Below are 49682 nucleotides of genomic sequence, written 5' to 3'. Positions count from 1 at the left end.
CCCCCCCCCCCCCCCCCCCCCCGGGTTCCCGGTCGCTCAGGTCAAGTTGACGGTCATGGCCGGGGCCGGAGTGCCCGCCCCGGCCGGCACAGCCGGGGAAATCTCTCCATGTCGTCGCGCCGCACCTTCTCGGACATGAAACGCATCCGGGGGCCGGGCAGCAGCACGGAGAGCAGGGCGAACGGCAGGCCCTTCATGGTCATGGTGACGGCTCGGCCTCCTCTGCGCAGCATCCGGTGGTACTGACGCGCGGAGCCTCCGTGGCAGTCCACGAGCGCGTCGAACTCCGCTGCCAGGGCGCCGGGACGTGGCCCTTCAGTCCTTCTTCCCTGGTTCCGGCGAGGCGGAGCACGCCTGACTCGCACGGAGCATGGCCTTATAGAGGGCGCGGGGCTCGGGCGGGTCGGGCAGGGGGCCGCGGGCGGGGGCCTCGAAGGACTGGAGCATCAGGGCGACGACGCGTTTCCAGGCGTCGGGAGCGGCGTCGCCGGTGGCGTTGACGACGCCGGCAGTGGCCATGTGCACCAGCACCAGGTCCTCGGGGCTGAAGTCCTCACGCAGACGTCCTGCGGCCTTGGCGCGGTCGATGAGCTGGACGACGCCCTCGTACGCCTGGTCTCGGCGCTCCTCCAGAGCCTTGGCCGTGGGGAAGGTCATGGTCAGTACGTCGGCGAAGCCGTAATCGGCGGCCTGCATCGCGCAGGCGGTTTCGATGAACCCCGCGAGACCGCGCCAGGGATCGGGGTCGTCGAGGGCGACGCCGACCGCGTCGACGTAGGCGTCCATACGGTCGGCGAAGACCGCGGCGACCAGTTCCTCCTTTGTCGGGAACCGGCGGAACAGGGTGGCGATGCCCACCCCCGCCTCGCGGGCCACGGAAGCCATGGAGGCATGCAGGCCGTCACGCCTGAACACCGTGCGCGCGGCGTCGACGATCCGCGCACGGTTGCGCTCGGCATCGCTGCGCAGAGGTTGTGCGGCAGGGTCATCGCTGGATCGGGCGCCAAGGTTCATGACACTCAGTCTACCGAATCGGAATGGCCTATCCAGTTTCAGTGTTATCGTGGACACCGCGAACCGGACAGGCCTTTCCGGATCAAGAACCGGATATCCCTTTCCGAATCGAGCGATACCGATGCCAAGGAGTTGATGATCAGTGCGCGCTGTGACATTGGCGCAGGTGCCCGGCAGCCCCGAGGTGACCGAGGTGGAGGTGCCCCGCCCGGAGGCCGGTGAGGTGCTGGTGAAGGTGGCCGCGTCCTCGGTGAACGGGTTCGATCTGGGCACGGTGGCCGGATACCTGCAGGGCATGATGGAGCACCGCTTCCCGCTGATCCCCGGCAAGGACTTCGCCGGCACCGTCGAGGCGGTCGGTGAGGGTGTCGAGGGTTTCGCGGTCGGCGACGCCGTGTTCGGCGTGGTCACCAAGGCGCACCTGGGCACCGGTTCGATGGCGCAGTACGTCGCCGTTCCCGCTGCCATCGGCATCGCCCACCGGCCCGAGGGGGTCTTGGTGCGTGACGCCGGCGCGCTCGGGCCGGCGGGCACCGCCGCCTTCGACGGTCTCGCCCTGCTCGGCCCGCTGGAGGGCAGGACGGTGCTGATCTCCGGTGCCACCGGCGGAGTGGGTGCGATCGCCGTGCAGCTGGCCGCTGCCCGGGGCGCGAGGGTGATCGCCACGGCCAAGTCGGGTTCCGAGAGCGGCTTCGTCTCGGCGCTGACCGACGCCGAGGTGACCGTCATCGACTACACCCAGGACATGACCGCGCAGGTCCGGGCGATCGCCCCCGACGGCGTGGACGCGGTGCTGCACCTCGCCGGCGACCTGGCCGAGCTCACCGCGCTGACCCGCGACGGCGGCGCCGTCGCCTCCGCCCTCACCGTCCCCGAGGCCTCGGAGGACCGCAAGCTGCAGACCGCCATGATCCAGTCCAACCCGACCGCCGACACCCTGTCCACCCTCGCCGGGCAGGTCGCCTCCGGCGCCCTCAAGGTGTCGGTGAACTCCGAGTTCGACCTCGAGCGTGCCCCCGAGGCGTTCGCCGCGTTCGGCGTCGGCGCCCTCGGCGAGATCGCGATCACCGTCGCCTGACCAGTCCGTATCCCAGACGCTCCCCCCCGAAAGGACTTCACCGTGCCCAGCATCGCCATCGTCGGAGCCGGCCCCGGAATGGGCCTCGCCATCGCCCGCACCTTCGGCTCGCGCGGCTACGACGTCGCTCTCATCGCCCGCAACCGCGCCAAGCTCGACGACCTCGTCGCCCGGCTCACCGCCGAGGGCATCACTGCCGCCGCGTTCCCGGCGGACGTGCGCGACCACGACGCGCTGACCCAGGCCCTCAAGGACGCCGCCACCCGCTTCGGCGGCATCGACGTCCTGGAGCACTCCCCCGCTCCCAGCATCAGCTCCGTGACCCTCACCTCCCCGTCCCAGACCAGCCCGTCCGATGTGCAGGGATGGATCGACTTCCTGCTCTACAGCGCCATCACCGCCACCCAGGCCGTCCTGCCCGCGATGCGTGAGGCCGGCGCGGGCACCCTGCTCTTCACCAACGGCGCCGGCTCGGTCGACCCCATCCCAATGCTCGGCAACGTCAACCCCGCTCAGGCGGCGCTTCGCAACTGGGTGCTCAACCTGCACAAAGAGCTGGCCGGCACCGGTATCCAGGCCGCGCACGTCGCCATCGGCGTGTGGATCGGCGCGGGCGGCCCTCCCGAAATCCCGACCGCCGAGGCCGAGGAGATCGCCCCTCTCTACTGGGACCTGCACACCCAGCGCGACGAAGCCGAGCGCGTCTTCACCGTCTGACGCCTCCCGGCGCTCCCCCGTTGAATCCTGATCCGCTCAATCCTCATCCGCCGCGGCGATCCCCGCCGCGGCGCGACCGAAGAAGAAGGTCTCCGCTCCGATGAACGGGTTCCTGTGGATCCTGCAGGGCGTCCTCGCTGCACTGTTCGCGGCCGCCGGCGTCACCAAGTCCACCCAGCCCCGCGAAAAGCTCATATCCCAGCTGCCGTGGGTCAGTGACGTCTCGACACCCGTGGTGCGTCTGATCGGCGTCGCCGAACTCGCCGGCGCCCTCGGGCTGATCCTTCCGGGTGCTTTCGACATCGCCACCGTGCTCACCCCGCTGGCCGCCACCGTCCTGGCTGTGATCATGGTCCTGGCCATGGGCCTCCACGCCCGCCGCAAGGAGCCGCAGGCCATCGGGTTCAACGCGATCCTGCTCATCGTCGCCGCGGTCATCATGTGGGGCCGGTTCGGGCCCTACTCCTTCTGAACCCCCAGTCCCCCGCCCCTTCACAGCGGCCCGGCCCGCGACCACGCCGGCCGGGCCGCTCCCTCCCAACCCCTGTCCCCCTATCGGAGACGACCGTGGAACTGGGCATCATCTCCCTGTCCGACCTGCAGACCGACCCCGCCACAGGAAAACTGCACGACCCGGGGCGCCGCACCCGCGAGATCGTCTCCTACGCCATCGCCGCCGACCAGGCCGGCCTGGACGTCTTCGGTCTCGGCGAGCACCACAGCTGGGACTTCGCAGTCGCTAACCCCGCCGTCCCGCTGGCCGCGATCGCCCAGGCCACCAGCCGTATCCGGCTGGCCAGTGCCGTGTCGGTGCTCTCCACCGCCGATCCGGTCCGGCTGCACCAGGATTTCGCGCCGTCTTGGATAGCCCCGTTCATGGGGCTGAGCCTGCGTCCCCCACCTTGTTGAGTAGGGAGCGGAACCCCATGCCTCACATGGCCACCTTCGCCAGGAACCAGTGGTTCCCGGCAGGAGCGGGCAGCGAGACGCTCTCGCCAGTGATCACTTCTGACAGGCTCCACTGCCGGACGCACCATCGGTGATCGACCGATACATCCGGTGCCGAGATGTCCGCCACAGATTCGGCATTGGACCGCACTTGACGCCCGGAATACCGAATATGTCGCACGTGCGGTGGACAGGGACGACAAAACTTGCAGCCCAAATTCGCCCCGGATTCGACCCGGATTCGACCGGCAGTTTGTTCAGCGACTAAACATAGCCTCTGACCTGCGAAAATAAAGAGCGGCAGACGAGTCGGGCTGTACGCCGGGTTCTGTACCCCGGGACCTCGCGGTCGTCGGGGTGACGGCCATCCATCTAGGGCCGGCGTTGCCGTCGGCCTCGTGCGGTCTACCCGCGGACTCGGGCGGGCAGCCCTCGATCGTCCGCGCAGAAACACCGGGGTGTTTCCTCTTGACCTTGCTCCGGGTGGGGTTTACCTAGCTGCCCAGGTCACCCTGGGCACTGGTGGTCTCTTACACCGCCGTTTCACCCTTACCGAGGACCGAGGTCCCCGGCGGTCTGTTTTCTGTGGCACTGTCCCGCGGGTCACCCCGGGTGGCTGTTAGCCACCACCCTGCCCTGTGGAGCCCGGACGTTCCTCGGGAAGCTCCCCGTCAGGGGGACTCCACGCGGCCGTCCGCCCGGCTCGTCTGCCGTGTCGACCATGGTACCCGGCGTGGCACCGGCCCCGGCGCCGCCGCCGTGGCCAGGACCGAGCCGGCCAGGATCAGGGCGAAGGCGGCCAGCACGGTCGGCGTCAGGCGCTCGTCGAGGAAGACGGCCCCCGCCGCCACCGCTACCGCCGGGTTGACGTACGTGATGACCGAGGCGCGCGTCGGGCCGGCCTCCTTGATCAGTTCCAGGAAGGCCACGAAGGCGATGGCCGTGCAGACGACGCCGAGGGCCGCCAGGGCGGTAAGGGTCTCGGGCGAGGGCAGGGCCGCGGGGCGGGAGGCGACGGCCGCGGGGGCGTAGACCAGGGCGGCCAGCGCCAGGCAGGGGGTGATGAGGTGCAGGGTCGGGACGTCCTTGAGGTGGCGGGCGGCGATCAGGGGGGCCGTGGCGTAGCCGACGACCGTCAGCAGGACCTCCGCCAGCGAGAAGGCGTCGCCGCCGGTCAGGTGCGGGACCGTGAGGACCCCGACTCCGGCCAGGCCCAGCGCCAGGCCCGTGAGGCGGCGGGCGCCGAGCGACTCCGCCGCGCCGAAGAAGCGGGAGACGAGGACCGCGACGATCGGTACGCCTGCGATCAGCAGGCCCGCTGTGGAGCTGGAGAGGTGGCGTTCGGCGTCGGTCAGGGTGTACCAGGGGCCGACGATCTCGATGACCGCGAACGCCAGCATCGGCTTCCAGTGCGTCCGCACCGTGCGGACCAGGCCCGGTTGGCGCAGGGCGAAGGGGAGGAGGAGGGCGGCGCCGAGCGCGCAGCGGGCGAACACCACCGCCGACGGGGACAGTTCGTCCACCGCCACCTTGATCAGCAGATAAGGGACGCCCCAGACCACTCCCATCAGGGAGAACAGGAACCAGCCGCGTGCAGTCATGCGGCGAGTCTCGGCCGCCTCACCCTCCGGTGTCTTGAACGCTGTTGCGGTACGCCGCCGGGGTCACGCCCAGCACCCGGCGGAACCAGCGGGTGAGGTGCGCCTGGTCGGCGAAGCCGACGAGGCCGGCGACCTCGGCGGGGCGCAGGCCGCTCTCCAGCAGCCCGCGGGCCCTGGCCACCCGGTGCTGGGCGAGCCAGGCGTACGGCGGCACGCCCATGGCCGTGCGGAAGGCGCGCAGGAGCTGGTAGCGGGAGAGGCCCAGGTCGGTGGCGAGGTCGGCCAGGGACGGGGGTTCCAGTAGCTCGTCCGCGAGACGGTCGCGTACGGTCCTGGCGATGTGGCCGGCGCCGGGCGTGGTGTCGTCACTCGCCCGGGCCGTGGAGTGGCGGCGGGCCAGGGCCGTGAGCAGCCAGGGCAGGCGGGACTCGGCCTCCAAGGGGTCGGGACAGGCACTGATGTCGGTGTGGGCGGCGCGCAGGGCGGCGGCGAGTTCCGGATCGTGCAGGACGGGGTCGGGGAAGTGCGGGAGCCCGCCGAGGGTGCCGTCGCCGAGCAGGGCGGGTTCGGCGTAGAGGGCCTGGTAGGCGTACCCGTCGGAGGCGGCCGGACCGCCGGTGTGCATCTCGCCCGGCTCCAGGACGACGATCGAGCCGGGGTGGGAGTGGATGCGCCCGCCCCGGTAGGCGATGACCTCCGACCCGCCGACGGTGACCCCGATGGTGAATTCGTCGTGGGCGTGGGGCGCGTAGACGTGCTGGTCGAAGCGGGCGGTCAGCAGGTCGAGCGGCTGACCGCAACGCCCCAGGCGTGCCCTGGTCCAGCGGGTCTGCTCTCGTGTCCGCCCGTGTGCGCTCACTCATACCCCCGGCTCACAGGGGATCAGAGGAAGTCCGCGGTGTCCAGGTCGAAGGAGAAGGGTTCCGGGAGACTGAGCGGTTTGCCGTCGGTGAGAGCGCGGACCTTCCCTCGATCGAGCTCGCTTGACCCCGCCGCAACGTCAACGTCTTCACTGGTGGCATGCGGATCGGAGAACTCGCCGCGGTCGTCGGCGTCACCACGCGGGCCGTGCGGCACTACCACCATCTGGGGCTGCTGCCCGAGCCGGAGCGGCGGGCCAACGGCTATCGGGAGTACAGGCTGCGGCACGCTGTCGTGCTGGCGCGGATCAGGCGGCTGACCGAGCTGGGGCTCGGGCTCGCCGAGGTGCGGGACGTGCTCGCGGACGACGCCGGGAAGGACCTCGTCGAGGTGCTGACCGAGCTGGACGAGGATCTGGCGCGGCAGGAGGAGGCCCTCCGGGAGCGGCGGGCGCGGCTGCGCGCGCTGCTGGAGGCGGAGGGCGGGCTGCCGGCCGAGGGGCCCGTGTCGCCGGAGCTGGCCGCCCTGTTCGCCGGGACCACGCATCTCACCGATTCCCCCATGGCAGCCAAGGACCGCGAGATCATCGCCTTCCTGGAGACCGCCATGCCGGACGAGGCGCGGGAGCGGATGGTGGCGTCGATCGGGGAGGCGCTGGGGAGTCCGGGGGCCGTGGCGCGGGCGGGTGAGGCGTACGCGCTGCTCGACGCGCTTGCCGACGCCGAGCCGGACAATCCGCGCGTCGAGGAGGCGGCCCGGGTGCTCGCCGGCTGCATTCCCCCGGGGCTGTTCCCGGAGGTCGGGGAGCTCGACCAGGACGACAACTTCCTGCGCGCGTTCTACGACGACCTGGCCCCGGCACAGGCGGAGGCGATCCGCCGTACGCTGCGGATCCTCGCCGAGGAGCGGCGATGAGGATCGCGTGGCTGCTGGTCCGGCACGAGGTGCGGGTGCTGGTGAGTCTCGTGCTGTGGGTGTCGCGGCGTACGCACGGCACGAAGGGCGGGCGGGCCTTCGGGTACGCGCGGGGGCAGGGCGCGGTGATGGCCGGGTTCGCGTTCGTGTGCGTGGTCGAGACGGTGGCGTTGTCCGTGCTGCTGCGGGACTTCCCGACCGTGCACGCGGTGTTCCTCTTCCTGGACGTGTACGGCGTCGTCATCGTCGTCGGGCTGCACGCCTCGTCCGTCGTACGGCCGCATGTACTGGAGGACGGCTCGCTGCGGATCCGGAGGTACGTCCATGTCGATCTGCGTGTTCCGCTGGAACGGATCGCCTCGGTGCGGCGCGAGCTGCGGATGACGCACGAGCGGACCGACGGCGAGCTGGACGTCGAGGTCGGTTCGCAGACCACCGTCACGCTCGAACTCACCGAGCCGGTCACCCACGTCACCTTCTTCGGCCGGCGCCGCGAGGTACGGCTCGTCCGCTTCCACGCCGACGACGCCGACGGCCTGGTCCGCGCCCTCGGCCGGGCGCGCGTCTGAGGCCCCCGTACGCTGTCGGCGGAGTTCGATCGAAGGAGTACGCGTGCTTGTCCTGCTGCCGCCGTCCGAGGGCAAGGCCTCTTCCGGCCGCGGTGCCCCGCTGAACCTGGAGTCGCTGTCGCTGCCGGGGCTGACCGCCGCCCGGGAGGCCGTCCTCAGCGAGCTGGTCGAGCTGTGCGCGGGCGACGAGGACAAGGCGCGCGAGGTGCTCGGGCTGAGCGAGGGGCTGCGGGGCGAGGTCGCCAAGAACGCGGAGCTGCGGTCGGCGGGCGCGCGCCCGGCCGGGGAGATCTACACCGGCGTGCTGTACGACGCCCTCGGTCTGGCGTCCCTCGACACGGCCGCCAAGCGGCGGGCCGCGCGGTCGCTGCTGGTGTTCTCCGGGCTGTGGGGTGCCGTGCGGGTGACGGACCGGATTCCGTCCTACCGGTGCTCCATGGGCGTGAGGCTGCCGGGGCTCGGTGCGCTGGGCGGGCACTGGCGTACGCCGATGGCGTCGGTGCTGCCCGAGGCGGCCGGGGGCGGACTGGTGCTGGACCTGCGGTCGGCCGCGTACGCCGCCGCCTGGAAGCCGAAGGGCGAGGTCGCCGGGCGGACGGCGACCGTGCGGGTGCTGCATGCGCCGACCCGGAAGGTCGTCAGCCACTTCAACAAGGCGACGAAGGGGCGGATCGTGCGGAGCCTGCTGACGGCCGGGGCGGCCCCGGGGTCGCCGGCCGAGCTGGTGGAGGCGCTCCGGGACCTCGGATACGTCGTGGAGGCGGCGGCGCCCGTGAAGGCGGGGCAGGCCTGGTCGCTGGACGTGCTGGTGGACGAGGTGCACTAGCGCCACGCGCGTGCCCAGCATTGCATCCTGCGCAACGTGCTTTGCACAGGATGATGGACCGACGGCAGGATGAGGCCATGGCCTCCTCTCCCCTGCCCGCCTCGGTGCTGGACCTCGCGCCCGTCGTCCCCGTCGTCGTCATCGACGACGCCGCCGACGCCGTACCGCTGGCGCGGGCGCTGGTCGCGGGCGGGCTGCCCGCGATCGAGGTGACGTTGCGGACGTCCGCGGCCCTGGAGGCGATCCGGGAGATCGCCGGGCAGGTGCCCGGCGCTGTGGTCGGCGCGGGGACGGTGATCAGCCCCGAGCAGGTCACGCGGGCGGTGGCCGCGGGCGCCCGGTTCCTGGTCAGTCCCGGCTGGACGGACGGCCTGCTGGAGGCGATGCGGGGGTCGGGCGTGCCGTTCCTGCCGGGGGTGTCGACGGCGTCCGAGGTGGTGGCGCTGCTGGAGCGCGGGGTGCGGGAGATGAAGTTCTTCCCGGCGCAGGCCGCGGGCGGCACGGCGTATCTGAAGTCGCTGGCGGGGCCGCTCCCCCAGGCGCGTTTCTGCCCCACGGGCGGGATCGGGCCGGCCTCTGTCGCGGACTATCTGGCGCTGCCCAACGTCGGCTGTGTGGGCGGGAGCTGGATGCTGCCGGGGGACGCGGTGGCGGGCCGCGACTGGGGGCGTGTCGAGGCGCTGGCCCGTGACGCGGCGGCGCTCAGCGCAGGTGGGACGTGTCGTTGAGGAGGCGGACGCTGGCGTTGCCGTCCGCGTAGTACGCCACGACCGACAGGGACGCGGCGGACAGTTCCATGCGGAACAGGGACTCCGGCGGTGCGCCGAGGGCGAGCCGGACGAGCGTCTTGATCGGGGTCACGTGCGTGACGAGCAGGACCGTGCGGCCCGCGTACGCCGCGATCAGCTTGTCGCGGGTGGCGGCGATCCGGGTGGCGGTCGCCGCGAAGCTCTCGCCGCCGCCGGTGGGTTCGGCGTCCGGGGAGGCCAGCCAGGCGTTCAGGTCGTCCGGGTGGCGCTCGCGCACCTCGGCGAAGGTGAGGCCCTCCCAGGCCCCGAAGTCGGTCTCGCGCAGCCCGTCCTCGATGCTCACGTCGAGCCCGAGCCGGGCGGCGACGATCCCGGCGGTCTCCCGCGTACGGGCCAGGGGCGACGACACGACGGCCTGGATCGTGCCCCGCCGGGCCAGCAGCGCGGCGGCCCGTTCGGCCTGCTCCCGGCCGGCGTCGGAGAGGGCGGGGTCGCTGCCGCCGCTGCCGGAGAACCGCTTCTGCGGGGTGAGCGGCGTCTCCCCGTGCCGGAGCAGCACGAAGGTGGCGGGGGCGCCCATGTCGGCGGGGGCCCAGCCGGGGCTGGCCACGGCTTTGGCGGCACGGGTGTCGGCTTCGGCCTTGGCAGTGTGGGCGTCGGCGTCTGCGTTTGCGGTGCGGGTGTTGGCGTCAGCCCCCGCCGTCCCGACCTGTGCCTGTACGGCTTCGCCGCCCGGCGAATTCGTCGCTCCGTGGACCGAAGGAGGTGCGGCATCCGAAGCCGCCGACGCGCGTCCCTCCGCCAGAGCTCCACGCACCCGCGCCGCGCCCGCCGCCGCGTCGCCGGGCGGCTCGCCCGGCGGAGAAGCGATCGAACCCCCTACAGCCCCGTCCGCCTCCGCAGCCGTGTCCAGCTCGGCCGTCGACGCCGACTCCGACCACTGCTCCCCCCTGGCCCCGGCATCCATCGCCTCGTTGGCCAGCCGGTCCGCGTGCTTGTTGCGCTCCCGGGGGATCCACTCGTACGTCACCCGGCCCGGCGGGAAGACCCGGGCCGCCTGGGACGCCAGCGGCTTCATGTCGGGGTGCTTGATCTTCCAGCGGCCCGACATCTGCTCGATGACGAGCTTGGAGTCCATCCGGACGTGGACCGTCGCGGCCGGGTCCAGCTCGTGGGCGGCGCGCAGGCCGGCGAGGAGGCCCCGGTACTCGGCGACGTTGTTCGTGGCGACGCCGATGTACTCGGCGGCCTCCCGCAGGGTCTCCCCCGTCGCCGCGTCGCTCACCACGGCGCCGTAGCCCGCGGGCCCCGGGTTGCCCCGCGACCCGCCGTCGGCCTCGACGATGAACTCCCGCACCGCAACGGCCCCCGCGACCTAGAGACCGGACTCGGACGTGCGCACCAGGATCCGGCGGCAGTTCTCGCAGCGGATGACCGTGTCGGGCGCCGCGTTGCGGATCTCGTTCAGCTCCGTGATGGCGAGCTCCTGCCGGCAGCCCTGGCAGCTGCGCGCGTACAGCTTCGCCGCGCCGATGCCGCCCTGCTGCTCGCGCAGCTTCTCGTACAGCTTGAGCAGGTCGGCGGGGACCGACCCGGCGATGACCTCGCGCTCCTTGGAGACCGTGGCGGCCTCGCCGTCGATCTCCTCGACGGCCGCGTCGCGGCGCGCGGTCGCGTCGTCGATCTTCGCCTGCACGGAGGCGACCCGCTCGGTCAGCTCGGCCACCCGCTCCTGCGCGGACTCCCGGCGCTCCATGACCTCCAGCACCACGTCCTCCAGATCGCCCTGCCGCCTGGCGAGGGAGGCGATCTCGCGCTGGAGGTTCTCCAGGTCCTTGGGGGAGGTGACGGCGCCGGAGTCCAGACGCTGCTGGTCGCGGGTGGCGCGCTGGCGCACCTGGTCCACGTCCTGCTCGGCCTTGGTCTGCTCGCGGGCGCAGTCGCTCTCCTCGGTCTGCGCGGCCACGAGCAGGTCGCGCAGCTGGGTGTGGTCCTTGGTCAGCGACTCAATCTCGGCGTGCTCGGGCAGCGACTTCCGCTTGTGCGCGAGCTGCTGGAGGCGGACGTCGAGGGCCTGGACGTCGAGGAGTCGGATCTGGTCGGCGGGCGCGGCGTTCAGTTGGGGGCTCCAGGTGACGGGGAGTGGCTGGTCCAGGGGTCGGTGACCGTCTTCGAGACGTGGACGCGCAGGTCCCATCCGTGCCGGTCGGAGATCTCGTCGAGCTGGCTCGCGGCCAGCTCGCACCAGGGCCACTCGGTGGCCCAGTGCGCCGCGTCGAGCAGCGCGAGGGGGCTGTGGGCGCGGGCCTCCGACACGGGGTGGTGGCGCAGGTCCGCGGTGAGGAAGGCGTCGACGCCCGCCGCGCGTACGTGGTCGAAGAGGCTGTCGCCGGAGCCGCCGCTGACGGCGACCGTACGGACGACCGCCTCGGGGTCGCCGGCGACCCGGACGCCCTGCGCGGTGGCGGGCAGCCGCTCGGCGGCGCGGGCGGCGAACTCGCGCACGGTCAGCGGATGGTCCAGGGCGCAGACCCGGCCCAGGCCCCGGCGCCCCTCGGGGTCGGCGGGGTCGGGCACGAGCGGCCCGGTGACCCGGAGGTCCAGGGCGCCCGCGAGGGCGTCGGAGACACCGGGGTCGGCGGTGTCGGCGTTGGTGTGGGCGACGTGCAGCGCGATGTCGTTCTTGATGAGGGTGTGCACGACGCGGCCCTTGAAGTGCGTCGCCGCGACGGTCGTCGTGCCGCGCAGATAGAGCGGGTGGTGGGTGACGAGCAGGTCGGCGCCCAGTTTCACCGCCTCGTCGACGATCTCCTGGACCGGGTCGACGGCGAACAGGACCCGCGTGACCTCCTGGTCCGGGTCGCCCACGACGGTGCCGACCGCGTCCCAGGACTCGGCCCGCTCGGCGGGCCACAGGTTCTCCAGCGCGGCGATGACTTCAGACAGACGGGGCACGGGTGCAAGGCTACCCGCCTGATCTGTGGCGTTGAACCGCCGCCGCCCGCTCCGGGCCCCCTTCGCCCCGCTCAGCACAATCGCCCCCTTTCCCTCAGGCGAATCGTTCCTGGAACACCCTTATGTGTGAAGCCGGTGCTCACGGATTCCCCGCCCGCGCGCGCGAAAACTACGTTCGTCACTGGAGGTGACCGAACGATGACTGCCTGTGCGATCGAGCCTTCGGCGGGACACGAGGACGGGGCGGCGCCGGCAGGCTGCACGCTCACCGTGGACGGTGCCTACGCCGCACGCCTCGCGTCCGCGGGCGACTCCTGGTTCCCGGAGCGCTGGACCCTGGACGGCCCGGAGCCCTACGCGGTGCCCCTGCCCCGCAACCAGCCGGAGGAGCCCGGCACCGAGGTGCAGCCGATGGGGGACGGGCGGGTCCTCATCCACCGGCTGGTGGCCCGGCGGCACGCCTTCTCCCTGCTGTACCCGACCGGGCCCGGCACCGGTGAGCTGCCCCTGGGCGCGGTCGAGTGCCCGGACGACTCCGCGCGGCTGCGGCTGCTGCCGCCCGCTCCCGGCGGCGAGAAGGCGTACGCCCTCGCCGTCGGTCCGCGGTCGACGTCGGTGTGGCTGGTGGCGGGCGGCGCCTTCGGGCCCGAGCGGCTGGCCGAGCTGCCCGGCCGCTGCTCGGGCGGGGTCTGGCTGGACCGTACGGCACGGCTGCTGGCCCTGGACCGGGAGACCGGCGGCCGCACCAAGGCCGTCGTGGTGGACCTGGAGCGCGGCGGCGAGGTGTCGCCGCTGCTCCAGATCGCCGCCGACAGCGACGACCGGCTGCTGCTCGCCGACCACGACAGCGGACTGCTGATCGTCCGCTCGGACGCGCCCTCGCCCGGGCAGGACCGGCTGGGCTGGGGTGTGCTGGGCAGCACCCTGCCGGTGCGGTTCCCGGAGTGCCTGCGGCTGCGGGACTGCTCCGTCACGCCGTTCGCGATCCAGCCGGGGCAGATGCTGACGCCGGAGAGCTGCGCGGTGGCGCTGCGGGTCGACGGGCCGGCCGGCAGCTGGATCGGCGTGTGGCGGCCGACCGAGCGGCGGGTGCACCATCTCCCGGCGCCGGAGGGGTGGTTGGCGGGCAGCGGCCTGTGGACGGCGGACGGGGTGCTGCGCCTGCCGTACGCGACGGAGGCCGTGCCGTGCGGTGTGGCCCAGGTGAGCCCGCCCCCGGCCGCCGAGCCGGAGCCCGAGTCCGAGTCCGGTGGCACGCCGCATCCGGAGACCGACGTGCGGACCGCCGCCGCACCGCCCGAGCCGGGGCAGCACTCCCCAGAAGCGGCGCGCCCGGCTCCGGAAACCGCCGGGGGTCACGCGCAGCCCGCGGCACCGGCCTCCGCCCCCCGCCCGGTGCCCCTTCAGCAGGCGCCGTTGGGACGCCTTGTAACGAACCCGTGCCGGTTGGCGTGGCCGTCTGGATCCGATGTCAGGGGTGCCGGTTAAACTCACCCGGCTGTAAAAAAGATCATGTTGACGGGGTGAATTCCATCCGATGAGCGACGCCAGCACGAACCAGCCGCGCAATGACGTCCAGGAGATCTCCGCCGGCCACGGCCGGCACCGTGGTCAGGTCTCCACGCAGGACAGCGAGACGGCTCCGCGCGGACGCCACCGCAAGCCGGTGGCGGAGACCGAGCAAGCCGGGACTGCGGCCTGACGGCACGTCAGTCACCAGACGGCGAACGGCCCTTCCCGCCACAAGCGGGAAGGGCCGTTCCATGTCGTTCACCCGCGTTTCAGCCCCAGCACCTCCGCCGCCGCGAACGTCTCCCCCGGCCGGTCCGCGTAGTACGGCCCGAGGACGGCGTCCAGCTCGTCGTACGTGAAGGTGTCCTGCTTGCTGTCGAACTTGGCGGCGACCCGGGGCCGTTCGACGACGGCCACCATGCCGCCGTGCACCACGAGGAGCTGCCCGGTCACCCGGGCGGCGGCGGGCGAGGCCAGATAGCCGACGAGGGGCGCGACGTGCTCGGGGGCGAGCGGGTCGAGGCCGCCTTCGGAGGGCCGCTCGACACCCGCGAAGACGTCCTCGGTCATCCGGGTGCGGGCGCGCGGGCAGATGGCGTTGGCCGTCACGCCGTACCTGCCGAGGGCGAGGGCGGTGGAGGTGGTGAGGCCGACGATGCCGCCCTTGGCCGCCGCGTAGTTGGGCTGCCCGGCGGAACCGGCGAGGAACGCCTCCGAGGAGGTGTTCACGATCCGCCCGTACACCGGCTCCCCGGCCCGCTTGGACCGCTCCCGCCAGTGGGCGGCGGCGAACCGGGTGGTGTTGAAGTGCCCCTTGAGGTGCACCCGGAGCACGGCGTCCCACTCCTCCTCGGCCATCGAGAACACCATCCGGTCGCGCAGGATGCCCGCGTTGTTGACGAGGATGTCGAGCTTGCCGAACTCGGTGACGGCCAGTTCGACCAGCTCCCGGGCCTGCTCGAAGTCGGAGACGTCGCCGGTGTGGGCGAGGGCGGCCCCGCCGACTGCCCGGATCTCGGCGGCGACCTCCTCGGCGGGCCCGGCCGAGGCCTCGCCGCTGCCGTCGCGGCCTGGCTGCCCGTAGTCGTTGACGACCACGGCGGCGCCCAGCCGGGCGAGTTCCAGCGCCTCGGCGCGGCCGAGCCCGCGGCCCGCGCCGGTGACGATCGCGGACAGTCCCTCCAGCGGCAGCGGCATGGCGTCCGTCCTCACATCTCGATGCAGGTGCGCAGGGCGGTCCCGGTCCGCATCTGGTCCAGGGCCTCGTTGACGTCGGCGAACGGGACCCGGTGGGTGATCAGGCCCGCCAGGTCGATCCGTCCGGCCCGCCACAGGGCGATGGTGCGCTCGTAGGAGCGCAGGACGTCCCCGCCGCCGTACATGGACGGCAGGATCCGCTTCTCGTCGAAGAACAGCTCGAACATGTTGAGCTGGAGGAAGTCGTCCATGGCGCCGGCGCCGACCACGACGAGGGTGCCGCCGCGCCGGGTGCTGTCGTACGCGGTGCGGGCCGTGGCGGACCTGCCGACGACCTCGAAGACGTGGTCGAAGCCCTCGCCGCCGGTGATCTGCTGTTTGGCGTCGGGCAGTTCGTCGGGCGAGACCGCTTTCGTGGCCCCGAACCGCAGGGCGGCTTCACGCCGGGAGACGACCGGATCGACGGCGACGATCTCGGCGGCGCCCTTCAGCCGGGCGCCCTGGATCACGGAGATGCCCACGCCGCCGCACCCGATGACCGCCACCGACGAACCGGCCTCCAGGTCGGCCGTGTTGAGCGCGGCGCCCAGCCCGGTCGTCACGCCGCAGCCGATGAGGGCGGCGATGTCGAAGGGCACGTCGTCGGGTATCGGCACCGCGCAGCCGGCGTCGACGACGACCTCCTCGGTGAAGGTGCCGGTGCCGGCCATGCCGAAGACGTCCCCGCCGGGGCGCTTGAAGTTGGGGGTGCCGGCGTTCATGAACCCGGCGAGGCACAGCTCGGTCTGGCCGCGCTTGCAGGCGGGACAGGCCCCGCAGGCGGGCAGCCAGCACACGACGACCCGGTCACCGGCCGTCAAGTGGCCGACACCTTCGCCGACTTCGAGGATCTCCCCCGCCCCCTCGTGCCCGGGCACGAACGGCGCGGGCTGCGGCAGCACCCCGCTCATCGCGGACAGGTCCGAGTGGCACAGCCCCGTGGCGCGCACCCGGATCCGCACCTTGCCGGGTCCGAACCCCACCGCCTCGACGTCGTCGAGGACCTCCAGCTTGTCCTGGCCGATCTCGTGCAGTACGGCTGCGCGCATGGTGCGGGCTCCCCTCGTACGGCGTCTGGGAATCAGGTGTGTTCGACGATGGTGTCGGCGAGGACGGGCGCGTCGTCCCGCTCCACGGCGCTCACGGCGACGCGTACGGAGCCCTCCCCGGACCACATGCGGATGCGCAGCGTCTCCCCCGGGTACACGACCCCGGCGAACCGGGTGGCGTACGACCGCACCCGGGTCACGTCCCCGCCGAGCAGCGTGTCGACGACGGCCTTGAGGGTCATGCCGTAGGTGCACAGGCCGTGCAGGATGGGCCGCTCGAAGCCGGCGAGCTTGGCGAACTCCGGGTCGGCGTGCAGCGGGTTCCAGTCGCCGGAGAGGCGGTAGAGCAGGGCCTGGTCCTCGCGGACGTGCCGCTCGACGACCCGGTCCGGTGCACCGGCGGGCGGTTCGGGCCGGCCGGCGGGCCCTCGGTCGCCGCCCCAGCCGCCCTCGCCCCGCACGTAGATCTGCGCGTCGTTGGTCCACAACGGCCCCTCGGCGTCGGCCACTTCGGTGCGCATGACGAGGACGGCCGCCTTGCCCTTGTCGTACACGGCGGCGATGCGCCCGGTGGCGGTCGCGCGGCCCTCGGCGGGGAGAGGGCGGTGGATCCGAAGGCTCTGGCCGCCGTGCAGGACCCGGGCGAGGTCGACGTCGACGCCGGGCATGGACAGGCCGCTGATCACCCCGGGTTTCCCGGCGCCGGCGACGGTGGCGAAGCTCGGCAGGACGTGCAGCCGGGACTCCAGGGTGTAGCGCAGCTCGTCGGGGTCGGTGGCGGGGCTGCCCGCGCCGATGCCGAGGTGGTAGAGCTGCACGTCCTTGTGATCCCAGGAGATCTCACCGGTCCGGGGTTCGGCGGCGAGCGCCTTGGCTGCGTCGATGGGCATGGGGCTCCTGATCGCCGTGAGGGAAGACCTCGGTACGGCCGTCCGCACCGTCGGCCGCACCGAGGCCGTCTGGGACCGAACTGGAACGCGTTCCAGTCCTGCGCCCTCTGTATAGCCCAGCCCCCCATAGTTGTGAAGGCTCCTGACGTCGAGTCAGATCGGTCGGGGGATGACATTTGTCCTGCCGGATTCCGTACAAGCGCATCTGCCGGGCGGCCCCGGCCGGTCCGTAGCGTCCCTGCCATGACCACACGGACCCAGACGGCCGTGTCCTTCACGGGCACGGTCAAGACCTACGGCGAGGTGCGCGCCGTGGACGGCGTCGATCTCGGCATCGCACCGGGCGGGACGGTCGCCCTGCTCGGCCGGAACGGCGCGGGCAAGTCCACCACGATCTCCCTGCTGCTCGGCCTGACCGAGCCGGACTCGGGCACGGTGGAGCTGTTCGGCGGGCCGCCGGAGGCGTCCGTGCGCGCCGGGCGGGTCGGGGCGATGCTCCAGGAGGCCCGGGCGGTCTCCCGGGTGACGGTGGGGGAACTGGTCGCGTTCGTGGCCGGCCGCTATCCGGCCCCGCTGCCGGTCGCGGAGGCCCTGGAGCTGGCGGGGATCGCCGGGCTGGCGGGACGCCGGGTGGACCGCCTCTCCGGCGGCCAGGCGCAGCGCGTACGGCTCGCGGTCGCGCTCGCCGGGAACCCGGCGCTCCTGGTCCTGGACGAGCCCACCGCCGCCCTGGACGTGGAGGCCCGCCACGCCTTCTGGACCTCGATGCGCGGCTACGCCCGCCGGGGCCACACCGTGCTGTTCTCCACCCACTACCTGGAGGAGGCCGACGCGCACGCCGACCGGATCCTCGTCATCGACCGGGGCCGGATCGTCGCCGACGGCACGGGGGACGACCTGCGGCGGTCGGCGGGCGGCAGCCTGGTCTCCTTCGACCTGGCGGGCGAGGCCCCCGAGGCGCTGTCCCTGCTGCCCGGTGTGCGGGCTGTGGAGGTGCGCGAGGGCCGGGCCCGGCTGCGCACCGACGACTCCGACGCCACCGTGCTCGCCCTGGCCGGTCTGGGCGCGGTGCGGGCGCTGGAGGTCGCGCCGGCTTCGCTGGACGACGCGTTCCTGGCCCTGACCGACCCGGAGCCGGTGCGATGAGGGACTACCTGCGGCTGGAGGTCCGCCGCACACTGCGCGACCCGGGGTTCGTGGTCGGCGGGATCGCGATGCCGGTGCTGATGTACCTGCTGTTCACCAACCTCGGCCAGGACGAGAGCGGCTGGCGGACCGGCGGGATGGTCGGCATGGCCGCCTACGGGGCGCTCGGCTCGGCGCTCAACACCGGTGGCGGGGTCGCCGAGGACCGGGCGACCGGCTGGCTGCGGCAGCTGCGGGTGACCCCGATGACACCCCGCCAGGTGGTGGTCGGCCGGGCCCTGACCGGCACGGTCACGGTCCTGCCCGCGATCGTCGCCGTCCTGGCGGCCGGCGGTCTGCTGAACGGCGTACGGCTGGCCGCCTGGCAGTGGGCGGGGATCGCGGCGCTGCTGTGGCTCGGCTCGGTCCCCTTCACGCTGCTCGGCCTCGGCAACGGCTACCGGCTGTCCGGGCAGACCACGGGCGTGGCGAACATGCTCTGCGGGCTGGGTCTGGCGGTGCTGGGCGGGCTGTGGTTCCCGGTGACGCTGTTCCCGCACTGGCTGCGCGCCCTGTCCCGGTACACGCCGGCCAACCGCTTCGCCCAGCTCGGCGGATCGGTCGCCACGGGCCACGCGCCGGCGCCGGGCGCCGTCGCCGTGCTGATCGGCTGGCTGCTGGTGTTCGGCTCGTACGCTGTCCTGTCGTACCGCCGCGGCGCGGCGAACCTCTGATCGGGGACGGGGACATGTCCTGGAGAGACAAGGTCGGGTGCCGGGCCGAGGCGATACGGGCGGCCGCCCGGCAGGGCGGGGAGCGGCGGCGCCATCACCTGGCGGGCCGGCGGGGCGGCGAGCTGCCCGCGCACCCGGGTCCGCCGCCCAGCGGCGTCACCCTGCTGCCGTGGCTGCTGCTGGGGATGGGCGCGTGCTCCAACCTCGTCCAGGGCCACACGCCGAACCCGTGGATCGGCGGCCTGGGCCTGCTGACCTTCAACACCCTCTACATCTATGTGGCGTTGCGCTCGTTCCACAAGGAGAAGCGCGAGGCCCGCTCGACCCGGGTGGCGCTCGGGCTGCTGACGGCCGTGACGTGCGCGCTCGCCGCCGGGTACGGCGACAACTGGTTGCTGTTCTTCCCCCTGCTCGGCCTCGCGACGGGCGCGGCCCTGCGCCTGTCGCACCTGCGGCCGGCCGGGACGGCGGTGGCGGTGCTGGCCGGTGCGGTGGCCTGCTTCCACGACGGCTGGGGCGGCCTGGACATCGCGTACGCCACCTGGATCTCGACGATGGTGACGGCCGCGATCATGCGCCTGTCCGAGGCGGTGCGCGAGTTGCGCGCCGCGCGGGAGGCGCTGGCCCGCCGGGCGGTCGAGAAGGAACGGCTGCGCTTCTCCCGCGATCTGCACGACCTGCTCGGGCACACGATGTCGGTGATCGTCGTGAAGTCGGAGGCGGCCCGCCGGCTGGCCGCCCGCGACCTGGACGCGGCGCTGGCCCAGATCACGGACATCGAGGCCGTGGGCCGCCAGGCCCTGACGGAGATCCGGGAGGCCGTGACCGGCTACCGGCAGGGCAGCCTCGCCGCGGAACTCGACCGGGCGCACTCGGTGCTGACGGCGGCGGGCATCACGCTCGCCGTCACCCGCTGCGACCCCCCGCCCGGGCCGCAGACCGAGGCGCTGCTGGGCTGGGTGGTCCGGGAGGCGGTCACCAACGTCGTACGGCACAGCGGGGCGGACCGCTGCGAGATCACGCTGTCGGGTGCCGGGGAGCGGGTACGGCTGACGGTGGCCGACGACGGGGCCGGTGCGGTCACCGGGGGCGGGGCAGCCACCGACGGCGGGGCAGCCACCGACGGCAGGACGGCCACCGGCGCCGGGGCGGTCACCGGCGGCACCGGGCTGACCGGTCTGGCGGAGCGTCTCGCGGCGGCGGGCGGCTCGCTGACGGCCGGGCCGCGGGCCAGGGGCGGGTTCGCGGTGACGGCCGAACTCCCGCTCGACGCGGCGGATCCACGGCCGGAGGGGGCGGAAGGTTCGCGCGACGACACCGCCGTGTACGTTGGCCGACGGTCCGCGTCACACGTCGGCGGCGTCGACAACGGTCGGGGCGAAGGGCCCTGACAGGGCCTGACCGGCGCCCTGACAGGGCCTGACCGGCCCTGGGGGAAGCCGACGACGGCTAGGGGAAATGGAGCACATGGCACGCGTCGCCGTCATCACCGCGCCGAACATCGGGTACCGCAACACCGGCATGCTGACCGTCGACTTGGCGTTCGAGTCCCTGCGGCGGCGGATGGGCACCGGGCTCGACGCCACCTGGTACACGCTGCACACGCCGGAGACCGTGCCCCTGCGGGAGTGCGCGCGCGGCACCCGATTCCCGTTCCGTTTCCATCCGCTGGCCGAGCACCTGGACTCGCTCCGCGACCACGACGCGGTCGTCTTCTGGGGCGACTTCCTGCACACCCGGCACTATCTGGCGCAGGACGCGACGAACCGTCTGCTCGACTTCGGCTTCGCCGCCGACCGGGACGCCGCCCGGGGCCTGCTGAACCGGACCCTGCTGTTCGCGGACCAGCCGGACGACCTCCTCGCGCGGACCCTCAGCTACGGCGGGACCATCCTCCACAACACGCAGTCCGACTACGAGGACAAGGAGTACGGCCCCCTGTTCTTCCGCCTGGTGACGCGCAGTCACCGGGTCTGGGTGCGCGACCCGCTCTCCGCGGCCAAGATCGCGCACCTCCGCAAGGACCGTACGACGGACTACTTCGGTTCCGACGCGGCGCTGCTGTCCCGCCCGGGCGACCTCGACCACCTCCCGGCCACGCAGTGGTCCCGGTCGGTCCCCGAGGGCGGTGCGATCGGCGTGTTCCTCGGCGCCCGGACGCCGGTCCCCGACTGGCTGCCGGCCTTCTGCCAGGGCCTGTCCGACCGTCTGGGGGCCCCGCTGGAGTGGCTGCCCTGGTTCAACCGGGACGTCCCGGGCGCCGTCTCCCACATCGCGCGGCGCCCGGGGGACCACACCATCGGCGACCTGCTGGGCGTCCTCCCCCGCTACCGGCTGGTCATCACCGACACGTACCACCTGGCGGTCAACGCGTGGGGCGCCGGCACCCCGGCGGTGTGCGTCGGCGCGCCCGAGCCGACCCCGAAGACGCACGACGACTACCTGACGCTGAGCGATGTGAAGAAGCACGTCTTCCACATGGCGTACGACGCGACGGACTTCTACCTGTCCACCCGGGAAGGGCACGGGCAGGACATCGACCGGCTCGTCCGCCTTCTGGAGGGCGGCGGAGCCGACGCCGTCGCCACCCGCATCCGCGAGCACGCCGACCACTCGGCGGCGGCCTTCACCGAGACGCTGGCCTCGCTGCTCGGCACACCCCGCCCTACCCTGGCCCCGTGACCGACAGACCCGTCCGCGTGCTGCTCGCCGAGGACCAGGGCATGATGCGCGGGGCGCTCGCGCTGCTGCTCGGGATGGAGGACGACATCGAGGTCGTCGCCCAGGTGGCGGCCGGTGACGCGATCCTGGACGCGGCGCTCGCACACCGCCCGAACGTCGCCCTCCTCGACATCGAACTCCCGGGCAGGAGCGGCCTGGAGGCCGCCGCCGACCTGCGCGCCCGGCTGCCCGAGTGCCGGGTGCTGATCCTCACCACCTTCGGCCGCCCCGGCTATCTCCGCCGCGCGATGGAGGCGGGCGCCACCGGCTTCCTGGTGAAGGACGGCCCCGTCGAGGAACTCGCCGCCGCCATCCGCCGCGTGCTGGCCGGCGAGACCGTCGTCGACCCCGCCCTCGCGGCCGCCGCGCTCAGCGCCGGCCCCAACCCCCTCACCGCCCGCGAGAGCGACGCCCTCAAGGCGTCAGCGGACGGCGCGACCGTCGCCGACATCGCCACCCGCCTCCACCTCTCGGAGTCCACTGTCCGCAACTACCTCTCCGCCGCCATCGGCAAGACCGGCACCCGCAACCGCATGGAGGCCCTCCGCGAGGCCCGCCGCCAGGGCTGGCTGTGAACCCCGGCTCCGCGCGGCCGAGACCTCCGCGTCGGTCGGACGAACCGTGCCTAGGGATGCCGCTCCGCCGCCCCGCGCGGCAGCCACACCCACATCAGCAGCAGCCCCGCCCCCAGCACCCCGGTGCCCACCCGGAAGGCCAGGGCGTAGCCCTCCGTCAGGGCCTCCGCGGTGGTGCTCCCGTCCGACCGGGCCGCGGCCATGGTGGAGAGGACGGCCAGGCCGAGTGAACCGCCCATCGTGCGGGAGGTGTTGACGAGGCCGGACACCAGCCCGGCCTCGCCGGGGGGCGCGCCGGACGTGGCCAGGGAGGCGAGCGGGGTTGCCGCCAGGCCCGCGCCGAGCATCATCAGGATGCCGGGGAACAGGATGGCCGTCGCGTAGGAGCCGTCCGGGGTCATCGTGGACTGCCAGGCGAAGCCGGCCACGGCGACCAGCGTCCCCAGCGCCGCCACGGTGCGCGGCCCGGCCCCCCGCATGAGCCGGGGCGCGAGCTTGGAGCCGAGGATGACGGCCAGGGAGCTCGGGACCAGGGCGAGACCGGCCTCCAGCGGGGTGTAGCCCAGGACGTTCTGGGCGTAGAGAGTCATGAAGAACCACATGCAGAACATCGCGGAGCCGCACAGGAACATCGCCACGTTCGCCGAGGAGACCGCGCGCAGGCGCAGCAGCCCGAGCGGCATCAGCGGGCTCGCCGTGCGGGCCTCGACCGCGAGGAACAGCCCGATCAGCACCAGCCCGGCGAGCAGCGGCAGCAGCGCGGCCGGTGCGGTCCAGCCGTCCGCCTCCGTCCGGGAGATGCCGTAGGCCAGGGTGCCGAGCCCGGCCGTCACGAGCAGCGCGCCCGGCAGGTCGAGCCGCCGCCCGTCCCCGGCCCGGCCCTCGGCGAGGAACCAGGCGGCCGCGCACAGCACCACCGCCCCCACGGGCACGTTGATCAGCAGCACCCACCGCCACGACAGCGTCTCCACCAGCAGCCCGCCGACCAGGCCGCCCGCCGCGCCGCCGCCGGCCCCGACCGCCGTCCAGGTCCCTATGGCCCGGGCCCGGGCGGCGCCTTCGGGCACGGACGCCGTGAGGATGGTCAGCGTCGAGGGCGCCAGCACCGCCGCGCCCAGCCCCTGCACGGCCCGCGCGACCAGCAGCTGCCACTCGTCCACAGCCAGGCCGCCGGCCAGCGAGGCGAGGGTGAACAGGCCGAGCCCGACGAGGAACATCCGCTTGCGGCCGTAGAGGTCCCCGGCCCGCCCGCCGAGCAGCATGAACCCGGCGAAGGCGATGGCGTAGGCGTTCACCACCCACTGGAGGCCCTGCTCGCTCAGCCCGAGCCCGGTCCGCATCGACGGCAGCGCCACGTTGACGACGGACACGTCCAGCACCACGAGGAACTGCCCGGCGCACGTGAGGGCGATCACGAGCCAGGTGGGAGGCGCGGTCCGGCGAGGCGTACGGGTCATTTCAGGGGCTTCGAGCATGGGTGTCATGCTCTCAACCACTCCATGCTCCTGGCATCGGGATTTCGACCTAGGGCCACCCGCCCCAAGAGAAGGTCAAGATTTCGTTAGAGTGCCAAAGCAACGGAATAGTTGCCCACGCATACGAGGTTCGCACACCACGTAATCACGCAGTCCCGGAACCCCCCGCCTGGAGGCCCCACTCAATGACGCAGACGACGACAGACCGTCCCGCCGGCAGAGCGAGCGGGGCCGTGATCCCGGTGCTCGCCTTCGCGGGCATCGTTGTCGCGGTGATGCAGACCCTGCTCGTCCCGGTCATCAAGGATCTGCCGCAACTGCTGGACACCGACCCCGGCAACGCCACCTGGGTCCTGACCTCGACCCTCCTCTCGGGCGCGGTGGCCACCCCGATCATGGGCCGCCTCGGCGACCTCTACGGCAAGCGCCGCATGCTGATCCTGAGCCTCGCGGTGATGGTGGCCGGCGCGCTGGTCAGCGCCCTCACCAGCGATCTGCTGCTCATGATCACCGGCCGTACCCTCCAGGGCTTCGCGATGGGCGCGATTCCGCTCGGCATCGGCCTGATGCGCGACATGCTGCCCCGCGAGAAGCTCGGCTCGGCGATGGCCCTGATGAGCTCCTCCATAGGCGTCGGCGGCGGCCTCGCCCTGCCCGCCGCCGCCCTGGTCGCCCAGCACAGCGACTGGCACGCCCTGTTCTACGGCGCCGCCGGCCTCGGCGTCCTCTCGATCGCCCTCACCCTCCTCGTCGTACCGGAGTCCCCGATGCGCGCCGGGGGCTCCTTCGACCTGCCGGGCGCGCTCGGCCTCTCCGCCGGCCTCGTGCTGTTCCTGCTGCCGATCACCAAGGGCAGCGACTGGGGCTGGACTTCCGGCACCACGCTCGGCCTGTTCGCCGCCGCGGCGGTCGTGCTCGTCCTGTGGGGCGTGCTGGAGCTGCGCGTGCGGGCCCCGCTGGTCGACCTGCGCACCACGGCCCGCCCGGCCGTGCTCTTCACCAACCTCGCCTCGATCATGGTCGGCGTCTCCTTCTACGTAGTCTCCCTGGTCCTGCCCCAGCTGCTCCAGCTGCCGAAGTCCACCGGCTACGGCCTCGGCCAGTCGATGGTCGTCGCGGGCCTGCTCGTCGCGCCGCTCGGCCTGACGATGATGTTCACCGCGCCCGTCTACGCCCGGCTGTCCGCCAAGTACGGCCCCAAGGTGACCCTGATCCTCGGCCTGCTGATCATCGCGATCGGCTACGGCGCCGGCCTCGGCCTGATGAGCGCCCCCTGGCAGAGCCTGGTCATCTCGGTCCTCCTGGGCGCGGGCATCGGCCTCGCCTACTCCTCGCTGCCGGCGCTGATCGTCGGCGCGGTCCCGGCCTCGGAGACGGGCGCGGCGAACGGCCTCAACACCCTGATGCGTTCCATCGGTACGTCCGTGTCGAGCGCGGTCATCGGCATGGTGCTGGCCAACACCGCGAACAACGTCGGCGGCGTCGAGATCCCGACGATGCACGGCTTCCGGGTGTCCTTCCTGATCGCGACGGCCGCGGTGGCCGTGGGCCTGCTGCTGGCGCTGTTCCTGCCGGGCCGACGCCCCTCGAACAAGCCGCAGTTGCGCGCCAGCAGGGAGGAGGACGCGGCACTGGAGCGCGCCGAGCAGGTCCTGCGCGGCTTCCGGGGCCGGGTGCTGGCCGCCGACGGCTCCCCGGTCGCCCGGGCCACGGTCACGCTGATCGACCGCCGGGGCCGCCGGGCGGGCGCGACCGTCTCCGCCGAGGACGGCAGCTACGCGCTCACCGTCCCCGTCCAGGGCTCCTACGTCGTGGCCGCCCGCGCCACGGGCCACGGCCCGCTCGCCTCGCCCGCGACCCACGCCGGCGACGACCGGCCGATCGACCTGGACCTGCCGCTGCCGGGAAGGAGGGTCTCCGCCTGACCCCGGCTACTCACCGGTACCCGGTGTCGTCCTCGCGGCAGGGAGTACGGCACCATGGGCGCCCGGAGTGTCGTACGACCGGAAGGAACCCCATGCCCGCGGCCCCGAAGCCCGAGATCCTCGCCGCGTTCGAGGCGGCGAAGGGGTTCATGCCCATGGCCGAGGGCCTCGCTCTGTACGCGGCGGCGGTGGAGGCCGGCCGGCTGGGGCTGCCGCTGCTGGAGGTCGGCACGTACTGCGGCCGGTCCACGATCCTGCTCGCCGACGCCGCCCGCGAGGCCGGAGTCAGCGCGCTCACCGTGGACCACCACCGCGGCAGCGAGGAGCAGCAGCCGGGCTGGGAGTACCACGACCCGGAGACGGTCGACCCCGAACTCGGCCTGATGGACACGCTGCCCACGTTCCGCCGCACCCTGCACCGGGCGGGCCTGGAGGACCACGTGGTGGCCCTGGTCGGCCGCTCCCCGCAGATCGCGGCGATCTGGCAGACCCCTGTCGGCTTCGTCTTCATCGACGGCGGCCACACCGACGAGCACGCCACCGCCGACTACGAGGGCTGGGCCCCGCACGTCGCCGAGGGCGGCCTGCTCATCATCCACGACGTCTTCCCCGACCCGCAGGACGAGTTCACCGGCCAGGCCCCGTACCGCGTCTACCTCCGGGCCCTCGCCTCCGGCGCCTTCACGGAGGTCTCGGCGACGGACTCACTGCGGGTCCTGCGGCGCACCGGGCCGGGCGTCTAGGAGCACGGCTGGGCGGGTGAACCGCACCCCCCGCAGCCTCTCCCGGTCGGCCCACGGGCGGCGTGGCGAGTCGGCGGGCGACCGCCGCTGCCCAAGGATCCGGGCGCGTGGCACACACCTTCGCAGAGCTCGTCGAGAAGCAGCGCGCGGCGGACGAGGCGTACGCCCGCGTACGTCATCTGCAGGACGCGTACGGGCCGCCCACCCAGACCAAGTGGAGCGACCAGCAGACCACCACCTGGGAGACCGCCTGGCGGGCCTGGCGCGACCTCGCCCGGGACGTCCAGGCGGCGGTGACCGCGTACGCGAAGCAGGAGGAGACGCCCCGCCAGGAGATCGAGGCGCGGGTGAAGGAGGCGGTACGGCACGGGGAGGGGGCCGGCGACGAGGCGTAGCCGCCACCCGTCGGGCCGTCCTCGGCCCGCTCCCCCCGGGCACGGCCGCTAGGGTGGCAGACGTGTCGTACGTAGGCCCGGACTTCGAACCTCCCCAGCCCCGCCGCTCCCGCCGCGGCCCCCTCACCGTCGCGCTCGCCGCGCTGGTGCCGGGGGCGCTGCTCGGCTGGTTGGTGTACGAGACGGTGGGCGGCTCCGGGGACGGCGGCGGCTCGGGCGAGGCGGCCGTACGGTCCTCGCCGCCCGCCGCGTCGAGCGCGCCCTCCGACGACGCCAAGGAGCCGAGCGCCGAGCCGACACCCTCGGACGCGCCGTCGACGTCCGCGCCCGCCGCCTCCGGCCCGCTCAAGGGAAAGGTCGTCGTCATCGACCCGGGGCACAACCCGAGCAACTTCCAGCACCCGACCGAGATCAACCGCAAGGTGAACATCGGGATGAACTGGAAGGAGTGCGACACCACGGGCACGTCCACCAACGACGGGTACACCGAGGCGAAGTTCACCCTGGACGTGGCGCACCGGCTGCGCACGCTCCTCGAAGAGCAGGGCGCCACGGTGAAACTGACGCAGGACGACGACCGGCCGTACGGACCGTGCGTGGACGAGCGGGCCCGGATCGGCAACGCGGCGAAGGCCGACGCCGTGGTCTCGATCCACGCCGACGGCTCGGGCGCCGGCAACCGCGGCTTCCACGTCATCCTGCCCGGCGCGGTCCACGGCGGCGCCGCCGACACCCGCGCGATCGTCGCCCCCTCCCGCGACCTCGGCGAGCGCGTCGCGGGCCGCTTCGTGGCCGTCACCGGCAGCGCGCCCGCCAACTACATCGGCGACGGCAGCGGCCTCGTCACGCGTAAGGACCTGGGCGGTCTCAATCTGTCAACGGTTCCCAAGGTGTTCATCGAGTGCGGCAACATGCGCGACAGCAAGGACGCGGCGCTGCTGACCAGTGGCGCGTGGCGGCAGAAAGCGGCGCAAGGGATCTCTGAGGGCATTACGAGCTTCCTGCGGGCATAGACAACAGCTGCTATAAACCCGGGTCTTCAACAGCCGACCCCAGGTTCACCGACTGGTGGAAGGAGAATTCCAAGGAGGCCTACAACACCGGGCTCGCGAATGCGGCAGCCGCGTTCGACAACGACGCCAAGTCCAAGCAGGGCAAGCGCAAGGGGCGCCAGGTGCGTGTTCCGGGCCGGAAGCCAAAGCGAAAGGCCCGCCTGGCCTGCCGGTTCACCACCGGCACGATCCGCCTTCACTCTGCCCCGGCTGGGTTCGATCCGTACCCACGAACCCACAAGCAAGCTTCTGGATCGCATCCAGGCCGGCACGGCGCGCATCCTGTCCGCGACCGTTCGGCATGAGCGCGGGCGCTGGCTCGCCTCCTTTCAGGTGGAGACGGCCCGGAAGATCACCCGCATCGCTCGGCCGGATGCGGCGGTCGGGATCGACCTGGGCGTCAGGCACCTCGCGGTCCTGGTACCGGAGTGGCCGGAGACCAGGACACGCCTCACGTGTCGAAGCCCCGTGGAGCCGACCGTAAGACCCGCCGCCAACGCCCCGGCCGGAACATCGGCCGAGGCGGGCGGGCAGATGGCGCAAGCCTGCCGCATCCGCGGCAGAAGGAAACGGGAGACCGTCGTCAGGATGCCGACGCGCAACTCGCGCTCCGGTGACACCGCCACGGACCTTTCAGGCGGAAACGCCCGGAATGCCGAGAGTCGCTGAGGCTTTAAGTAACGGAATCGTGAGCTTCCTGCGCGCGGTAGCAATGCGCAGGCTGATCCAGGCGGACACCCAGGTCGAGCGGACGATAAGGTCCGTTCGTACGATGAGGGGCTCCCCCCGCGCTTCACACAGGGGCCAGACGGCGACAGGGTGACAGCGACGCCTCTACCGACGATGAGACGACCTACGAAGGACCTGAAGTGAATATCCGCTCCCTCACTCGAGGCGACGGCGTGGTGATCGGAGCAGCGGTGTTGCTGTTCATCGCGTCGTTCCTCGACCTCTACTCGATCGATGGTGCCCCTGACAGCGCCGACCTCCCCAGCCTGTGGGCGAGCGGGCCGGTCGTGCTCGGCGTCGTCCTGGCGGGGATCATCGGTGCCGCGCTCGTCGTCATCAGCCGCGGCCTGCCCCAGGTCCCGAAGGTCGCCGGTCTCGACCTCGGCCAGTTCGGCATCGCGTTCACGGTGTTCGCCGCGTGGAGCGCGCTGGGCAACATCTTCGACCCGGCCGGCGGAGCCGACAACTTCGAAGGCAGCACCTCCGACGGTCCCAGCGCCGGCCTCGGCCTGATCCTCGCCCTCGTCGCCACGCTGCTCATGGCCGCCGCGGCCCTCGCCACCCCTCTCGTCCCGGCCCTCAAGGGCGCCCTCATCCCGGCCCCCCGCCCCGCCGCTCCCCAGCCCTACGGCGCCCAGCCGCAGGGCGGCTACGGCTACCCGGGCGCCCAGCAGCCCGGCGGCTACGGCCAGCCGCAGCCGGGGCAGCCGTACGGCGGTCAGCCGCAGCAGGCGCAGGCCCAGCCGCAGCCGCCGGCCGGGGACTTCTCGCCGTTCTGGTTCGCGGTGCCGGTGCCGCGGCCGCTGTTCGCGGAGGACGGTTCGCCGACGCCGATCGCCGAACTCGCGCCGGGCACCTGGTACCTGGCCGTCGAGCAGCGCGGCCCGGCCCTGGTCGCCCAGACGCAGGACGGCCGCCGCGGTGTCCTTCAGGACACGTCGGGCATCCAGCGCGGCTGAGCCCACGGCCCCCGCACGGCCCCTCGCCCTTCCGGGCGGGGGGCCGTTGCCGTACAGTCGCCGCCTGAGCTGACTACCCGTCAGGTAGCGACCATCCGGGAGGCGTCATGCGGCTCGGTCTCGCGCTCGGCTACTGGGGCCGCGGCCCCTCCCCCGACCACGTGCCGCTCGCGCAGGAGGCGGAGCGCCTCGGCTACGACTCCGTCTGGACGGCGGAGTCCTGGGGCTCGGACGCCTTCACGCCGCTCACCTGGATCGCGGCGCACACGTCCCGCATCCGCCTGGGCACGGCGGTCGCGCAGATGGCGGCCCGCCCGCCGACCACGACCGCGATGCACGCCCTGACCCTGGACCACCTCTCCGGCGGCCGCATGATGCTGGGCCTCGGACTGTCCGGCCCACAGGTCGTCGAGGGCTGGTACGGCCGCCCGTTCCCGGCGTCGCCGCTCACCGCCACCCGCGAATACGTCGACGTCGTACGGCAGGTGCTCCGCCGCGAGGCGCCGGTGGAGTCGGCCGGCCGCTTCCACGCCCACCCCTACCGGGGCCCGGACGCCACCGGTCTCGGCAAGCCGCTCAAGCCCATCACCCACCCCCTGCGTCCCGGCCTGCCGGTCCTGCTCGGCGCCGAGGGGCCGAAGAACGTCGCGCAGACGATCCGGATCGCGGACGGCTGGCTGCCGCTGTACTGGTCTCCGACGCGGCCGGAGGAGGCGTACGGGGAGGCGGTCTCCGACCTGCCGGAGAGCTTCATGGTGGCGCCCATGGCCCAGGTGCGGGTCTGCGACGACGTGACGGAAGGCCTCCTGCCCGTCAAAGCCATGCTCGGCTTCTACATCGGGGGCATGGGCCACGCGGCCCGCAACTTCCACGCCGACCTCATGGCGCGCATGGGTTACGAGAAGGAGGCCCGCCGCATCCAGGAGTTGTTCCTGTCCGGCCGCCGGAAGGAGGCCGTCCGCACCGTGCCGGACGCCTTCGCCGACGAGATCTCCCTTGTCGGACCGCGTGAACGCATCGCCGAGCGGCTGGAGTCGTGGCGCAAGGGGCCGGTGACCGATCTGCTGGCGCTGGCTCCGGACCGGCAGTCGCTGCAGGCGCTGGCGGAGCTCAACTCGCAGGCTGCGCATACTGATTGACGGAAGCAGGCATGCGCGGGTCGTCGCCCGCGGCACCGGGTATACGTCTGTGGTCCATGCCGTGCGAGGCGTGAAGGGGGCTCATTGGGGCGGGGGGTGCGGCGCTTTGTCTTTCTGATGTTCACGACAGCGCTGCTGTGCATGATGCTCAGCGCGACCGCCCGGGCGGCGGACGACGACTGCCACACCGAACAGCTGAAGACAGCCCGCGTCACCGCATCGGTCCGCCTGAAGCACGAGGGCGAGGACTACAGCAAGGCCGAGGGCCGTCTCACGGTGAAGGTGCCCAAGTCGTGGAGCCGGGCGGCGGATCTGCTGCTGAACGGGGACACGGAGCGGTACCGGACCGCGATGCGGTGTCTGCTGCGCGATCCCGGCACTCCTTTCCAGTACCGGGACACGGAGGGCCGCGCGCATCCGCCGCAGGTGACGTTCCAGAAGAAGTGGATGACGGTCGAGCATCGCGTGACCACATGGGTCATCAACCTCCAGGACCGGGACTTCGGGCCCTGGCGCATCACTGAGGGCAACCGCCTGTGGACCCTGGAGTTGGCACGCCCCCCGGCACTGGAGAAGGCCTGGTGGCAGGAGGTGACCGTCGATCTGGGCGGGCGCGCCGCCCGGAGCGTCTCCCCGGCACCGGACACCGGCTCCATGCACAAGCTGAGCTGGACCACGCAGAAGGCGGGAGAAAAGCCGCCCCAGGTGCGGGTCCTCCTTCAGCCGCCGGCGACCAAGGCCACAGCCGCGCGATGGGGCCAGGTCCCCTGGTACACGATGGACCGGCTGGCCTGGCTGCCTTTTGACGTGGTGATCCTTGTCCTGCTCCTGTCCGTGGTGCGCGCCGTGCGGGACGAGCCCGTCTCCTCGCCGCCCACCGACACGGAGGAACACACGGTCCGCAATCTGCTGCGCATGGGCTGGCTGGGGTTCGCGATCACCGTCACCCAATACGTCACCAACGTGGGCCTGGACCACATCGCCGGTCTCATCGTCGTGCTCCTCACGGGCCTGGCGCTGTGCGCCTTCGGCAGGCCCGGTCGTGTCGCGGTCGCGCTCGTCGTCGCCTCGGCCGGCTACGTCACCGCGGTGGTGTGCCGTCCTGAGTGGTTCGCGCTGCCCCCCGGCCTGGAGCTCGACTGGGAGAACGCCCCGGAAGTGGTGCGGTGGTTCCGGGACGAGGGCGGCATGTACGCGTTCGTCTTGGTCTGCGCCTGCGTCGTCTTCGTCTGGCTGGTGGGCGTCGTCGCCTCCGTGACGCGGCTGTGGCGGGCCTGCGACGCCCCGGCTCCGGTGTCGTCCCGCGGGCGCTTCCCGCTCGGCGTCCTGGGCGCGCTCGTCCTGGTGTCCGCGGCCCTCCCGGCGGCGAGCGTGTGGACCGCGCAGAACGCGTGGGAAAGCCGGAGCTGGCTCAGCCGGCGCACTGCGGACGAGGACTACGGACTGTGGCATGTGGCGTCGCTCTTCAACGACGACATCCGCTGGTTCCCCGAGGCATGGGTGGACTGGTTCAGCCTGGACTACTTCTGGTGGTGGGGCCCGTCCCTGGCGATCGTGGCCGTGCTGCGCGCCCGGCACAGGGCGGCGGCTGAGCCGGCCGTGCTCCCGTCGCCGGCGGAGGTACGGACCCTGAAGGCGTTCTTCGTGGTCGCGGTCGCGCCGCTCGTCGGCTGGTACGCCGGTGTCCCGCTTCCCCTGCCGCCACTGCTGGCGCTCTGGCTCGCGATGACCGCGCTGCTGGCGTTCGGCGCCAGGCGCTCGGTCCTGTACCGGGAGCTGCTGCCCGGTGTCCGGGTGCACGAGGTGGTCAGGGAGTTCGACAGGCGGCGGCTGCTCAAGGCGGCCCGGCGCCACCGCGAGCTGCACGCGCAGCTTCGCCGCGTCGAGCAGGGCCAGCAGGACGGTCAGCGGGCCGAGTTGGAGCACGAGCTGGACCGGCTGCAGCGGCTGCCGCACCCGTGCCCTCCCCCCGGCCTCCCCCACACCTGGGTCCGGCTGCCGCACTCGGCGGGGCCGGTGGAGCTGGCCCTGGCCTGGGGGCCACGCACGACCTGGTGGGGCAACGCCTGCCGGGCCGCGTACTTCGCCACGCTGGCCTCGGTGCCGCCGGCCGGAGTACTGCTCTGGGCCGAGCATGTCAGGGGGACGCTGTGGGTCGACAAGTTCGTGGAGCGTTTCGGGTTCGTCGACACGGTGGCGTCCCTGATGAGCATGGGGATCACCTGGGCGGCCGCCGGGTTCACGCTGGGCGCCCTGTGGCGCGTACTGCCCGGCCGTCGCGGTCCCGTGCGGGCGTTCTGGCTGTCTCTCGTGTACGCGGCCCCCGTCTTCGTCCACTGGATCGGTCTCCGGCTCGTTGACCAGCCCTTCGGCACCTGGGCGCTCAACGTCAGCCTCACGCTGCTCGTCCTCACCGTGACCGGGGTCGCGATGGACATCGACACCTTCCGCAGGGAGGGGCACTACTGGCCCACCAAGGCGAGCCTGTTGCTGTCGGTGTACCAATGGCGTACGGCCTCGCTCCAAGTGGCGTTCCTCGTCGCCCAGGTCGTGGCACTTGTGACCATCTGGCAGCAGCTCAAGGGGGCTGAGCCGATGGTGCTGATCGAGCGGGACCCCAGAGAGGGCGTCGGGGGCGGTGGTTCCGGGAGCGCGCCCTGACCGCGAACGCCTTCGGGTTTATCCAGCACTTGGCGGGCTACCCGATGGATATGTCCCCTCGATATCGCAACGGTGCGAATCAGGCCGGCACGATCATCGCGGTCGTCGCCGACATCATGGCTCTCATCCTGGGCCTGTGGATTCTGATGTACCTGCTCGACGCGAACCGGGCGAACGACTTCGTCCAGTTCGTCCACGACGCGGCCCGCTGGCTGGCCGGCTGGTCCCATGACCTCTTCACGTTCGACGAGGCCTGGGCCAGGGTCGTAGCCGGCTACGGCCTGGCGGCGGTGGTGTACCTGTTCGTGGGCCACGCGATCGCGAACAGGGTTCATCGTCACTGACCCGCTTGTCGTTTTTTTGGGGGCGCGGGGCTGTGTCGATATGCGGCTCCGCCGCGTGGGCGCGATCAGCCACAGACAACCCGCGCCCGCAACTCGGCACCAACCCCCCGAGCTCCTAGGCGCAGCACTCCGCCTCAAGCCCCATGGGCAACTGCTCCCCACCGAACACGGCACAGGTCGCCTCATGCCCACCCAACGCGGCCACGGCCAGCAACAGCGACCCCGCCGTCCACGTCGTCAGCTCCCGCGGCCAGATCGCGTCGTCATCGAAGACGTACCCGGTCCAGTACAGCCCGCTCTCCGGATCGCGCAGATGCCGGATCGACTGCAGGACCTCAAGGGCCCGGTCGGACTCCCCCATCACCCAAAGGGCGAGGGCGAGTTCCGCGGACTCACCCCCCGTCACCCACGGATTGGGCACCACACACCGCACGCCCAGTCCGGGAACGACGAACCGGTCCCACCCCTCCTCGATACGGGACTTGGCCTCCGCACCGGTCAACGCGCCGCCCAGCACGGGGTAGTACCAGTCCATCGAGTAACGGTTCTTGTCCAGGAACCGCTCGGGATGGTGCCGTATGGCGTGCCGCAGCGCACCGGCCGCCAACTCCCAGTCCGGCTGCGGCTCCTCCCGCTGCTCGGCGATCGCCAGCGCGCACCGCAGCGCGTGGTGGATGGAGGAGCACCCCGTCAGCAGGGCGTCGGCCGTCTCCGTGCCGTCGTCGTCGCGCCGCCAGCCGATCTCGCCGCCCGGCTGCTGGAGGCGGAGCACGAACTCCACCGCCGCGTACACCGCCGGCCACATCCGGTCCAGGAACGTGTCGTCGCCGGTGGAGAGGTAGTGGTGCCAGACGCCCACGGCTATGTAGGCGACGAAGTTGGTCTCCCGGCCCCGGTCCGTGACCGCGTCGAACTCCCCGTCGGTGTAGGCCGCGTACCAGGAGCCGTCCTCGTTCTGGTGCCGGGCCAGCCACAGGTAGGCCCGCTCGGCGGCCTCGTGCTCGCCGGCCGTGTCGAGGGCCATCGCGGCCTCGACGTGGTCCCACGGGTCGAGGTGGTGCCCCCGGAACCACGGGATCGCCCCGTCCTCGCGCTGCACGGCGAGGATGCCGGCGACGGTTTCGGCGGCCTGCCCGGCGGTGAGGACCCCGGGCAGGACCAGGTGTTCCGTCCGGGGAGTCGTCACTGGGCGTCCGCCCCGGTGCCGGAGAGACGCGGCAGGTGCGGCTTGGTCGCGTACGCCACGAAGCTCTTGCCGATCAGCGGGTTCAGCGCCTGCTCGGCGACCCGGGTGGCCAGCGGCTTCTTCATGATGTCCCAGACGAGCAGCTTGTGGTACGCGCGCACCGGCAGGGCCTTGTCGTTGTCGACGCCGAACGCGCACTTCAGCCACCAGTAGGGCGAGTGCAGGGCGTGGGCGTGGTGGGTGCCGTAGGGCTCCAGGCCGGCCTCGCGGATCTTCTCCAGCAGCTCGTCGGCCTTGTAGATGCGGATGTGGCCGCCCTCGACCTCGTGGTAGGCGTCGGACAGGGTCCAGCAGACCTTCTCGGGGCCGTAGCGCGGGACGGTGACGGCGATGCGCCCGCCGGGCTTCAGCACCCGGACCATCTCGGCGAGGACGCCCTTGTCGTCCGGGATGTGCTCCATCACCTCGGAGATGATGACGACGTCGAAGGACTCGTCGGGGAAGGGCAGCGCGAGGGCGTCGCCCTCCATGGCGGTGGCCGTGGCCCCCTCGGGCGCCTCCCCGGCCTCCTTCATCGCCGCGAACCACTTCGCGACCTCGCGGATCTCGTCGGCGTTCTGGTCCAGCGCCACGACCTGGGCGCCGCGCCGGTAGCACTCGAACGCGTGCCGTCCGGCACCGCAGCCGAGGTCCAGGACGCGGTCGCCCGGGGCGAGCGGGAACCGGGAGAAGTCGACGGTCAGCACGTGGCCCTGCTTTCGGAGTTGACGCCTGCTACATCTGTCGGGGCCGGGGAGCCGGCACCGGCCGGAGCCGCGGCCGCCGGGCGGGCGGCGGTCAGTGGCGTGGAGCGCTCGGTGGTTGCCGCCGGGCGGGTGGGAGCCCCCGGCCCGGTGTGTCCCGCGTCGCTCCCGGCCCGGGCGATCGCCTCGCGGTACCGGGCCACCGTGCCCTCCGCGGCCCTGGCCCAGGTGAAGTGCCGCAGTACCCGCTCCCGTCCGGCCGCCCCGAGCCGCGCACGCAACGCCGCGTCACTCAGCAGTCGGCCGAGCCCGGCGGCCAGCGCCCCGGCGTCGCCGGGCGGTACCGCCAGGCACGTCTCCCCGTCGCGGCCGGCGACCTCGGGGATGGCTCCGCCGGTCGTGGCGAGGAGCGGCGTGCCCGTGGCCATGGCCTCGGCGGCCGGCAGCGAGAAGCCCTCGTAGAGCGACGGCACGCACGCGACCTGCGCCGAGCGCACGAGGTCGACGAGTTCCGCGTCGGAGATGCCCTTGACGAAATCGACGGCGCCGGCGAGGCCGTACCGCTCCATCGCCTGGGCGACGGGGCCCTCCGTCGGGCGCTTGCCGACGACGACGAGGTGGGCGCCGGGGTGCTCGGTGCGTACCTTCGCCAATGCCTCGACCAGGTGCACCAGGCCCTTGAGCGGCACGTCCGCGCTGGACGTCGTCACGATCCGGCCCGGCACGACCGGCACCGAGGGGTCCGGCGAGAACAGGTCGGTGTCGGCGCCGATGTGGACCACGTGGACACGGTCCTCGCGGACGCCGAGGTGGTCGACGATCTCCTGGCGGGAGGTGCCGGAGACGGTGAGGACGGAGGGCAGCCGGCGTGCGACGCGCTTCTGCATGCGCGTGAAGGCGTACCAGCGGCGCACCGAGCAGCGCCGCTGCCAGCCCTCCGCGGCGTCCAGCTCCAACTGCCGGTCGACGGTGATGGGGTGGTGGATCGTGGTCACCAGGGGGGCGCCGACGTCGCCCAGCAGGCCGTAGCCGAGGGTCTGGTTGTCGTGCACGACGTCGAACTCGCCGCGCCGGGCGCGCAGATGGCGGCGGGCGCGCAGCGAGAACGTCAGGGGCTCGGGGAAGCCGCCGGTCCACATGGTCGCGACCTCGAGCGCGTCGATCCAGTCGCGGTACTCGTCGCGCTTGGGCGTGCGGAAAGGATCCGGCTGGCGGTACAGGTCCAGGCTGGGCAGCTCGGTGAGGGTCAGCCCGTCGTAGCCCTCGTCGAGGACGGGGTAGGGCTGGGCGCCGATGACCTCGACCCGGTGGCCGAGGCGGGCCAGTTCGCGCGAGAGGTGCCGGACGTAGACGCCCTGGCCGCCGCAGAACGGGTTCCCTTTATAGGTGAGGAGCGCGATGTGGAGCGGTCGCAAGCCGTCGGCTGCCGGGTCCTCCGGGGCCCCGGCCTCCCTGGCCTCAGCGGTCACTCTGGGCCCCCTTCTCCCTGCTCTGTCCCGCGAGATTACGCCGGGACGCTAATCTAGAACAAGTTCCAGACTTGATCGTTCGGAGGCTCCGAATCTACCGGCAGGTAGGGGCGCTGTGACCAGTGGATCAGGTGATTCACGCCACGGCCGACGCCGTGCCATGCTGTGTGATCACTCGTCCTCACGGACGGTCACGGAACGGGACGACACATGCCCGCGGAAGCCAAGGTGAGCGCCAAGGTGAACAAGGTGGCCAAGGTGGAGGCCAGAGCCGCAGCCCCCGCTTCCCCTCCCCTCACGGAGCGGCAGGAGGCCCGCCGCCGCCGCATCCTGCACGCGAGCGCGCAGCTGGCCAGCCGGGGCGGTTTCGACGCCGTGCAGATGCGCGAGGTCGCGGAGTCCTCACAGGTGGCGCTCGGCACGCTCTACCGGTACTTCCCGTCCAAGATCCATCTACTGGTCGCCACGATGCAGGACCAGCTGGAGCACATGCACGGCACGCTGCGGAAGAAGCCCCCGCAGGGCGAGACGGCGGCGGAGCGGGTCGCGGAGACGCTGATGCGCGCCTTCCGCGCCCTCCAGCGCGAACCGCACCTGGCCGACGCGATGGTCCGCGCCCTCACCTTCGCCGACCGCAGCGTGAGCCCGGAGGTCGACCAGGTCTCCCGGCAGACCACGGCGATCATCCTGGACGCGATGGGCCAGGAGAACCCGACGCCGCAGCAGCTGTCGGCGGTCCGGGTCATCGAGCACACCTGGCACTCGGCGCTGATCACCTGGCTCTCGGGCCGTGCCTCGATCGCCCAGGTGAAGATCGACATCGAGACGGTGTGCCGGCTGATCGACCTGACGGCCCCGGACACACGCAAGTGACCCCCGGACACACGCAAGTGACCTACGAGACGGGTTCCCTTCGCCGGCATGGTCCGGATCAGGTTATGGGGGTCGCCTTCCGGTCGCCGGCCTTGCGGCCCTGCGACTTTCCGGCCTCTCAGCCCTACCGTCGCAGTCGGCACCAGCGGAAGCCGAAACTTCCGGCCGACGTCGGCTACTCCGGTCGGACTCCCTCACTCGTCCCGTAGGCCTATATCCAGGTTAGGGCTTCTGTCCGCGGAGAGAAGACCCTGGGCGGAATTTTTTACCTGAATGTCCTGATTTTTCCGAGTGACCCATATGGCCCTGGATGCACCCCTCTCGTCGCGACGAGAGCCCGAAACGGAAGGAGCATGAGGGGGTCGAAGCGACTGTTCGGGCGGAAGTGAAAGGTGACCCCGATGCCGAAGTACCTCTTCAAGGTGAAGCTGACCCAGGACGGGCTCAAGGGGCTGCTCAAGGAAGGTGCGAGCGCGCGGCGTGAGGTCGTCGCACGCATGGTCGACGGCCTCGGGGGCCGGGTCGAGACGATGTACTGGGCCTTCGGCGACGACGACTTCTACCTCACGGCGGAGCTGCCGGACAACACCTCCGCGGCGGCCATGGGCCTGGTCACCTCGGCGGCCGGCGGCGTCCGCACGAGCACGGTCGTCCTGCTGTCGGCCGACGAGATCGACCAGGCCGTCCGGCAGCAGGTGGACTACCGCGCACCCGGTGCCTGACGGACCCCACGAGCCGGCCGCCCCTACTCCTCCGGCGGGAACACCGCCTCCCCGCTGTCCCCCAGCGTGATCACGATCGCCTCCACCGGACAGCTCTCCGCCGCCTCCAGCACCCGCTCGTTCGCGTCCGTGTCCGGGGCGACCGGATGCGACTGGCGGGCGGTGTCCAGGCGGAAGCCGTCCGGCGCGTGGTGGAGGCACTGGGCGGAGCCGATGCACAGGGAGCGGTCGACCTCGACGTGCCAGCGGTCGCCCATCGCTACGCCTGCGCCGGCAGGTGGATCATCTTGTGCTCCAGGTACTCGCCGTACCCCTCGGGGCCGAACTCCCGCCCCAGGCCCGAGTGCTTGTAGCCGCCGAAGGGGCCCAGCATGTCCAGGCTGAAGGTGTTGACCGAGTAGGTGCCCGTGCGGACCTGCCGGGCGATGTCGATGCCGTGCTCGACGTCCGCCGTCCACACGCTGCCGCTCAGCCCGTAGTCCGAGTCGTTGGCGATCTTCACGGCCTCCGGCTCGTCGTCGTAGGGCAGCAGGCAGACGACCGGGCCGAAGATCTCCTCGCGGGCGACGCGCATGGAGTTGTCGACGTCGCCGAAGAGGGTCGGTTCGACGTACCAGCCGCGGTCCAGGCCGGCCGGGCGCCCGCCGCCGGTCAGGATCTTCGCGCCCTCCTCCTGCCCGATGCGTATGTAGTCCAGGTTGCGCTGCTGCTGCCGCCGGGCCACCAGCGGCCCGACCTGCGTCGCCGGGTCCAGCGGGTCGCCGACCGTCAGGGCGCCCGCCGCGGCGGCCAGGGCGTCGGCGAACTCGTCGTAGCGGGAGCGGGGCAGCAGGATGCGGGTCTGGGCGACGCAGGCCTGGCCGTTGTTCATCCAGGCCGCGGGGGCGATGCCCGCCACGGCCGTCTCCACGTCCGCGTCGGGCAGCACGACGGCCGCGGACTTGCCGCCCAGTTCGAGCGTCACGCGCGTGAGGTTGCGGGCCGCGACCTCCATCACGCGCTTGCCGGCCGCGACGGACCCGGTGAAGGACACCTTGTCGACGCCGGGGTGCCCGACCAGGTACTCGCTGACCTCCCGGTCGGCGGGCAGGATCGACAGCACGCCCTCCGGCAGCCCGGCCTCGCGGGCGATCTCGCCCAGCAGGTAGGCGTCGAGCGGCGACTCGGGCGAGGGCTTGAGCACGGCCGTGCAGCCGGTGAGCAGCGCGGGGGCGAGCTTGGCGGCGGCGACGAACTGCGGGACGTTCCAGGGGACGACCGCCGCGACGACCCCGACGGGCTCCCGCCGCACGAGGATCTTGCCCAGGACGCCGTCGCGCCGCTCCTCGTAGGTGAAGTTCCGCGCGACGGTGATCGCGGAGTCCCACACCATCACCGCGCCGAGCGCCTGGGCGAGGACGCTCCAGGAGTACGGCGAGCCGTTCTGGGCGGAGATCACGCGGGCGATCTCGTCGTGCCGGGCGGCGACGCCGTCCTTGATCCGGCCGACGACCTCGATCCGCTCGTCGAGGGTCATGCGCGGCCAGGGCCCCTCGTCGAAGGCCCGGCGGGCCGCCGCCACCGCCCGGTCGACATCGGCCGTCGAGGCGTGCGGGACGCGCCCGATGACCTCTTCCGTGTGGGGCGAGATCACCTCGATGACGTCCTCGCCCAGGGGGTCGGTCAACTCCCCGCCGACGAACAGCTGTCCGTGTTCCACGAGCTCGGTCATGGCCGACTGCCTTCACATCTGACGGTGTTTCAGAAACTGATACCAGTTCTCGTTATAGTGGGCAATGGCCGTGTGACGGAGGTCAGATGAAGAGCAGTCAGGACCACGAGCCCGTACCGGCGGTGTACGACCACGGCGGAGGCGTCCGGTCCCTGCGGGTCCCCATCCCGGACAACCCCCTCGGCCACACGCTGGTGTACGTCGTCGACACCGACCGGGGGCCGGTCCTGGTCGACACCGGCTGGGACGACCCCGAGTCCTGGGACACGCTCACCCAGGGCCTCACCGCCTGCGGCACCTCCGTCGCCGAGATCCACGGTGTGGTCGTCACCCACCACCATCCGGACCATCACGGCCTGTCCGGCCGGGTCCGCGAGGCGTCGGGCGCGTGGATCGCGATGCACGCGGCGGACACCGCGGTCGTGCGGCGGACCCGGGAGGCCCGTCCCGAGCGCTGGTTCTCGTACATGGCGGACAAGCTCACCGCCGCCGGCGCGCCCGAGGAGCACATCGCCCCGCTGCGGGCGGCCCGGCCGCGCACCCTGCCCGGCCTCTCCCCCGCCCTGCCGGACCGGGAGATCGTCCCCGGCGAGCTCCTCGACCTCCCCGGCCGCCGGGTGCGCGCGATCTGGACCCCGGGGCACACGCCCGGCCACGTCTGCCTCCACCTGGAGGAGACGCACCCGGCGCGACTCCCCGGCCACGGCCGCCTGTTCTCCGGCGACCACCTGCTGCCCGAGATCACCCCGCACATCGGCCTGTACGAGGACCCGGACGACGCCACGGTGACCGACCCCCTGGGCGATTACCTCGACTCCCTGGAACGCGTGGGCCGCCTCGCCCCCGCCGAGGTGCTCCCGGCCCACCAGTACCCGTTCCCCGACGCCGCCGCCCGCGTGCGCGAACTCCTCGACCACCACGAGGACCGCCTCACCGCCCTGCTGGCCCTCCTCGCCGAGCCCCTCACGCCCTGGCAGCTCGCCGAGCGCATGGAGTGGAACCGCCCCTGGGACCAGATCCCGTACGGCTCCCGGAACATCGCCGTCTCGGAGGCCGAGGCCCATCTGCGCCGCCTGGTCAAACTGGGCCGGGCGGAGGCGGTGCCGGGGAGCGAGCCGGTGACGTACGTGGCGGTGTAAGCGGTGTAAGGGGGTGGCAAACCCGGCGGCGGACGGGACACCGGGGTGCTAGGAAGCCCCACATGGACCCCGCTGACCACTTGGACCCCGCCGCCCCCATCGACCCCATCGACCCCATGGGACACCTCCTCGCCGAACGCGCCTGCGAGCGTCTGATCCTCGACTTCGTCCACCGGCTCGACCTCGGCGAACCGTCCTCCGTCGCCGAGTTGTTCACCGAGGACGGCGTCTGGCAGTGGCCGGAGGGCGACCGCCTGGTCCAGGGCCGCGACGCCCTGCGCGCGTACTTCGGCTCCCGTCCCGCGGACCGGCTCTCCCGCCGCATGATGTCCAACGTCCTGGTCACGGTGGTGTCCCCGGAGACGGCCAAGGCGATCTCATACTTCACGACGTACCGCGTCGACGGCTACGAGGGCGGTGTCATCCCGGCCGGGCCGCCGGTGCAGGTCGGCCACTACGAGGACACCTTCCAGAGGACCGCGGGCACCTGGCTGCTCGCCTCCCGGACGCTGCGTCTCCCCTTCGGCGGTCCCACACCGCGCCCGAAGTTGCCTGTGGCATAAGGAGCTTGATGCCGACGAGTGCCCCCTAGGATGGGCGCACGCAACGCTCGCACCGGGAGACATGCCCATGGGCACCGAAGAGGCCGCACGTACATCGACCGGCAGCGGAGCCCTGGACGGCAGGTCGGCCGGGCCCATGGTGCCCCGGCTGGCGCTGGGCGCACGGCTGCGCGGGCTGCGGGAGGAACGAGGCGTCTCCCGCGCGGACGCGGGGCACGTCATCCGCGCCTCCTCCTCCAAGATCAGCCGGATGGAGGCCGGGCGCCACGGCTTCAAGCTGCGGGACGTCGCCGATCTGCTCACGCTCTACGGCGTCACGGACGAGGCCGAGCGCGCCACGCTGCTGGCGCTGGCCGAGCAGGCCAACACCCCTGCCTGGTGGCGGTACTACAGCGATGTGGTGCCCACCTGGATGCAGACCTACCTCGGGGGGGAACAGGCGGCGAGCCTCATCCGCTGCTACCAGGTCCAGCGTGTCCCCGGCCTGCTCCAGACCGCCGACTACGCACGCGCCGCCATCCGGCTCGCCCACCCGGACGCCGGTCCCGGGGAGATCGACCGCCGGGTCGCGCTGCGGATGACCCGGCAGCGGATCCTGCACCGGGAGCCGCCGGCCCAGCTCTGGGCCGTGCTCGACGAGGCCGCGCTGCGCCGCCCGGTCGGCGGCATCCGGGTGATGCGCGCCCAGCTCCGGCATCTCATCGAGATGTGCCGGCTCCCGCAGGTCACGGTCCAGATCCTGCCGTTCCTGGCCGGCGGTCACGCCGCGGAAGGGGGCCCGGTCACGATCCTTCGGCTGCCCGGCGGGCAACTGCCCGATGTGGTCTACCTGGAGAAGCTCACCACCGCCCTCTATCCCGACCGGCCCGCCGAGATCGAGCGCTACTGGGACGCCATGAACCGCCTGGTGGTCGAAGCCGAGTCACCGGACGAGACTCCGACCATCCTGCACCGCCTCCTCCAGGAGACCTGACTCCAGGAGACGTGACGGCTCAGTTCTTGCGGGCGACACCGCCGTACTGGTGCACCTCGGCGGGCAGCCCCAGGGCCTCGGCGTCGGGCCGCCAGCGGGAGCACGACGTCACGCCCGGTTCGAGCAGTTCCAGACCGTCGAAGTAGCGGGCGATCTGCTCCGGGCTGCGCAGGATGTACGGGATCGAACCGCCGTCGTTGTACTGCTGGATGGCCCTGACGTAGTCCTCGCTGGTGTCGGTGGAGTCGTACTGCACGAGGTAGCTGCCGGAGGGCAGGGCGTCCACCAGCTCCCGCACGATCGAGCGGGCCTCGTCGTGGTCCTCGATGTGGCCGAGGATGCCCATCAGCATGAGGGCGACGGGCTTGTCGAAGTCCAGCGTCTTCCCGGCTTCCCGGATGATCGTGCCCGGCTCGCGCAGGTCGGCGTCGACGTAGTTGGTGACGCCCTCCGGGGTGCTGGTGAGCAGCGCGCGGGCGTGGGCCAGCACCAGCGGGTCGTTGTCGACGTAGACGATCCGGCTCTCGGGGGCCACCCGCTGGGCGATCTGGTGGGTGTTGTCCACGTTGGGCAGCCCGGTGCCGATGTCCAGGAACTGGCGGATGCCCTCCTCGGCGGCCAGATGGCGCACGGCGCGGGCGAGGAAGTAGCGGGCGGCGCGGGCCCCGGTCTCGATGCCGGGGAAGATCTCGCGGAACGCGTCACCGGCCACCCGGTCGACCTCGTAGTTGTCCTTGCCGCCCAGCCAGTAGTTCCAGATCCGGGCCGAGTGCGGCACCGAGGTGTCGATCTTGGGGAACGGCTGCTGCTCGGAGTTCTCGGCCTGGTCGGTCATGGACGCTCCTGCCTGTGGTCGGGGAGGCCCACGTTAGCCTGTCCACGCCCTGGAGAGGATCAACTCCTCGGCGCGGCCCAGGAGTTCGACGTCCGCCTCGGTCATCGTCGGATTGGCGGCCCGGCGGCGCAGGGCCTCGGTCAGGGCCGGCCGCGTGAGCGGGGAGGGACCGGCGAGGAGGGCGGTGAGCATGGCGCGGGCGGGTGCGCAGAGGTCGTCGCCGGCGTCGGCGGCCTGCGCGAGGATCACCGCGGACGCCGCCCAGTCCAGGGCCGGGTCGCCCTCCGCCGCGTCCGACCAGTCGATGACGCGGGGGCCGTCGGGCGTGAGGATCACGTTCTCGGGGTGCAGGTCCAGGTGGAGGACACGGACGGCCGGGTCGGTGGAGCGCAGGGCGGGGACGGCGTGCAGGTCGCGCAGCAGCCGGGCGAGGACCGAGCCCGCCTCCGTCACGTCCAGCGTGCCCGCGAGGCACGCCTGGAGCATGGTCGGGCCGGAGAGCCGTTCCATCACCAGGTCGGTGCGCGAGCCGGACGGGCGGACCCGGGGGACCGGGTAGCCGTGGGCGTGCACGTGCGCCATCACCGCGCCCTCGGCCGCCGCGTCGCCCCCGCCGTCCCGCTCGCGGCGCAGCACCCACGCCTCGTCGATCGCGTAGACGTCGGCACGGCGGCCCGAGCCGAGCAGCTTCCCGGGTGGTGTGGTCGGCATACCTCGAAGCTACCCCGGCGCCCTCGGGCGGTTTTGGGACGTGCGGGTACAGTGGGCAGGTCGTCATCACACTCGTACGGGGGAAAGCCGGTGCAATTCCGGCGCTGACCCGCAACCGTGAACCGCCGCCCAGGCGGTGAGCCGGATCGCCCCGTACGGTTCGTGACCGGCTCACGTGCCCGGCAGCCCGCCGGTGCACGGCACCGTCGAGGTATACGGAGCCGAGCCGCCGGGGGTGCCCCGTGCTGCCCGGCTCCCCCACAGGGAGAGGCACCCGCCGATCATGAACGTCCGCCGCAGCGCCGCGGTCCTGGCCGCCGTCGCCGTGATCGGCGCCGCCGCGCCGGCCGCCGCCGACCCGTCCCCCTCGCCGTCCCAGGCGTTCCCCTCCGCCCTGTACGGCGACAAGGACCCGAAGTTCGACGGCGTCTGGCGCCAGTCGCTCGCGCTGCTCGCGCAGGACACCGTGGGGGTGAAGCCTCCGGCGAAGTCCGTGGAGTGGCTGGTGCGGCAGCAGTGCGCGGACGGCGGGTTCGCCTCGTACCGCCCGGACCCCACCACCGCGTGCGACGCCAGGATCATGCTCGACACCAACGCCACGGCCGCCGCCGTCCAGGCCCTCGCCGCGCTCGGCGGGCACGACGCCGTCACCGGCAAGGCCGTCGACCGGCTGAAGTCCGTCCAGAACAAGGACGGCGGCTGGGGCTACTCGGCGGGCGGTGCCAGCGACATCAACTCGACGTCCGTCGTCATCGGCGCGCTCGCCGCCGTGGGCGAGAAGCCGGACCGGGTGGAGAAGGGCGGCAAGTCGCCCTACGACGCGCTGCTGAAGCTCGCGCTGCCCTGCGGCGGGGACGGCGACGGCGCGTTCGCGTTCCAGCCGGACAAGAAGGGCAAGCTGACCGCCAACGCGGACGCCACGGCGGCGGGTGTGCTGGGCGCGCTGGGCAAGGGCATGGTCGTGAAGCCGGGCGAGAAGTCCGACGCGACCTGTTCGGAGCCCCGTACGCCGGAGCAGGCGGCGGCGAACGGAGCGGCCTACCTCATGGCCGCCCTGGCCAAGGACGACGCGCATCTGATGTCCGCCCTGGCCGGTGCCGAGCCCCAGCCCGACTACGGCAACACCGCCGACGCGGTCGTCGCGCTCGCCGCCCGGGGCGACACCGCGCAGGCGGAGAAGTCCCTGCGCTGGCTGGAGAAGAACTCCGCGACCTGGGCCGCGCAGAACGGTCCCGCCGCCTACGCCCAGCTGATCTTCGCCGCGCACGCGACGGGCACGGACCCGCGCGACTTCGGCGGCGCCGACCTGGTGAGGCAGCTGAACGCGACGGGCCCGGCCCCGCAGGCCGCCGAGCGGACGAACGCGGCGGAGGAGAAGAAGGACTCGGACTCGGACTCCGTGTTCGGCGTCTGGTGGTACGTCGGTGTCTGCCTCGTCGCCGGCGTCGGCATCGGGTTCCTGTTCAGCGGCCGCCGGAAGAAGCAGCAGCTGTGATCCGCCGGGCCGTTCTCCTCCTGCTGGCCTCGCTCCTGCTGTGCGCGGGGGCGGGCCAGGCGCAGGCCGCCGGCTACCGGTACTGGTCGTTCTGGGAGCGCGACGGCGACCGCTGGGTCTACGCGACCCAGGGCCCGTCGATGATCCGCCCCTCGGACGGCGACGTCCAGGGCTTCCGTTTCGCGGTGAGCGAGGACTCGGCGGACGCGGTCCGGCCGCGCGGCAAGGCCGACTTCGCGTCGATCTGCGCGAAGACGCCCGCGCGGGACGGTAAGAAGCGAGTGGCCCTGGTCCTCGACTTCGGCACCCCAGCGGACGCCCCACGGTCCGAAACCCCGCCCCCGGCCCGAACGACCTGCGCGCGGGTCTCCCCCGATGCCACGACGGCAGAGGCCCTGGCCGCAGTCGCCAAGCCGCTGCGCTACGGCACGAACGCCCTGCTGTGCGCGATCGCGGGCTACCCGGAGCAGGGCTGCGGCGAGCAGGTGGCGAAGAAGCAGAACACGGGAGCGGAGAAGAAGGAGCAGCCGGACAACGGCCCGTCCCTGGGCCTGGTGGCGGGCATCGCGGTGGTGGTCCTCCTGGGCGGAGCAGCGATCTGGCAGGTACGCCGACGTGGGTAGGGCGATCCACCCCGGCGCCTGGTGGCTCTGGTCCCTCTCCCTCGGCACCGCGGCCACCCGCACCACCAACCCCCTCCTCCTTGCCCTCCTCATCACCGTGTCCGCCTACGTCGTGGCCACCCGCCGCCCCGAAACCCCCTGGTCCCGCTCCTACGGCGCCTTCGTCAAACTCGCCCTCGCGGTGCTGCTCATCCGGCTCGTCTTCGCCATCGTCCTCGGCTCTCCCATCCCCGGCACGCACACCCTGTTCACCCTCCCCGAAGCCGGCCTCCCCGCCTGGGCCCAGGGCATCCGCCTCGGCGGCGAGGTCACCGCGGAGGCCCTCGCCTTCGCGCTGTACGACGGCCTGAAGCTGGCCACGCTGCTCATCTGCGTCGGCGCCGCGAACGCCCTCGCGAACCCCTCCCGCCTCCTCAAGTCCCTGCCGGGCGCGCTCTACGAGATGGGTGTCGCGGTCGTCGTGGCCCTCACCTTCGCGCCGAACCTCATCGCCGACGTGCAGCGCCTGCGCGCCGCCCGCCGGCTGCGCGGCCGTCCGGACAAGGGCCTGAGGGGGCTGCTGCAGGTGGGACTCCCGGTGCTGGAGGGCGCGTTGGAGCGCTCCGTCGCCCTCGCCGCCGCGATGGACGCCCGCGGCTACGGCCGTACCGCGCAGGTCCCTGCCGCCGTCCGTCGTACCACCGCCGCCCTCACCCTCGGCGGCCTGCTCGGCGTCTGCGCGGGGACGTACGGGCTGCTCACGGCCGAGGGCGGCACCTACGGTGTCCCCGTCCTCCTCGTCGGCATCGTCGCCGCCCTCGCGGGACTCAAGCTCGGCGGCCGTCGCTCGCTGCGCACCCGTTACCGCCCGGACCGCTGGGACGTGCGCGCCTGGCTGGTCGTCGCCTCGGGCGTGGCGGTGGCGGCGCTGCTCACCCTCGCCTCCGTCCGCGACCCCGCGGCCCTGCACCCGGGCGTGGTCCCGCTGGTCGCCCCCACCCTCCCCCTGTGGCCGGCCGCGGCCGTACTCCTCGGCCTGCTGCCCGCGTTCGTCGCCCCCGACCCCAAGGAGCCGTCGTGATCCGCTTCGAGGATGTCTCCGTGACGTACGAGGGGGCCGCGGAACCCACCGTCCAGGGCATCGACTTCGAGGTCCCCGAGGGCGAACTCGTCCTGCTGGCCGGCCCGTCCGGCGTCGGCAAGTCGACCGTCCTGGGCGCGGTCAGCGGACTCGTCCCGCACTTCACCGGCGGTACCCTGCGCGGCCGGGTCACGGTGGCCGGACGCGACACCCGCACGCACAAGCCGCGCGAACTCGCCGATGTCGTGGGCACGGTCGGCCAGGACCCGCTGTCCCACTTCGTCACCGACACCGTCGAGGACGAACTCGCCTACGGCATGGAGTCGCTGGGCCTCGCCCCGGACGTGATGCGCCGCCGCGTCGAGGAGACCCTCGACCTGCTCGGCCTGGCCGATCTGCGCGCCCGCCCGATCGCCACGCTCTCCGGCGGCCAGCGGCAGCGGGTCGCGATCGGCTCGGTCCTCACCCCGCACCCGAGCGTCCTCGTCCTGGACGAGCCGACCTCCGCGCTCGACCCGGCCGCCGCCGAGGAGGTCCTGGCGGTCCTCCAGCGGCTCGTGCACGACCTCGGCACGACGGTCCTCATGGCCGAACACCGCCTGGAACGCGTCATCCAGTACGCCGACCAGGTCGTCCTGTTGCCGTCCCCGGGCGCTCCCCCGGTCGTGGGCACCCCGTCCGAGGTGATGGCCGTGTCCCCGGTCTACCCACCGGTGGTGGCCCTGGGCCGCCTGGCGGGCTGGACTCCCCTGCCGATGACGGTCCGCGACGCCAGGCGCAGGGCAGCAGATCTAAGGCACCAGCTGGAAAACGCCCCCAAGGGGCGCGGGGAACTGCGCGACCAGCCACACAAGACCCGCACCCGCCAGCCCTCCGGCCCCCCCACCCCGGTAGGCGCACTCCACTCCCTCTCGGTCACCCGCGCCCGCATCCAGGCCCTCCGCGCCATCGACCTCACCATCACCCCCGGCGAGACGATCGCCCTCATGGGCCGCAACGGCGCCGGGAAATCGACCCTGCTCAACTCCCTGGTCGGTCTGGTGAAGCCCAGCTCGGGCACCGTCCGGGTCGGCGAAGCCGTCCCTCACCACACCGCCCCCAAGGACCTCGTCCGCAAGGTCGGCCTCGTCCCCCAGGAACCCCGCGACCTGCTCTACGCCGACACCGTCGCCGCCGAGTGCGCGGCGGCCGACCAGGACGCCGGCGCACCCCCCGGCACCTGCCGCGGCCTGGTCTCCGAGCTGCTCCCGGGCGTCACCGACACCACCCACCCCCGGGACCTCTCGGAGGGGCAGCGCCTCGCCCTCGCCCTGGCCGTCGTACTGACCGCCCGGCCCCCGCTGCTCCTGCTGGACGAGCCGACCCGCGGCCTGGACTACGCGGCGAAGGCCCGCCTGGCCGGCGTGCTGCGCGGCCTGGCCGCCGAGGGCCACGCCATCGTGCTGGCCACGCACGACGTGGAACTGGCGGCGGAGATCGCCCACCGCGTGGTGCTGCTCGCCGAGGGCGAGGTGATCGCGGACGGCCCGACGGCGGACGTCGTCGTCTCCTCCCCGTCCTTCGCCCCGCAGGTCACCAAGATCCTGGCCCCGCAACACTGGCTCACGGTCTCCCAGGTCCGCGCGGCCCTCCCTCCCGAGGCCACGTCATGAGCACGCAACGGCAGGCCCGGGCCGTCCGCCTCGGCCCCCGCTCCCTCGCCGCCCTGGCCCTGGTCAGCGCGGTCGGGGTCGCCGCATTCGGCTGGCCCTTCCTCGCACCGCCCACCTCGCGGATCGGCGCCCACGCGCAGGACGCCCCCTGGCTCTTCGCGGGCCTGCTCGTGCTGCTCGTGGCGGTGGTGGCCGCGGCGATCTCGGAGTCCGGGCTGGGCCCGAAGGCGGTCGCGCTGCTCGGCGTGCTGGCCGCCACGGGTGCCGCCCTGCGGCCGATCGGCGCCGGTACCGCCGGCATCGAGCCGATGTTCTTCCTGATGGTGCTGAGCGGCCGGGTCCTCGGCCCGGGCTTCGGATTCGTCCTGGGCTCGGTGACGATGTTCGCGTCCGCGCTGCTCACGGGCGGGGTCGGGCCCTGGCTGCCGTT

50 protein-coding genes, 1 other RNA gene and 1 pseudogene (1 of these 52 only partly in view) are annotated in these 49682 nt (G+C 72.6%); 33 read left to right on the top strand and 19 right to left on the bottom strand.

The features are described 5' to 3' along the window. Positions 1-53: 53 nt before the first annotated feature. A complete protein-coding gene (locus IE255_RS04240; RefSeq protein WP_190048725.1) occupies positions 54-203 on the bottom strand; it encodes a hypothetical protein in 150 nt (49 codons plus the stop codon). Between the two features lie 112 nt (positions 204-315). Beyond that, a complete protein-coding gene (locus IE255_RS04235) occupies positions 316-1014 on the bottom strand; it encodes a TetR/AcrR family transcriptional regulator (RefSeq protein ID WP_190048724.1) in 699 nt (232 codons plus the stop codon). A 142-nt stretch (positions 1015-1156) separates the two neighbouring features. Between IE255_RS04235 and IE255_RS04230 the strand changes: the two genes are divergently transcribed. The 4 genes from IE255_RS04230 to IE255_RS04215 all read left to right on the top strand — a co-directional run bounded on the left by IE255_RS04230 (position 1157) and on the right by IE255_RS04215 (position 3718). Then, entirely contained in the window at positions 1157-2092 is a 936-nt protein-coding gene (locus IE255_RS04230) for an NADP-dependent oxidoreductase (RefSeq protein ID WP_190048723.1), read from the top strand. Positions 2093-2134: 42 nt separating this feature from the next. After that, entirely contained in the window at positions 2135-2809 is a 675-nt protein-coding gene (locus IE255_RS04225; RefSeq protein WP_190048722.1) for an SDR family NAD(P)-dependent oxidoreductase, read from the top strand. A gap of 100 nt (positions 2810-2909) precedes the next feature. After that, complete coding sequence (locus IE255_RS04220; RefSeq protein WP_190048721.1) at positions 2910-3281, top strand: DoxX family protein; 372 nt, start codon at positions 2910-2912, stop codon at positions 3279-3281. Positions 3282-3376: 95 nt separating this feature from the next. Then, complete coding sequence (locus IE255_RS04215) at positions 3377-3718, top strand: LLM class flavin-dependent oxidoreductase (RefSeq protein ID WP_190048720.1); 342 nt, start codon at positions 3377-3379, stop codon at positions 3716-3718. Between the two features lie 340 nt (positions 3719-4058). Here IE255_RS04215 and rnpB read toward each other — a convergent pair. The 3 genes and pseudogenes from rnpB to IE255_RS04200 form a co-directional block, all read right to left on the bottom strand. Then, positions 4059-4463, bottom strand: an RNA gene (rnpB, locus tag IE255_RS04210) — RNase P RNA component class A. Between the two features lie 115 nt (positions 4464-4578). After that, a pseudogene (locus IE255_RS40305) lies at positions 4579-5325 on the bottom strand (DMT family transporter); the annotation flags it as partial. Positions 5326-5377: 52 nt separating this feature from the next. Next, positions 5378-6217, bottom strand: coding sequence for an AraC family transcriptional regulator (locus IE255_RS04200; protein ID WP_190048719.1), 840 nt, complete (start codon positions 6215-6217; stop codon positions 5378-5380). Positions 6218-6378: 161 nt separating this feature from the next. Between IE255_RS04200 and IE255_RS04195 the strand changes: the two genes are divergently transcribed. The 4 genes from IE255_RS04195 to eda all read left to right on the top strand — a co-directional run bounded on the left by IE255_RS04195 (position 6379) and on the right by eda (position 9257). Next, positions 6379-7134: a MerR family transcriptional regulator gene (locus IE255_RS04195; protein ID WP_190048718.1), complete on the top strand. Its 756-nt coding sequence runs from the start codon at positions 6379-6381 to the stop codon at positions 7132-7134. Continuing rightward, complete coding sequence (locus IE255_RS04190) at positions 7131-7703, top strand: hypothetical protein (protein ID WP_190048717.1); 573 nt, start codon at positions 7131-7133, stop codon at positions 7701-7703. Before IE255_RS04195 ends, IE255_RS04190 begins: the two co-directional genes overlap by 4 nt. A gap of 43 nt (positions 7704-7746) precedes the next feature. Further along, positions 7747-8529 carry a peroxide stress protein YaaA gene (yaaA, locus tag IE255_RS04185; protein ID WP_190048716.1) on the top strand — a complete coding sequence of 261 codons (783 nt, stop codon included), beginning with the start codon at positions 7747-7749 and terminating at the stop codon, positions 8527-8529. A 77-nt stretch (positions 8530-8606) separates the two neighbouring features. Further along, on the top strand, positions 8607-9257 hold the full coding sequence (gene eda, locus IE255_RS04180; RefSeq protein ID WP_190048715.1) for a bifunctional 4-hydroxy-2-oxoglutarate aldolase/2-dehydro-3-deoxy-phosphogluconate aldolase: 651 nt from the start codon (positions 8607-8609) through the stop codon (positions 9255-9257). Here eda and IE255_RS04175 read toward each other — a convergent pair. From IE255_RS04175 to IE255_RS04165, 3 genes are read right to left on the bottom strand one after another with little or no spacing between them, the layout of a single operon-like run. Next, the gene (locus IE255_RS04175) at positions 9232-10635 is read right to left on the bottom strand and encodes a bifunctional RNase H/acid phosphatase (protein WP_190048714.1); all 1404 of its coding nucleotides are present in this window, start codon (positions 10633-10635) and stop codon (positions 9232-9234) included. The genes eda and IE255_RS04175 overlap by 26 nt on opposite strands. An 18-nt stretch (positions 10636-10653) precedes the next feature. Then, positions 10654-11397, bottom strand: a complete 744-nt coding sequence (locus IE255_RS04170) for a zinc ribbon domain-containing protein (RefSeq protein ID WP_190049348.1) — start codon at positions 11395-11397, stop codon at positions 10654-10656. Next, a complete protein-coding gene (locus IE255_RS04165; protein ID WP_190048713.1) occupies positions 11394-12233 on the bottom strand; it encodes a Nif3-like dinuclear metal center hexameric protein in 840 nt (279 codons plus the stop codon). The genes IE255_RS04170 and IE255_RS04165 overlap by 4 nt, the downstream gene beginning before the upstream one ends. Before the next feature lie 198 nt (positions 12234-12431). On the opposite strand from IE255_RS04165, the gene IE255_RS04160 reads away from it, so the two are divergent. Both IE255_RS04160 and IE255_RS04155 read left to right on the top strand, forming a co-directional pair. Beyond that, the gene (locus tag IE255_RS04160) at positions 12432-13721 is read left to right on the top strand and encodes a hypothetical protein (RefSeq protein ID WP_190048712.1); all 1290 of its coding nucleotides are present in this window, start codon (positions 12432-12434) and stop codon (positions 13719-13721) included. Positions 13722-13770: 49 nt separating this feature from the next. Further along, on the top strand, positions 13771-13935 hold the full coding sequence (locus IE255_RS04155) for a hypothetical protein (protein WP_190048711.1): 165 nt from the start codon (positions 13771-13773) through the stop codon (positions 13933-13935). Between the two features lie 68 nt (positions 13936-14003). Here IE255_RS04155 and IE255_RS04150 read toward each other — a convergent pair whose 3' ends face one another. Genes IE255_RS04150 through chsH3 form a run of 3 tightly spaced genes read right to left on the bottom strand, consistent with a single transcriptional unit; the run spans position 14004 to position 16920 of the window. Continuing rightward, the gene (locus tag IE255_RS04150; RefSeq protein ID WP_190048710.1) at positions 14004-14942 is read right to left on the bottom strand and encodes a 3-oxoacyl-ACP reductase; all 939 of its coding nucleotides are present in this window, start codon (positions 14940-14942) and stop codon (positions 14004-14006) included. Between the two features lie 11 nt (positions 14943-14953). Further along, the gene (locus IE255_RS04145) at positions 14954-16030 is read right to left on the bottom strand and encodes a Zn-dependent alcohol dehydrogenase (protein ID WP_190048709.1); all 1077 of its coding nucleotides are present in this window, start codon (positions 16028-16030) and stop codon (positions 14954-14956) included. 32 nt (positions 16031-16062) lie between these two features. Continuing rightward, on the bottom strand, positions 16063-16920 hold the full coding sequence (gene chsH3, locus IE255_RS04140) for an enoyl-CoA hydratase ChsH3 (protein WP_190048708.1): 858 nt from the start codon (positions 16918-16920) through the stop codon (positions 16063-16065). A 243-nt stretch (positions 16921-17163) separates the two neighbouring features. On the opposite strand from chsH3, the gene IE255_RS04135 reads away from it, so the two are divergent. The 5 genes from IE255_RS04135 (at position 17164) to IE255_RS04115 (ending at position 22075) form a co-directional block, all read left to right on the top strand. Next, entirely contained in the window at positions 17164-18066 is a 903-nt protein-coding gene (locus tag IE255_RS04135; protein ID WP_190048707.1) for an ABC transporter ATP-binding protein, read from the top strand. Then, the gene (locus tag IE255_RS04130; protein ID WP_190048706.1) at positions 18063-18779 is read left to right on the top strand and encodes an ABC transporter permease; all 717 of its coding nucleotides are present in this window, start codon (positions 18063-18065) and stop codon (positions 18777-18779) included. Before IE255_RS04135 ends, IE255_RS04130 begins: the two co-directional genes overlap by 4 nt. 14 nt (positions 18780-18793) lie before the next feature. Continuing rightward, entirely contained in the window at positions 18794-20170 is a 1377-nt protein-coding gene (locus tag IE255_RS04125) for a sensor histidine kinase (RefSeq protein ID WP_190048705.1), read from the top strand. A gap of 76 nt (positions 20171-20246) precedes the next feature. Further along, positions 20247-21461 (top strand): polysaccharide pyruvyl transferase family protein, encoded by a 1215-nt coding sequence (locus IE255_RS04120; RefSeq protein WP_190048704.1) that lies wholly within the window; start codon positions 20247-20249, stop codon positions 21459-21461. Then, positions 21458-22075, top strand: a complete 618-nt coding sequence (locus IE255_RS04115; RefSeq protein WP_190048703.1) for a response regulator transcription factor — start codon at positions 21458-21460, stop codon at positions 22073-22075. The genes IE255_RS04120 and IE255_RS04115 overlap by 4 nt, the downstream gene beginning before the upstream one ends. Positions 22076-22125: 50 nt before the next feature. Here the strand turns inward: IE255_RS04115 and IE255_RS04110 are convergent, their stop codons facing one another. Beyond that, positions 22126-23559 carry an MFS transporter gene (locus IE255_RS04110; protein WP_190048702.1) on the bottom strand — a complete coding sequence of 478 codons (1434 nt, stop codon included), beginning with the start codon at positions 23557-23559 and terminating at the stop codon, positions 22126-22128. A gap of 176 nt (positions 23560-23735) precedes the next feature. Between IE255_RS04110 and IE255_RS04105 the strand changes: the two genes are divergently transcribed. The 8 genes from IE255_RS04105 to IE255_RS04070 all read left to right on the top strand — a co-directional run bounded on the left by IE255_RS04105 (position 23736) and on the right by IE255_RS04070 (position 33497). After that, a complete protein-coding gene (locus IE255_RS04105) occupies positions 23736-25475 on the top strand; it encodes an MFS transporter (RefSeq protein ID WP_190048701.1) in 1740 nt (579 codons plus the stop codon). A 92-nt stretch (positions 25476-25567) separates the two neighbouring features. Next, a complete protein-coding gene (locus IE255_RS04100) occupies positions 25568-26218 on the top strand; it encodes a class I SAM-dependent methyltransferase (protein WP_190048700.1) in 651 nt (216 codons plus the stop codon). Positions 26219-26325: 107 nt separating this feature from the next. After that, positions 26326-26613, top strand: a complete 288-nt coding sequence (locus tag IE255_RS04095) for a hypothetical protein (protein ID WP_190048699.1) — start codon at positions 26326-26328, stop codon at positions 26611-26613. A 62-nt stretch (positions 26614-26675) separates the two neighbouring features. Continuing rightward, entirely contained in the window at positions 26676-27626 is a 951-nt protein-coding gene (locus IE255_RS04090) for an N-acetylmuramoyl-L-alanine amidase (protein WP_190048698.1), read from the top strand. 908 nt (positions 27627-28534) lie between these two features. Continuing rightward, positions 28535-29353, top strand: coding sequence for a hypothetical protein (locus IE255_RS04085; protein WP_190048697.1), 819 nt, complete (start codon positions 28535-28537; stop codon positions 29351-29353). 107 nt (positions 29354-29460) lie between these two features. Beyond that, a complete protein-coding gene (locus tag IE255_RS04080; protein WP_190048696.1) occupies positions 29461-30492 on the top strand; it encodes an LLM class F420-dependent oxidoreductase in 1032 nt (343 codons plus the stop codon). Between the two features lie 117 nt (positions 30493-30609). Beyond that, positions 30610-33153 carry a DUF6185 family protein gene (locus IE255_RS04075; protein WP_190048695.1) on the top strand — a complete coding sequence of 848 codons (2544 nt, stop codon included), beginning with the start codon at positions 30610-30612 and terminating at the stop codon, positions 33151-33153. A 50-nt stretch (positions 33154-33203) separates the two neighbouring features. Further along, positions 33204-33497 carry a hypothetical protein gene (locus IE255_RS04070; RefSeq protein ID WP_190048694.1) on the top strand — a complete coding sequence of 98 codons (294 nt, stop codon included), beginning with the start codon at positions 33204-33206 and terminating at the stop codon, positions 33495-33497. Positions 33498-33612: 115 nt separating this feature from the next. On the opposite strand, the gene IE255_RS04065 is transcribed toward IE255_RS04070, so the two are convergent. The 3 genes from IE255_RS04065 to IE255_RS04055 are packed head-to-tail and all read right to left on the bottom strand — an operon-like array spanning position 33613 to position 36895. Further along, a complete protein-coding gene (locus IE255_RS04065) occupies positions 33613-34683 on the bottom strand; it encodes a prenyltransferase/squalene oxidase repeat-containing protein (RefSeq protein ID WP_190048693.1) in 1071 nt (356 codons plus the stop codon). After that, complete coding sequence (locus IE255_RS04060) at positions 34680-35429, bottom strand: class I SAM-dependent methyltransferase (protein WP_190048692.1); 750 nt, start codon at positions 35427-35429, stop codon at positions 34680-34682. Before IE255_RS04060 ends, IE255_RS04065 begins: the two co-directional genes overlap by 4 nt. Next, a complete protein-coding gene (locus tag IE255_RS04055; protein ID WP_190048691.1) occupies positions 35423-36895 on the bottom strand; it encodes a glycosyltransferase family 4 protein in 1473 nt (490 codons plus the stop codon). The genes IE255_RS04060 and IE255_RS04055 overlap by 7 nt, the downstream gene beginning before the upstream one ends. A 210-nt stretch (positions 36896-37105) precedes the next feature. Between IE255_RS04055 and IE255_RS04050 the strand changes: the two genes are divergently transcribed. Both IE255_RS04050 and IE255_RS04045 read left to right on the top strand, forming a co-directional pair. Further along, the gene (locus IE255_RS04050; protein ID WP_190048690.1) at positions 37106-37768 is read left to right on the top strand and encodes a TetR family transcriptional regulator; all 663 of its coding nucleotides are present in this window, start codon (positions 37106-37108) and stop codon (positions 37766-37768) included. Between the two features lie 401 nt (positions 37769-38169). Next, positions 38170-38490 (top strand): GYD domain-containing protein, encoded by a 321-nt coding sequence (locus IE255_RS04045; RefSeq protein ID WP_190048689.1) that lies wholly within the window; start codon positions 38170-38172, stop codon positions 38488-38490. Positions 38491-38513: 23 nt separating this feature from the next. Here IE255_RS04045 and IE255_RS04040 read toward each other — a convergent pair whose 3' ends face one another. Then, entirely contained in the window at positions 38514-38747 is a 234-nt protein-coding gene (locus IE255_RS04040) for a ferredoxin (RefSeq protein WP_190048688.1), read from the bottom strand. Positions 38748-38749: 2 nt separating this feature from the next. Further along, entirely contained in the window at positions 38750-40201 is a 1452-nt protein-coding gene (locus tag IE255_RS04035; RefSeq protein WP_190048687.1) for an aldehyde dehydrogenase, read from the bottom strand. Positions 40202-40287: 86 nt separating this feature from the next. On the opposite strand from IE255_RS04035, the gene IE255_RS04030 reads away from it, so the two are divergent. The 3 genes from IE255_RS04030 (at position 40288) to IE255_RS04020 (ending at position 42876) form a co-directional block, all read left to right on the top strand. After that, positions 40288-41340 (top strand): Strvi_7410 family MBL fold metallo-hydrolase, encoded by a 1053-nt coding sequence (locus IE255_RS04030; RefSeq protein WP_190048686.1) that lies wholly within the window; start codon positions 40288-40290, stop codon positions 41338-41340. Between the two features lie 62 nt (positions 41341-41402). Continuing rightward, positions 41403-41903 (top strand): nuclear transport factor 2 family protein, encoded by a 501-nt coding sequence (locus IE255_RS04025; protein WP_190048685.1) that lies wholly within the window; start codon positions 41403-41405, stop codon positions 41901-41903. 67 nt (positions 41904-41970) lie between these two features. Continuing rightward, a complete protein-coding gene (locus IE255_RS04020; protein WP_190048684.1) occupies positions 41971-42876 on the top strand; it encodes a Sco1979 family transcriptional regulator in 906 nt (301 codons plus the stop codon). Between the two features lie 19 nt (positions 42877-42895). Here the strand turns inward: IE255_RS04020 and IE255_RS04015 are convergent, their stop codons facing one another. Further along, entirely contained in the window at positions 42896-43711 is an 816-nt protein-coding gene (locus IE255_RS04015) for an SAM-dependent methyltransferase (protein WP_190048683.1), read from the bottom strand. Between the two features lie 33 nt (positions 43712-43744). Further along, positions 43745-44422: a phosphotransferase gene (locus IE255_RS04010; RefSeq protein WP_190048682.1), complete on the bottom strand. Its 678-nt coding sequence runs from the start codon at positions 44420-44422 to the stop codon at positions 43745-43747. Between the two features lie 283 nt (positions 44423-44705). On the opposite strand from IE255_RS04010, the gene IE255_RS04005 reads away from it, so the two are divergent. The 5 genes in view from IE255_RS04005 to IE255_RS03985 are tightly spaced (each overlapping or abutting the next) and all read left to right on the top strand, a layout consistent with a single transcriptional unit that may run on beyond the window. Further along, on the top strand, positions 44706-45917 hold the full coding sequence (locus IE255_RS04005) for an SCO2321 family membrane protein (RefSeq protein ID WP_190048681.1): 1212 nt from the start codon (positions 44706-44708) through the stop codon (positions 45915-45917). Continuing rightward, positions 45914-46540 (top strand): SCO2322 family protein, encoded by a 627-nt coding sequence (locus IE255_RS04000; protein ID WP_190048680.1) that lies wholly within the window; start codon positions 45914-45916, stop codon positions 46538-46540. The genes IE255_RS04005 and IE255_RS04000 overlap by 4 nt, the downstream gene beginning before the upstream one ends. Beyond that, positions 46533-47600 carry an energy-coupling factor transporter transmembrane component T gene (locus tag IE255_RS03995; RefSeq protein ID WP_190048679.1) on the top strand — a complete coding sequence of 356 codons (1068 nt, stop codon included), beginning with the start codon at positions 46533-46535 and terminating at the stop codon, positions 47598-47600. Before IE255_RS04000 ends, IE255_RS03995 begins: the two co-directional genes overlap by 8 nt. Beyond that, positions 47597-49252 (top strand): ABC transporter ATP-binding protein, encoded by a 1656-nt coding sequence (locus IE255_RS03990; protein ID WP_190048678.1) that lies wholly within the window; start codon positions 47597-47599, stop codon positions 49250-49252. Before IE255_RS03995 ends, IE255_RS03990 begins: the two co-directional genes overlap by 4 nt. After that, positions 49249-49682, top strand: partial view of an ECF transporter S component gene (locus tag IE255_RS03985; RefSeq protein WP_190048677.1) — the 5' portion only. It continues 388 nt past the right edge of the window; only the first 434 of its 822 coding nucleotides appear in the window; the start codon lies at positions 49249-49251; the stop codon falls past the right edge of the window. Before IE255_RS03990 ends, IE255_RS03985 begins: the two co-directional genes overlap by 4 nt.

Origin of the sequence: Streptomyces lomondensis (assembly GCF_014651035.1) — a bacterium.
Taxonomy (GTDB): domain Bacteria; phylum Actinomycetota; class Actinomycetes; order Streptomycetales; family Streptomycetaceae; genus Streptomyces; species Streptomyces lomondensis.
The sequence above is the reverse complement of the archived record's forward strand: the minus strand, read 5'-3'. Positions and strand labels throughout refer to the sequence as shown.

What these genes read in the sequence shown, in the direction of transcription:
- IE255_RS04080 (WP_190048696.1), top strand. Translation starts at nt 29,461, where the DNA reads ATGCGGCTCGGTCTCGCGCTCGGCTACTGGGGCCGCGGCCCCTCCCCC.
- IE255_RS04010 (WP_190048682.1), bottom strand. Translation starts at nt 44,422, where the DNA reads ATGCCGACCACACCACCCGGGAAGCTGCTCGGCTCGGGCCGCCGTGCC.
- IE255_RS04240 (WP_190048725.1), bottom strand. Translation starts at nt 203, where the DNA reads ATGACCATGAAGGGCCTGCCGTTCGCCCTGCTCTCCGTGCTGCTGCCC.
- chsH3 (WP_190048708.1), bottom strand. Translation starts at nt 16,920, where the DNA reads ATGCCCATCGACGCAGCCAAGGCGCTCGCCGCCGAACCCCGGACCGGT.
- IE255_RS04105 (WP_190048701.1), top strand. Translation starts at nt 23,736, where the DNA reads ATGACGCAGACGACGACAGACCGTCCCGCCGGCAGAGCGAGCGGGGCC.
- eda (WP_190048715.1), top strand. Translation starts at nt 8,607, where the DNA reads ATGGCCTCCTCTCCCCTGCCCGCCTCGGTGCTGGACCTCGCGCCCGTC.
- IE255_RS04125 (WP_190048705.1), top strand. Translation starts at nt 18,794, where the DNA reads ATGTCCTGGAGAGACAAGGTCGGGTGCCGGGCCGAGGCGATACGGGCG.
- IE255_RS04045 (WP_190048689.1), top strand. Translation starts at nt 38,170, where the DNA reads ATGCCGAAGTACCTCTTCAAGGTGAAGCTGACCCAGGACGGGCTCAAG.
- IE255_RS04130 (WP_190048706.1), top strand. Translation starts at nt 18,063, where the DNA reads ATGAGGGACTACCTGCGGCTGGAGGTCCGCCGCACACTGCGCGACCCG.
- IE255_RS04035 (WP_190048687.1), bottom strand. Translation starts at nt 40,201, where the DNA reads ATGACCGAGCTCGTGGAACACGGACAGCTGTTCGTCGGCGGGGAGTTG.
- IE255_RS04135 (WP_190048707.1), top strand. Translation starts at nt 17,164, where the DNA reads ATGACCACACGGACCCAGACGGCCGTGTCCTTCACGGGCACGGTCAAG.
- IE255_RS04075 (WP_190048695.1), top strand. Translation starts at nt 30,610, where the DNA reads ATGTTCACGACAGCGCTGCTGTGCATGATGCTCAGCGCGACCGCCCGG.
- IE255_RS04145 (WP_190048709.1), bottom strand. Translation starts at nt 16,030, where the DNA reads ATGCGCGCAGCCGTACTGCACGAGATCGGCCAGGACAAGCTGGAGGTC.
- IE255_RS04110 (WP_190048702.1), bottom strand. Translation starts at nt 23,559, where the DNA reads ATGACACCCATGCTCGAAGCCCCTGAAATGACCCGTACGCCTCGCCGG.
- IE255_RS04025 (WP_190048685.1), top strand. Translation starts at nt 41,403, where the DNA reads ATGGACCCCGCTGACCACTTGGACCCCGCCGCCCCCATCGACCCCATC.
- IE255_RS04100 (WP_190048700.1), top strand. Translation starts at nt 25,568, where the DNA reads ATGCCCGCGGCCCCGAAGCCCGAGATCCTCGCCGCGTTCGAGGCGGCG.
- IE255_RS04050 (WP_190048690.1), top strand. Translation starts at nt 37,106, where the DNA reads ATGCCCGCGGAAGCCAAGGTGAGCGCCAAGGTGAACAAGGTGGCCAAG.
- IE255_RS04235 (WP_190048724.1), bottom strand. Translation starts at nt 1,014, where the DNA reads ATGAACCTTGGCGCCCGATCCAGCGATGACCCTGCCGCACAACCTCTG.
- IE255_RS04015 (WP_190048683.1), bottom strand. Translation starts at nt 43,711, where the DNA reads ATGACCGACCAGGCCGAGAACTCCGAGCAGCAGCCGTTCCCCAAGATC.
- IE255_RS04120 (WP_190048704.1), top strand. Translation starts at nt 20,247, where the DNA reads ATGGCACGCGTCGCCGTCATCACCGCGCCGAACATCGGGTACCGCAAC.
- IE255_RS04160 (WP_190048712.1), top strand. Translation starts at nt 12,432, where the DNA reads ATGACTGCCTGTGCGATCGAGCCTTCGGCGGGACACGAGGACGGGGCG.
- IE255_RS04070 (WP_190048694.1), top strand. Translation starts at nt 33,204, where the DNA reads ATGTCCCCTCGATATCGCAACGGTGCGAATCAGGCCGGCACGATCATC.
- IE255_RS04030 (WP_190048686.1), top strand. Translation starts at nt 40,288, where the DNA reads ATGAAGAGCAGTCAGGACCACGAGCCCGTACCGGCGGTGTACGACCAC.
- IE255_RS04040 (WP_190048688.1), bottom strand. Translation starts at nt 38,747, where the DNA reads ATGGGCGACCGCTGGCACGTCGAGGTCGACCGCTCCCTGTGCATCGGC.
- IE255_RS04220 (WP_190048721.1), top strand. Translation starts at nt 2,910, where the DNA reads ATGAACGGGTTCCTGTGGATCCTGCAGGGCGTCCTCGCTGCACTGTTC.
- IE255_RS04190 (WP_190048717.1), top strand. Translation starts at nt 7,131, where the DNA reads ATGAGGATCGCGTGGCTGCTGGTCCGGCACGAGGTGCGGGTGCTGGTG.
- IE255_RS04150 (WP_190048710.1), bottom strand. Translation starts at nt 14,942, where the DNA reads ATGCCGCTGCCGCTGGAGGGACTGTCCGCGATCGTCACCGGCGCGGGC.
- IE255_RS04155 (WP_190048711.1), top strand. Translation starts at nt 13,771, where the DNA reads ATGAGCGACGCCAGCACGAACCAGCCGCGCAATGACGTCCAGGAGATC.
- IE255_RS04005 (WP_190048681.1), top strand. Translation starts at nt 44,706, where the DNA reads ATGAACGTCCGCCGCAGCGCCGCGGTCCTGGCCGCCGTCGCCGTGATC.
- IE255_RS04020 (WP_190048684.1), top strand. Translation starts at nt 41,971, where the DNA reads ATGGGCACCGAAGAGGCCGCACGTACATCGACCGGCAGCGGAGCCCTG.
- IE255_RS04195 (WP_190048718.1), top strand. Translation starts at nt 6,379, where the DNA reads ATGCGGATCGGAGAACTCGCCGCGGTCGTCGGCGTCACCACGCGGGCC.